Raw genomic sequence first — 44373 nt, forward strand, 5'->3', positions numbered from 1 at the left:
CTCATCCGCCACATCCCCTCTATTGCTTGAGATCGTACCGGTGACGATGGAGGATCAGTGGGGGCTATGGAATACGGGGGCTACCGGACAGGTACGGAGAACTCCGGGGTGCGCTCCTCGGGCAGACCGAGGCTCTTGAGTTCCAGGTAGGCCAGCGGTTCGCGGCTGCCGCCGAAGGCCATGCGGGGCGTGGGTTCGGCGATGACCATGACATAGCCCTCTGGCTTGCCCAGCATCTCCGCCACCTGGCGGGAGGCGGCGGTGATCAGGGCATCCCAGGCCTCTTCAGTGGCCGGGGCATTGGACTGGATCTTCAGGGTCGGCATCGGTTCCTCCACGGGGACAGGGATGAGATTCGGCGGATCCCCGCAGGATACCGCCGGCCCCTGGCCCGCCGGAACCCGGTGGTCAGTGGGCTCGACGTAGCGCCCAGTGCGTCCGATACTGAAATCGTTCCCGCTCTGCCGTATTGGGCTGCCAATCCACCGAGCACTGCAACCAGTACCCCTGTAGTGGGGGTTTCGTGGGAGCGAGGCAGCGGCAGTCCGGGTTGTTCCGCTTAGGTGCCCCAGTGGTGCCCAGCACCGCTGGATCAGAATCCCGGAGATCAGGGGAGTGCTGTAACTTTTTGATTTTATGGTGGGCCCGGTCGGACTCGAACCGACGACCAAGGGATTATGAGTCCCCTGCTCTAACCGACTGAGCTACAGGCCCGTGTGGAGGGCAAAGATACAGCAGAACGCCCCGGTGGCGACAGCCTGCCGGGGCGTTGGGGTGGATCATTCCAGGTCCAGGAAGCTGCGCAGCATCTCCGAGCGGGAGGGGTGGCGCAGCTTGCGCAGGGCTTTGGCCTCGATCTGACGGATGCGCTCGCGGGTGACGTCGAACTGCTTGCCCACCTCTTCCAGGGTGTGGTCCGTGTTCATGTCGATGCCAAAGCGCATGCGCAGCACCTTGGCCTCCCGCGGGGTGAGGCTGGCCAGGACCTCGCGGGTGGTCTCCGACAGGCTCTCCCGGGTGGCCGACTCGATGGGGGACTGCACGTTCACGTCCTCGATGAAATCCCCCAGGTGGGAGTCCTCGTCGTCGCCGATGGGGGTCTCCATGGAGATGGGCTCCTTGGCGATCTTGAGCACCTTGCGCACCTTGTCCTCGGGCATCTCCATGCGCTTGGAGAGCTCCTCGGGGGTGGCCTCCCGGCCCATCTCCTGCAGCATCTGCCGGCTGACGCGGTTGAGCTTGTTGATGGTCTCGATCATGTGCACCGGGATGCGGATGGTGCGGGCCTGGTCGGCGATGGAGCGGGTGATGGCCTGGCGGATCCACCAGGTGGCGTAGGTGGAGAACTTGTAGCCGCGCCGGTATTCGAACTTGTCCACCGCCTTCATCAGGCCGATGTTGCCCTCCTGGATCAGGTCCAGGAACTGCAGGCCGCGGTTGGTGTACTTCTTGGCGATGGAGATCACCAGGCGCAGGTTGGCCTCCACCATCTCTTTCTTGGCGCGGCGGGCCTTGGCCTCGCCGATGGACATGCGCCGGTTGATGTCCTTGATCTCGCCGATGGTGAGGGAGGATTCCTCCTCGATGGCGGCCAGGCGTGCCTGGGCGCGCAGGATCTCCTCGCGACGGGAGTCCAGGAGCGTCTTGTAGCGGGCCGACTTGCCCTTGTGGATGACGCTATCCAGCCACTGGGTGTTGGTCTCGTTCTCCGGGAAGGAGTGGACGAACTCCCGGCGCGGCATGTGGCATTGGTCCACGCAGATCTGCAGGATGGTCCGCTCCTGGGCGCGGATGCGTTCCACCATGTCGTGCAGGTCGGCGGTGAACTGGTCCACCAGGCGCGGCACCAGCTTGAATTCCATGAAGTAGCGCGCCATCTCCTCGCGGGCCTGGCGATAGGCCTCCTGCTGCCCCTGGGCGGCGCATTCCATGGCTCGCTCGTACATGGCCTCCAGCTGGGTGAAGCGCACCCGGGCCTCTTCGGGGTCGGGGCCGGTGTCCCCCGGGGCGTCCTCCTCGGAGTCGTCGCCGTCGTCATCCCCGTCTTCCGCGTCGTCCTCACCCTCGGCCTGTTGTACGGGGGCTTCCTCCTGGTGGGGGCGCACGGAGGCGATCTCGTCGGCGTCCGGGCCCATGAAGCTCACCACCACGTCGGTGAGCTTGCTCTCGCCGGCCTCCACGCGGCCGTATTCGGAGAGCAGGGTGGCGATGGACTTGGGGTAATGGGCGAGGGCGAACAGCACCTGGGAGAGACCGTCCTCGATGCGCTTGGCGATCTCGATCTCCCCCTCGCGGGTGAGCAGTTCCACGGTGCCCATCTCGCGCATGTACATGCGCACGGGATCGGTGGTGCGCCCGAACTCGCCGTCCACCGAGGCCAGGGCGGCGGCGGCCTCCTCGGCGGCGTCCTCGTCCGCCGACACGGAGTTGTCGGACAGGATCAGGCTGTCGGAGTCCGGGGCCTGCTCGTGGACCGTGATCCCCATGTCGTTGATCATGGCGATGATGTCCTCGATCTGCTCCGGATCGACGATGGTGTCCGGCAGGTGATCGTTCACCTCGGCATAGGTCAGAAAGCCCTGTTCCTTGCCCTTGGCGATCAGCTCTTTCAGACGGGACTGCTGTTCTTCGTGATTCATGGAAACCTGCTCAAACTGGACTTATGCTCACCGTTGGGGTGACGGGCGGGGGTAAACATTCAAGTATAGCAGTAATTCCTGTTGACAACTACGTAAATCCGTGTCAATCCGTCCCTGGCGATCCGGGGCGTTAGGGGGCCGGGCGGGATAAAAGTTCCTGGAGCGTCCGTTTCTCCTCCTCCGTAAGCGGCCGTTCGCCGGCCGCCTTAAGCAGGGCGTCCGCCCGTTGCCGGGCATGGCGATGCCGCAGCCGGCCCAGGGCGTCCTCCAGGAGTTGTTCCGGTGTGGCCTCCTCCGCGGGTGGGGGTTGCCACTGGGCCAATTTTAGTAGATGCGGTGCCGCCTCGCTGTCCCGCCAGCGTTCCACCAGCGCCGCAGGGGTGAGATGGGGGTGGGCGTGCAGGGTTTCAAGCATCTGTGCCAGCAGGTCCGCGCCGGGGGTCTGCAGTTCCCGCAGCCAGGCGGTATCGGCTACGCGGGCCGCCAGATCCGGCCGGTTCAGCAGCAGGGACAGGGCCAGGCGCACGGGGGTGAGGGTCAGCCGCTGCAGGTTGCCGGGGCGGCGCGGGGGGCGGCGTGGCGGTGCGGCGGGAGGGGGCGGTTTTGCGTGGGGGGTGTCCGGGGCCAGTTGCTGCTCGAAGCGTTCCGGGGAGACGCCGGCGATGTGCGCCACGTCCGCCGCCAGCTGGCTGCGCAGCAGCCCCGGGGGCATGGGACGCAGCAGGGCCGCCGCCGTTTGTCCCAGGGTTGCCCGGCCCTCGCGGCTGGAGGTGTCGTGGCGCTGCGCCAGGCCATCCAGCAGGGTGTCGGATAGGGGTTTGGCGTCGTGGATGCGCGCCTGGAAGCCTTCCGGTCCCTCGCGGCGCACCAGGCTGTCCGGGTCGTCCCCCTGGGGCAGGAAGAGGAAGCGCACCTCGCGTCCGTCCCGCAGCACCGGCAGGGCCTGTTCCATCGCCCGCCAGGCGGCCTCACCGCCGGCACGGTCGCCGTCGAAGCAGAACACCACCCGGGGGACCACGCGGAACAGGCGCTCCAGGTGGTCCCGGGTGGTGGCAGTGCCCAGGGTGGCCACGGCGTTGCGCAGGCCGAACTGGGCCAGGGCGATGACGTCCATGTAGCCCTCCACCACCAGCAGGGTCTCCAGCCGGGTATGGGCCCGGCGCGCCTCGAACAGGCCGTAGAGCAGATGGCCCTTGTGGAACACGGGGGTCTCGGGGGTGTTCAGGTACTTGGGGGTGCCGTCCCCCAGCAGGCGGCCGCCGAATCCCACCACCCGTCCCCGGCCGTCGCGGATGGGGAACATGAGCCGTCCGCGGAAGCGGTCGTAGGGCCGGCCGCCTTCCCGGCGGGTGGTCAGTCCCGCCGCCGCCAGGGTGGCCTCACCATGATCCGGGGTCAGGGCGCGGAGCAGGTCGTCGCGGGTGTCCACGGCATAGCCCAGGCGGTAGTCCCGGGCCACTTCACCGCTCACGCCGCGGGCCTTGAGATAGTCCACGGCACGGGCATTGCGGCGCAGGTGGGCCTCGAAACGGGTTGCCGCCGCCTCGTTGGCGGCGATGAGGGGGGCGTGGGTGTCCGCCTCCCGCCGGTCCCCGGCCTCCCGGGGGACCTCCATGCCCGCCTGGCGGGCCAGTTCCTCCACGGCCTCCACGAAATCCAGGTTGTCGTGCTGCATGAGGAAGTCGATGGCCGTGCCATGGGCACCGCAACCGAAGCAGTGATAGAACTGCTTTTGGGGGCTGACGTAGAAGGACGGGGTCTTCTCGGCGTGGAAGGGGCAGCAGGCGGCGTATTCCCGGCCCTGCTTCTTCAGGGGCACGCGCGCGCCCACCAGCTCCACCAGGTCGGTGCGGGCGATGAGTTCGTCGATGAAGGCGCGCGGGATGCGGGACATGGGGGCGGACAAGGACCGTCGGGCGTGCATTATCCCCCATGCGCGCCCGACGGGGGAGGGGCGCCCGCGTGTTGCGGGCATTGCCGTGGCGGGGACGCGGGGCGGCCCCGGTTCAGTCTGCCATGATGTCCTGCACGGAACCGAAGCTGCGGATGAAGGGCTGGTTCTTGCGTACCTCGGCCGGCAGGGCGGGGATGGCGCTGCGCGCCGCCTCGGCCCCGGGATAGCTGCCGAAGATCAGGGCATAGAAGTCTTTCCCGTCCCTGCGGGTGTGGTACCAGGCCACGTCGCCGGGCAGATTGACTTCCCGTGCATAGGCCTTGATGCGTTCCTCGCTGCTGCTGAGCACGATCTGGATGGTGTAGCGGCTGCGCTCCTGATCCCGGATCCAGGCGGCGTCGTGCAGGCGCATATCGTCCTGCGCCCCGGCCCCGGGCTGTGCTTCGGCACCGGAGGTCGGTGCCGGTTCGGGTTCGGGTGCGGTCTCCGGTTCCGGGGTGGCCTCCGGTTCCGGTGTCGGTTCGGGTTCCGGGGGCTGCCCCTGGGCTTCCGGTTCCGGGGCCGGTTCGGCTTCAGGCTCCGCGGCGGGGGCCTCCGGCTCCGGCACGGGGGCGCGATCCCGGGGGGCGGGCCGTTCCTGGGGCGCCGGGGCCGGCGTTTCCCCGGATGTTTCATCCGGGGCGGGGAGCTCGGGGACCTGGGGTTGCTGCGGTGCGGTCTCGGGCTGCGTACGCCGGGGCTGGTCGGGCAGGACCAGGGGCTCGCTCTGTACCGGCAGCCGGCGGGGCTCCTCATCCTCGCCGCCGCCCAGCAGGCTCAGGGTGATCACCAGCGCGGCCACCAGCAGCACCCCCGCCAGGGCGGGGCCGAACCAGCGCTGGCGCCAGAAGGGGGTGCCGCCGCTTGCGCCGCTCCCGGCGCCCGCCTCCCCCTCGCAGTGCTGCCGCAGCCGTTCCGTGGCCACGGTGTTGATGCGAGCGGGCAGGCCGCCGGATTCCTGATGGATCTCCTGCAGGGCCTCCTGGTCCAGGGGGCTGGGCCCTTCCAGACCCGCCGCCTCCAGGCGGTGGCGCAGGTAGGCGGTGGTCTGTTCCGGGGTGAAGGCGCGCACCTGCACGCTCACCTGGGCCTCGGGGACATCCAGGGCGTCGTCCACCGACTGTATGCGCTCGTCCACCTCCGGCTCCCCCACCAGCAGCAGGCCGAAGCGATGGCCGGTGGCCTCGTGCACCCGGCGGCGGACCTGGATCAGTTCCTTGAGCACCTCCGTATCCAGCAACTGGGCATCGTCGATGGCCAGCACGGGGCGCATCCCCGCCTCCACGAGCCGACCCAGGAAGCGGTCCAGGGGATCGTTTGACTGTACTCCGGGGGCGGCGTCCTTCCAGTACTGGCGCACGGTGTATTCGATGGCCGCCAGGCTGATCCCCTCCCGGGCCTTGAAGGCGCAGAAGTCCAGCTCGTCCCGGCCTCGGGCCAGGATGCGCAGCAGTTGCGTGCTCTTGCCGGCCCCCTTCTCCCCCTTCAGCAGGACCACGTTCTGGTCCTTTTCCAGGTGACGCAGGACCGTGTTCACCGGCATGTCGATGCCCGGATCGCTATAGAGGAAGTCCTCACCCGCCGCGGGGGCGAAGGGGGGCTGGCGCAGCCCGAGGCGTTCGAGGCAGTCGGCGGACAGTGTGTCGTTGGCCATGGGATCCCTGGATGTCAAGAAAGTGTCTTCGGGTCGAACAGGCGCCCGTATTCGGCGATGGCGAAGCGGTCGGTCATGCCCGCCAGGTAGTCGGCCACGGCCCGGGCGCGTCCGGCCTCCCCGGTTTCCGCCGCCAGGCGCCGGGCCTTGCGCTCGTGCTCGGGGGGCAGCAGGGCCGGATCCTCCATGTAGGCGGCGAACAGGGCCTTAAGCACCCGGGCCGCCTTGGCGGTCATGCGTCGGACGCGATAATGACGATAGAGATGCTGGCGCAGGAAACCCTTGAGTTCAAGGTTGTATTCCCGGATCCGTGGACTGAATCGAATCAGGGGGCGGTCCTGGGCGCGCACCGCCTCCAGGCTGTCCGGGGCGGCCCGGTGGATGGCCTCCCGGCTGCTCTCGATCAGGTCGGTCACCAGGCGGTTGATCATGCGCCGGATCACCTCGTGGCGCACCCGTTTCTCGTCCAGCCCCGGATGGCGGGCGTTCACCTCGGCCTGGGCCTCACGAAAGAGGGTGATGCCCTGGAGCTGTTCCAGGGTGATGAATCCCGAGCGCAGGCCGTCGTCCACATCGTGGTTGTTGTAGGCGATCTCGTCGGCCAGGTTGTTGAGCTGCGCCTCCAGGCTGGGCTGGCCGCCGTCCACGAAGCGACGTCCCACGTCCCCCAGGCCGGCGGCCACCTCTGCCGTGCAGTGCTTGAGGATGCCTTCCCGGGTCTCGAAGGTGAGGTTGAGGCCGTCGAACTCGGCGTAGTGGGCCTCCAGATGGTCCACCACCCGCAGCGACTGCAGGTTGTGCTCGAAGCCCCCGTAATCGGCCATGCACTGGTCCAGGGCGTCCTGGCCGGCATGGCCGAAGGGGGTGTGGCCCAGGTCGTGGGCCAGGGCGATGGCCTCGGTGAGGTCCTCGTTCAGACCCAGCATGCGGGCGATGGCCCGGGCGATCTGGGCCACCTCCAGGCTGTGGGTGAGGCGGGTGCGGAACAGGTCCCCCTCGTGGTTGACGAAGACCTGGGTCTTGTACTCCAGGCGCCGGAAGGCGGTGGAATGGATGATGCGGTCCCGGTCCCGCTGGAACTCGCTGCGGTAGGTGGGGGGCGGTTCCGGGTGGCGGCGGCCCCGGCTGACGGCATCCCGGGCCGCGTAGGGGGCCAGGGGGGAGGGCGCGTTCAGCGGCGGGTGGTTCATGGTCGGGTCAGGGCATCCAGGGTCTCGTCCAGGGCCTTGGGGTCGAATTCGGCGGTCACCACCGCCCGGCCGATCCCCTGCAGCAGCACCAGGCGCAGCCGCCCCCGCTGGACCTTCTTGTCCACCGCCATGATCTCCCGAAAGCGCTCCGGCCCCAGCCCCGGTGGCGGTTCCACCGGCAGGCCCGCGGCCTGCAGGAGCCGGACGATGCGTTCCTGCTCCCCGGCCTCAAGCCAGCCCAGGCGCAGGGACAGGTCCGCCGCCATCACCGTGCCCGCCGCCACCGCCTCGCCGTGGAGCCACTGGCCGTAGCCCATGCCGGTCTCGATGGCGTGGCCGAAGGTGTGGCCCAGGTTGAGCAGGGCGCGGCGGCCGGATTCGCGTTCATCCTGCGCCACCACATGGGCCTTGTCGGCGCAGGAGCGGCGGATGGCATGGGCCAGGGCCTCGGGTTCCCGGGCCCGGAGCGCCGGCAGGTGGGCCTCCAGCCAGGCGAAGAATTCCGCGTCGTCGATGAGGCCGTACTTGATCACCTCCGCCAGGCCGGCGCTCAGTTCCCGGTCCGGCAGGGTGTTCAGGGTGTCGGTGTCCACCAGGACCATGCGCGGCTGGTGGAAGGCCCCGATCATGTTCTTGCCCAGGGGGTGGTTGACCCCTGTCTTGCCCCCCACCGAGGAGTCCACCTGGGCCAGCAGGGTGGTGGGTACCTGGATGAAGTCGATGCCCCGCTGATAGGTGGCGGCGGCGAAGCCGGTGAGATCGCCGATGACACCGCCCCCCAGGGCCACCAGCAGGTCGCCCCGGTCCAGGCGCCGCTGCAGCAGGCCGGTATAGATCCGTTCCAGGGTCTCCAGGGTCTTGTAGCGCTCCCCGTCCGGCAGCACCAGGGCGTCCACCGACCCGGCCCCCGCCGCGGACAGGGTATCCTGCAGCGTTTGCAGATAGAGCGGGGCCACCGTCTCATTGCTGACCACCACCACCCGCCGCCCGGTGGCCCGCTCCCCCAGGAGTTCGGGCTGGCGCAGCAGGCCGCGGCCGATGTGGATGGGGTAGCCGCGCTCCCCCAGTTCGACGCTGAGCGTATCCATGGAGGGGATCATACTAAAGCCGGGGAAGACAGACCATTGAACCGTCTTCCCGTGCCTGCCCCGGGCGTGGGTGCCGGCGGCTGAAGCCTGCCCGCCACCGGGCTGGCGTGGGGCCGTGGCCCTCAGGCGCCCCGGTGCCCGGATCGTGCGGCCTTGCGCTTTTGGTTGTTGCGCGCGCCTGGGGCGCGCCCCTTCCCCGGCTGGGTGCCCGGGCGGTTGCCGGCGCATTCGTTCCGGTATTGGCGGGCGATGAGGCGCACCGTGGAACGCAGGTGTTCCCGGTCCGTGTCCACGATCAGGTGGGCAACCTCCCGGTAGAGGGGGTCGCGCACCTCCAGGAGGGCCTCGAGGCGGGCACGGGGATCCTCGGTCTGCAACAGGGGGCGGTTCCGGTCCCGGGCCGTGCGCTTGAGCTGGAGGGTCACCGGCGTGCGCAGGTAGACCACCAGGCCGCAGCGTTGCAGCTGTTCCCGGTTCTCGGGGCGCATCACGGCCCCTCCCCCCGTGGCCAGGACGATGCCGCAGCGGGCGCACAGGTCCTCGAGGACGGCGGCCTCGCGGCGGCGGAATCCCTCCTCCCCCTCGTATTCGAAGATGGTGGGGATGTCCACGCCGGTGCGGGACTCCAGCTCCCGGTCGCTGTCCACGAAGGGCATCTGCAGGCGGGCGGCCAGGTGGCGGCCCACGGTGGACTTGCCGGCGCCCATGGGGCCGACGAGGACGATGTTGGTTCTTTCCGCCAAGGGGATGCCCCGTTCGGTGTTGACTTGGGCCGGTGTTGTGCAGGGCATGGTACGTCCCCCGGCCCTATCCGTCACGTCACCGCCGGGGGTTCAGGGTGTGGGACGGGGCGGTGGCGGCGGGGCTGTCCGCGGGCGGGTCTCCCCACCGCCACCGCCGCCGGGGTCACTTCTGCAGCGTGACGGTGATGATCTGGACGGCCAGGACGATACCGAGGATCACGTACAGCGTGACCATGAAGGGGACCCCCAGCTGCAGGGCGGCACCGGTATCGGCCATGGCGGCCGTGCTTGCCATGTCGTTCATCCTCTCCTCCTTCCTGCGGTCGCATGCATCCTGGGGCAGCAGGCCGTCCGGTCCATGGCCCAAAGGGGCGGACACATCGGCCCATGGCCGCTGCCCCGCGTGGCCGGCGCGGACCCGCCGGTTGCAGGGAAGGGTGGACCATCCCGCCCGGGGAGGCAAGGGGATGGGCTCGTGTGGGGGAGTGGAAAAAACGGGGGATTCTGCTATGGAGGGAGGCACGGCAATGGCGTTCACAGGGAGGTGAACCATGACGGCTCCTTCGCGCCTTCAGTGCCAGCGGGGCTTTTCGCTGATCGAGGCCCTGGTGGCCCTGCTGGTGCTCTCCGTGGGTCTGCTGGGGCTGGCGGCCCTGCAGTTGTCCGCCCTCAAGGGGGCCCACTCCGCCTATCAGCGGACCCTGGCCAGCATCGCCGCCCGGGATGCCCAGGAGCGCCTGTGGATGGCGGCGGCCGAAGGCCCCTTGCAGGTGGCCGCGGTGAGTTCCGCCTGGCGCCGGCAATGGTCCGCCGATGCCGATGCCCCCGATCTCGCGGCCCTGCCCGGTGCCGGCGACAGCCGCATCACCTGCAGCGCCGGGCAATGCACCATCACCGTGGCCTGGAGCGAGGGGCGTTTCCGGGAGCCGGAGGGGGTGACCACCTTCGACTACGCGGTGGACCTGCCCCCGGAGGCGGTGAAATGAACGCCATCCCAAGGCATCACCGCAGCCGGGGGTTTTCCCTGGTGGAATGGATGGTCGCCCTGGTGATCGGTCTCATCCTCCTGGCCGGGGCCCTGCAGGTCTTCCTGGCCCACCAGACCACCTACCGCGAGACCCAGCGCTGGGCCCGGCTGCAGGAGACCCTGGCCTTCGTCACGGAGTACCTGACACGGGACCTGCGCGGGGCCGAGGGGGTGCACTGGTCCGACGGGGAGCTGCGGGTGACCCGGGATCGCCGCATCGACTGGTGTGGTGCAGACCCAGGGGTGCACACGGTGCGTTACTGGATCGAGGACGATGCCCTGCGCTGCCGTTCCAGCACCATGCACAACCACGAGCTCATCCGCGGTTTTCGCCCCGGCAGCCGCCTGGAGGCCGCCTTGCTCCCCGACGCCGCCGATCCCACGGGGGTGCGCATCGATCTGGTCTTCCAGAGCCACGCAGGGGAGGGGGCGAACCCCAGGACCCACCGATTGTCCTTCCATGTGGCCCTGCGCAACCGCGTGCTGGCCCGGATCCAGTCCCCGCCGTGAGCGAAGGCCTGATTGCCGCGCCCGCTATCGGCCTGGGATAATCGCCACAATGGCCCTTCAGGATGCCGCCATGACCTCCGTCATCGACCTTTACGAACAACTCAGCAGCGCCCCGGACGACCGGGCCCGGGCCCGGGTGATCGCCGAGGCCTTCGAGCACATGGAACAGCGCTACCCCGAGGTGACCGACCTGGCCACGGGCACGTCCCTGCGGGAGACCGAACTGCGTCTGCAGAAGGAGATCGAGCAGCTGCGCGGCGAGGTGCACAAGGAGATCGAGCAACTGCGCGGCGAGGTGCACAAGGAGATCGAACAGTTGCGGGCCGAGATGCACCAAGAGATCGGCGAGGTGCAAAAGGAGATCGGCGAGATACAGAAGGAGGTCCTGCAGATGCGCAGTGAGATGCGGCAGATGGACCACCGGCTGCAGAAGGAGATCGCCCAGACCAAGGGCGAGATCATCAAGTGGACCGTCACCTGGACGGGGGGACTGCTCATGACCCACGCCGCATTGCTTTTGGCCGGTCTGAAATACCTGCTGGGGGGTTGAGGCCCGCTACTGCAGCACCCAGGCCAGGGTCACCCCCAAGGCCGCCAGCGTCCCCGCCGTGGCGCCCCCATAGCAGACCCGGGGCAGCCATGGGGCGTGGGGCACCCCCAGGTCATACAGGGTGTGGAGGATGCGGTGGGCGGCATGGAACAGCCATAGCCCCACGCTGACCCCCAGGCCCAGGGCCACCAGCGGATGGCCCATGGCCCCGCGCAGGGTGGCGTATTCCAGGGCGCCGGGCGGGAAGGGCAGGCCGAGGATCAGCACCAGCGCCGGTCCCACCAGGGCCGCCAGCATCCCGCCAGCGCCGAAGAGGGTCCAGAACAGGGGCTCCGGGCTGCGGGGTCTCATCGCAGGCCTCCGGCGGCGGCCACCAGCAGGGCGGCGGAGGCCAGGGCCCAGGCCCCCAGTGCGGCGCGGTGCACCAGGGTCTGGGTGATGCGATACCGCCCCAGGCGCAGGGGGGCCACGGTGAGGGGCAGCAGCCGGAACCAGGTCCAGGCGTGCCAGGAGAAGGCCGCGAGGGCCAGCAGATGGAAGGCCCGCCCCGGCAGGGATTGCACGCAGGCCCGCCAGACATCATGGGCCCCGGGGCCCAAGAGCAGGGCCGTCATCCCCCACAGCAGGCACAGGGCATACAGGCCGATGACCACGCTGGTGGCCTCCCGCAGCAGATACTGCCGGTAGGCGGGGTGACGTCGCCACCAGCCCTTCATGGAGCGGGTATGGGTGCGCAGGGCGGTCATGGGGTGCAGGTCCTTCCCGATTGCAGCAGCCGCCGCAGGGTGTCCAGGGCGGCGGCGGGCTTGTTGCGGTTGATGGCCCCCGCCGGGTCCACCCCCTTGGGGCAGACCTCGGAGCAGCGGCCCACCAGGGTGCAGCCCCACACCCCCGCGTCACCGTTCATCACCTCCATACGCCGCGCCCGGCCGGCATCCCGGGAATCGGCGTTGTAGCGATGGGCCAGGGCCAGGACGGCGGGCCCGAGGAAATCCGCCTTCAGGCCGTACTGGGGGCAGGCGGCGTAGCACAGCAGGCAGTTGATGCAGGCGGAGGTGTCCAGATAGTCCTGCATCTGCTCGGGGGTCTGGCGATAGGGGCCGTCCTCGGGGATGCGGTCCTGGGCCGGGATCAGGTAGGGGGCCACCTGCTGCAGCTTGTCCAGGAAGTCCGCCGGATCCACCGCCAGGTCCCGCTGGATGGGGAAATGGTCCAGGGGTTCCACGCGCACGCATTCGGGATGGTAGTCCCGCAGGAAGGTCTGGCAACTGAGCACCGGCTCACCGTTGACCATGCAGCCACAGTTGCCGCATACGGCCATGCGGCAGGACCAGCGGAAGGTGAGGCTGCCGTCCAGGTGATCCTTGATGTACTGCAGCCCCTCCAGCACGGACATCTCCGGGGTGAAGGGCACCTCGAAGCGCTGGTGATATGGTTCGGTATCCCGCTCGGGGTGATAGCGCAGGCACTCCATCACGATGATGCGGGGATCGCTCATGCCGGCCCCCCGTAGACCCGCTCCCCCGGCGCCGAGCGGGTGAGGGTGACGGGGGCATGGTCGATGCGCGGCGGCGCCTCCCCCTGATCCCAGGCAAGGGAGTGACACAGGAAGCCTTCATCGTCGCGTCGGTCGTAACCGTCGCTGCGCAGATGCGCCCCGCGGGACTCGCGGCGGGCCAGGGCCGCGTGGGCGATGGTCTCGGCCACCTTCAGGGCATGGCCCAGCTCGAGGGTGGCGAGCCACTCGGTGTTGAAGGCCCGGCCCGTGTCGTCCAGGCGCACCCCGCGGCGGTAACGGGCACGCAGGTCCGCCAGGGCCTCGCAGGCCCGGGCCATGCCCTCGGCCTCGCGCACGATGCCCACGCCATCCTCCATGGCCGCCTGCATGGCATCCCGCAGGGTGGCCAGGCGCTCGCCGCGTCGCGGCTCCAGCAGGGCATGCCATTGCCGCAGCGCCGCCTCGGCCTGGCGCTCCACCCCCGGCGCCGGGGCCGGGCCGTTGCGGGCATGGGCCACCGCCGCCTCGCCGGCGGCCCGGCCGAACACCAAAAGCTCCGCCAGGGAGTTGGAGCCCAGGCGGTTGGCCCCGTGCAGCCCCGTGCTGGCGCATTCCCCGGCGGCATACAGCCCCTCCACGGCGGTGGCCCCGTGGCGGTCGGTGGGCACCCCGCCCATGGTGTAGTGCACCGCCGGACGCACGGGGATGGGCGCCTCCACCGGGTCCACGGCGGCGAAGGTGCGGGCCAGGTGCAGGATCTGGGGCAGGCGCTCCTCCAGGGTCTTGTGTCCCAGGTGGCGCAGGTCCAGATGCACCGCCGTGCCCTGGGGTGTGGATAGGGTGCGGCCCGCCCGGTCCTCGTGCCAGAAGGCCTGGGAGACCCGGTCCCGGGGGCCCAACTCCATGGCCCGGGGTCGGGGCCAGGGATCCACCGGGCCCAGGCCGTGGTCCTGCAGATAGCGCCGGCCGTGGCGGTTGAGCAGGATGCCCCCCTCGCCCCGGGCCCCCTCGGTGATGAGCAGGCCGCTGCCGGGCAGGGTGGTGGGATGCCATTGCACGAACTCCATGTCCCGCAGCCCCGTGCCGCAGGCCAGGGCCATGCCCATGCCCTCACCGGTGACGATGCCGGCATTGGTGTTCTGCCGGTAGACCCGCCCGGCACCGCCGGTGGCCAGCACCGCCGCCCGGCAGCGCAGCAGCAGGCTGTCGCCGCTGGGCACATACACCGCCAATACCCCCCGCAGACGGCCGTCCTCCACCAGCAGGTCCATGCAGAAGCATTCGTCGAAGCGGCGGATGGACGGGTACTTCAGGCTGGTCTGGAACAGGGTGTGGAGCATGTGAAAACCGGTGCGGTCGGCGGCGAACCAGCTGCGGGGCGACTTCATGCCGCCGAAGTAGCGCACATTCACTTGCCCGTCCGGTTGCCGGCTCCAGGGGCAGCCCCAGTGCTCCAGCTGCGTCATCTCCGGGGTGCAGCGGCCCACGAACCACTCCACCACGTCCTGCTCGCAGAGCCAGTCCCCGCCGGAGACGGTGTCATCGAAATGCTTGTCCAGGTGATCGTCCGGGTGGATCACCCCGGCGGCCCCCCCTTCCGCCGCCACCGTATGGCTGCGGGTGGGCACCACCTTGGACACCAGGGCCACGGTGACCTCCGGGTCCGCCTCCGCCGCCGCGATGGCGGCGCGCAGGCCGGCGCCACCGCCGCCGATGACCACCACATCCGTATCGATTGTCTGCATCGCGTGGGCGCTCCTGCGCAGGGGGAACCGCAGGCCGGCATGGTACCCAAGGCGGCCCGCCCCGGCCAGGGCGCAGCGGGAGCGCGCCGCGTATCCGTGCCCGTCCCCGCTTCATCGGCCGTGGCCCCCGGGGGGTGAACGGGGACCCGGGGAACGGGTCATAATGCCCCTACGGCAACAAGACCCTTGGGAGCCGGCTGCCATGCAGGCGCATCGTGCACGTATCCCCCCCCTCCAGCGCGGATTCTCCCTCACCGAGATCCTGGTGGCCCTGCTGGTGCTGTCCGTGGGGCTGTTGGGGATCGCGGCGCTGCACTTGCTGGGCATCCAGTCCGTCCACTCCGCCCAGCAGCGCACCCTCGCCAGCGTCATGGCCCAGGAGGCGGCGGAGCGCCTGTGGATCTCCCTGGCCGTGGACGGTACCCCGGACCCCCAGGCGGTGGAGGGTCCCTGGCGCACCGCCTGGGGGGCCCCCGGCGACGATGCGCCCGCCACGCTGCGCCTCCCCGGCATCACCGGCATCACCGGCAGCGACATCGACTGCGACGGGGCCGCCCCCACCACCTGCACCATCCGGGTACGCTGGGCCGAGGGCCGGTTCGCAGAGGAGGGGGATGAGGCGGTCTTCGAGTATGTCGTCAGCCTCCCCGCGGGGGCGGGTTCGTGAGCCCCGGGGTGCGCAGCGCCGGATGCCAGCGGGGCGTGGGCCTGGTGGAATGGATGATCGCCCTGGTGATCGGCCTGATCCTGCTCTCCGGCGTGGTGCAGATCTTCGTCGCCCACCAGAGCGCCTACCGGGAATCCCAACAATTGGCCCGGGTGCAGAATACCGTGGCCCATACCATGGACCTGCTGGTGCGGGATCTGCGCGGCGCCGCCGCGGTGGATGCCGGCACCCCGGGGCGGCTGGGGGTCACCCGCACCCGCACGGTGGATTGGTGCGGCCAGCCCCCGGGGACATCGGAGGTCTTCTACTGGGTGGCCGACGCGACCCTGCGCTGCGGCCCCGACCCCGACGCCAGCGGCCAGATCCTGGTGGAGGGGCTGGCGCCGGGTTCCGCACTGGAGGCCACCCCCGTGCGCCATCCCGTGGACCACGGCCTGCTGGGCCTGGATCTCGCCCTGGATCTGCGCATGCACGACGACCAAACCCGCCGCTTCCACTTCCGGGTGGCCCTGCGGCAGGCCATCCTGCAACGGCTGTGACATCCCAATCAACGCAAGGAGGCCCCTCATGTCCATCCACAACCCCGAACGACAGACCGGCGCCGTACTGGTGGTGAGCCTGGTGATCCTCACCCTCACCACCCTGCTGGGGGTGGCCGGGATGAACGCGGCGGTGATCCAGGAACGCATCGCCGGCAATCAAAAGCAGGCCACCGAGGCCTTCCTGGCCGCCGAAAGCGGCCTCGCCCAGGTCCTGGCGGTGATGCGCCACGAGGACTTCGACGCCTGGGGCGACCGGGAAGCCACCCTCCAGGCCGTGGGGGCCGGACCCCACGCCGTGGACGGCGACCGGCCCGGCCAATGGCGGCTGGAATCCGTGGACTACCACCATGGCCGGGCCACGGTGCGCATCACCGGCACCCTCCCGGGGGGCGCCCGGCGCAGCCTGGAGGCGGAACTGGACGGCGGTCCCGGCGGCCCGGTGCCCGAATCCGCCTACACCTGCTATGGCGCCCACTGCGAGACCCGTACGGGCAGCAACAGCGGCAGTGCCATCTACTTCGACGGGCGCAACTGGAACCTGCCGGAAAGGGACGGCTGCACCGGGGCCGGGTGCAACGGCACCCTGGCCGGGGAGGGGGACCGTGCCGGCATCTACCTGGTGGGCAACGCGGATGCCGACGCCGTGGGTACCGGCAACCAGGCGGGCAACAACCGTCCCGGCCAGATCCAGGGGGACCCGCCCCTGCGCCAGACCGATGCCGCCGCCACCGAAGGCGGCGTCACCGCAACGCAGTGGGGGGCGTACGCCGATGCCCTCGCGGCCCGACCCGATACCCGCAGCCACACCCTGGAGTCCGGCGAGCGGGTGGACCTCTCCAGTGCACTGGGCAGCCGCGATGCCCCGGCGGTGGTGGAGGTGAAAGGCGAAGGAGAGGTGCGCCTCGGCGGCAACACCCACGCCGCCGGCGTGCTCATCCTCTCCGGCGACATCGCCCTGGGCCCGGCCAACGGCACCTTCACCTTCGAGGGCCTGATCCTGTTGCGCGACGGGGCCCGCATCACCTCAGGCACGGGCACCGCCAACTTCTTCGGCTCGGTCATCTCCCTGGAGGGCAAGCCGGGATGGGTGGACGCGGACCTGGGGGGCAACTTCACCCTCAAGTACAGCACCCAGGCCCTGGAGCAGCTCCAGCGCCATGGCCTCTGGGGCCATACCCGGCCCCCCCGCGTCGTGGCCTGGCGGGAGATCCTGGGCACCTTCTGAGATCCTGCTGCGCAGTCTCGGGCAGGGAACCCACCGGCGGGATTCACGGTCTCACTAATGCGCATATGGTCACATTGTCCGGATCCCGGGGTGTGGGTTGGGCTTGCATGATGTGCACATATGTCCATAATCGACCCATCGGCAACCGATTCAGGAGGCGAAAGACATGCGTCACAGAGGCAGAAAGGGGTTTGGCATGGGCCAGGGCATGGGCCAGGGCATGGGGCCTGGCTTGGGCGCAGACCGCGGCATGGGACGCGGTAGGGGCCGCGCATGGGGGGCGGCCATGGTGCCGGAACCGGCCGTCCAGGAGGATTCCACCGCAACCCCCGCCATGCAACCCGGTCTGGGACAGGGCCTGGGTCGTGGCAGGGGGCAAGGCCTGGGGCCCTGTGGCCGGGGCCTGGCCCGCGGGCGCGGCCCCCTGCGTTCATCCCATCCCTTTGCAGCAAAGGGTGCTTGAGCAAAGGGTGCCAGGTACCCATCGGACAAGCCTGAACAGGAGGAGCCTGAGATGAACAACACCCATCGCGAACGCCGCCAATTCCTGAAGCTCGCCACCACCGGCCTGGCGGCCGCGCCCCTGGCGGGCCTGGGGATGGCCACCGCCGCCTCCGCCCAGGAGCAACTGCCGCATCTGGATGAAGAATCCGAGGAGGCACGGGCCCTGAACTACCGGCACGATGCCACCCAGGTGGATCATCCCGAATACCAGGAGGGGCAGAACTGCGGCAACTGCCTGCTCTATACCGACCCCTCCGCCAAGGAATGGGGCCCCTGCGCCGTGTTCCCCGGCAAGCTGGTGGCGGAAGGCGGCTGGTGCACCGCCTACGTGCCCAGGGGCTGATCTGAACTGCCTTGGGTACCCCCCTTGGGTACCCGTTTCGGGTGCCTGGCACCTTCTTCGCGTTGATCAAGGGGGGTGCCGGGTACCTTTCCTGCCCCCTTCTGGGACCCTTGGTCTTCTTGTGATCTGCTGCTTGTGGGGTGCCCCCCTGCCTGATATGGTTTCGTGTTCGGTAAGTCCCCACTCAGATCGCAGGTTCCCAGCCCACCCATGTCCCGAACCCCCAGCACCGCCGGGCAAGGCCCCGATTCGGCCCCCAAGGGCGAACTGCGCCAGAGCATGACCCAGCTGAAACAGGCCTTCTTCTCCGTGGCCCTGTTCAGCTTCTTCATCAACCTGCTCATGCTGGTGCCCCCCATCTTCATGCTGCAGATGTACGACCGGGTACTCTCCAGCGGCAGCATCCCCACCCTGGTGATGCTGCTCATCGTCGCCGTGGGCCTGCTCATCGTCATGGGCCTGCTGGACTGGTCCCGCAACCGTGTCCTGGTGCGCGCCGGTACCCGCCTGGACGCCCTGCTGGACCGGCGCCTGTTCGACGCCACCTTCTTCCGCGCCCTGAGAAGCCCCGACAGCGGCTCCACCCAGCCCCTCAAGGACATGGTCACCCTGCGCCAGTTCATGACCGGGCAGGGCGTATTCGCCTTCTTCGACGCCCCCTGGACCCCGCTCCTGCTGGGTCTCATCTTCCTGTTCCATCCGGTCCTGGGAACCATTGCCCTCATCGGCGCCCTCATCCTCCTGACCCTGGCCATCCTCAACGAATTCCTCACCCGCAAACCCCTGGGGGCGGCCAATAGCGAATACATCAAGGAATCCGACTACGCCAGCTCCAACCTGCGCAACGCCGAGGTGCTGGAGGCCATGGGCATGACCGGCCGCCTGCGGGACCGCTGGCAGGACCTGCACCAGAACGTCCTCGGCCTGCAGGCCATCGCCAGCGACCGCTCCGCCACGCTCACCGCCATCTCCAAATCCCTGCGCATGATCCTGCAGGTGGGCATCCTCGCCGCCGGGGCCTACCTGGCGGTGGAGCAGGTCATCACCCCCGGGGTCATGATCGCCGCCTCCATCATCATGGCCCGGGCCCTGGCCCCGGTGGACCAGGCCATGCACGCCTGGCGCGGCTTCATCGGCGCCCGCGGCGCCTGGGACCGCCTCAACAAGGTGCTGGAGTCCACCCCCGCCGCCGGCGAGCACATGAAGCTCCCCGAGCCCCAGGGCCGGGTCAGCGTGGAGAACATCGTCGTCATCCCCCCGGGCAGCCGCACCCCCGCCCTGCGGGGCGTCAAGCTGGAGCTGCCCCCCGGCCGCGTCCTCGGCGTCATCGGCCCCAGCGCCGCCGGCAAGTCCAGCTTCGCCCGCGCCCTGGTGGGGGTCTGGCCCACCTATGCCGGCGACGTGCGCATCGACGGCGCCGAGATCAACAACTGGGACCGGGAACAGCTGGGTCCCCATATCGGCTATCTCCCCCAGGACATCGAACTCTTCGCCGGCACCATCGCCGAGAACATCGCCCGTTTCGGCGAGGTGGACCCGGACCAGGTGGTGGAGGCCGCCCGCAAGACCGGCCTGCACGACATGATCCTGCACCTGCCCGAGGGCTACGACACCCGCATCGGCATCCACGGCGGGGCCCTCTCCGCCGGCCAGCGTCAGCGCGTCGCCCTGGCCCGGGCCGTCTACGGCAACCCCCGGCTCATCGTCCTGGACGAACCCAACTCCAACCTGGACGAGGCCGGTGAACAGGCCCTGGTGCAGACCATCCAGCAGCTGCGGGACGAAGGCCGCACCGTGGTCATCATCGCCCACCGCCCCGCCGTACTCTCCGCCGTGGACGAGATCCTGGTGCTCAAGGACGGCCAGACCGCCGCCCTGGGCCCCCGCCAGGAGGTGCTCGGCCGCTTCACCCGCCCCACCGGCGTCTCCGGCAATCCCATCGCGAGCCAGTCATGAGCGAGCAGGACCAGAACCCCGCCAGCAAACCCCCCGTGTCCCGCAGCGAGGAATCCACCCCGGTGCAGGGGGAACATCTCCCCCGCAAGGCCGACACCCGCGAGACGCCCGGGGCCACGCCCCCGTCCGACGACCGCTTCCCGCGCCTGTTCGGGATCATCGTCATCCTCCTGGCCTTCGGCTTCTTGGGCGGCTGGGCCAGCCTCGCCCGCATCGACGGCGCCGTAGTGGCCCAGGGCACCGTCACCGTGGACACCTATCGCAAGACCGTGCAGCACCTGGAAGGCGGTATCATCAAGGCCTTTCACGTGCGCGACGGTGACCGGGTGGAGCAGGGGGACCTGCTCATCGAACTGGACGACACCCAGGCCCGGGCCTCCTACCTGGCCAACTACAACAACTACCTGGCCGAACTGGCCCGCCGCGCCCGCCTGGAGGCCGAACTCACCGGCCAGGACACCATCGACTTCCCGGAGGAACTCACCCGGGGTGGCGAAGGCAGCCTGGGGGATCGCCTCCGCACCGTGGAACAGCGCCAGTTCCGGGTGCGGCGCGAGGCCCTGCAGGGGGAGATCGACGTCCTGCGCCAGCGCATCGAACAGCTCAAAGAGAAGATCGAGGGCATGCAGGCCCAGCGCCAGTCCCGCCTGGATATCATCGCCTCCCTGGACGAGGAACTGGCCAGCCGCGGCCGCCTGGCCGAACGCGAACTCCTGCCCGCCGCCGACCTGCGCCCCCTGGAGCGCCAGCGCGCCGAGGCCCTGGGGGAGGCCGGCGAACTCAAGGCCCGCATCGCCGAGACCCGCGTGCAGATCGGCGAGGCGGAACTGCAGATCCTCCAGGCCCGGCGCGAATTCCAGCGCCAGGCCGCCAAGGCCATGCGCGAGGCCACCGCCCGCATCAACAGCCTGGAGGAAGAGCTGCGGGCCCTGCGCGACACCCTGGCCCGCACCGAGATCCGCGCCCCCGTGGCCGGCGAGGTGGTGAACCTGCGTTTCCATTCCCGCTGGGCGGTCATCGGCCCCGGCGAGCCCATCCTGGACCTGGTGCCCGGCGACCAGCCCCTGGTGGTGGAGGGCCGCATCCGGCCCCAGGACGTGGACAATGTCCACGAGGGCCAGCCGGCGGACGTGCGCTTCTCCGCCTTCAGCATGCGCACCACCCCCGTGGTGGAGGGCAAGGTCAGCTTCGTCTCCGCCGACCGCCTGCAGGACCCGGATACCGGCGAACCCTACTACCTCACCCGCGTCGTGGTGGGTGAGAAGGAAATGCGCCGCCTCGGCAACATCACCCTGCGCCCGGGCATGCCCGCCGAGATCATGATCCAGACCGGCGAACGCACCCCCATGAGCTACCTGCTCAAACCGCTCACCGACGGCCTGGCCCGGGCCTTCACGGAGAACTAATACCATGCACGCACGCCATCGCATCGCCGGCACCGTGCTGGCCCTGCTCCTCACCCCGCCGCTCATGGCCGGGGAGGGGGCCGGGAAAGGCGCCGGGGAAACCGTTCCCCCCGCCGATCTGCGCCAGGTCTACCGCCAGGCCCTGGAGGCGGACCCGAAACTGGGCGCCCAACGCTACCGCCTGGAGGCCCTGAAGGCACAGCGCCGCGAGGCCCTGGCCGGGCTGCTGCCCCAGGTCACCGCCAGCGGCGAGATCCGCAAAATCCGCCGCGACCAGACCAACTCCGGCCTGGGGGGCGGCACCGATGAATCCGTGCGCGACTTCGACCAGACCCGCTACAGCGCCCAGATCCTCCAGCCCCTGTTCGACCTGCCCGCCTGGCGCGGCCTGCAGCGGGGCGATGACGAGGTCGACCGCGGCCAGGCCGAACTGGAGGCCGCCCGCCAGGACCTGGTGCTGCGGGTCACCGAGGCCTATCTCGGCGTCCTCTCCGCCCAGTCCGAACTGGCCCTGGCCCGCAGCGAATACGAGGCCATGCAGGCCGCCCACGAACGCGTGCAGGGGCTCTACGAGGAAGACCTGGCCGCCGTCACCGACCTGGAAGAGGTGCGTGCCCGCCGCGACAGCGCCCGCGCCCGGGTGATCCGCGCCGAAGGGGAGCTGCGCATCGCCCGCGAGGCCCTCACCCGCATCACCGACCGGCGCTACACCCAACTCGCCGGCCTGCGTCCCGGTGTGAAACTCCCCGGCCCCGGCGGGGATAACCTGCAGGCCTGGGTGGAGCGGGCCATGGAGGCCAACCCCCGCATCGCCGCCGCCCGCGCCGGCGTGCAGACCGCCACCACCGACATCCGCGCCGCCCGCGCCCGGCACTACCCCAGCCTGGACCTGGTGGCCGGCTACAGCTACCTGGACGACCTGGACGGCAGCCCCTACGGCCGCGTCTACGAAGACGAATACATCGGCCTGCAGCTCAACGTCCCCATCTACAGCGGCGGCGGCGTCGGCGCCCGCGCCCGGGGCGCCGCCCGCGAACGCGACCGCCAGCGCCAGATCCTGGAGGCCACCCGCCGCGAGGTGCGCGCCAACGTGCGCGCCGCCTACGAAGGCCTGGCCAGCGGCCGCGCCGAGATCCGCGCCCTGGAACAATCCGTACGCTCCAACGAGCGCAGCGTCGAGGCCGTGGATGCCGCCTTCCGCGCCGGCCTGCGCCCCCTGGCGGACGTCCTCGACGCCCAGCGGGAACTCTTCGCCGCCCGCCGCGACCTGGCCCGCGCCCGCCACGAATACCTCCTGGACCTGTTCCGCCTGCGCCAGGGGGCCGGGGCGCTGGATGAGAACGACGTTGATACCCTCAACCGCGTGCTGGCCACCGCCCCTTGATCCCGCCTCTTTGGCGCAACCACCTTGATCCCAACGGGTTCCCTCTGTCCCTTCGCCATGCTCATGCTGGCCATCCTGGTCGGTACGCTGCTGCCCGCACACCGCTTGCCGTCCTGGCTTCCCAACGACAAGCTCCTGCACGTCCTGGCCTATGGCCTGGCCGCTGTCCTCCTGATCCTGGCCCTGCCCCCCGGCCAGGGGCGCTGGATCGGGCTGCTGCTGCTGTTCCTCACGGGGTGGCTATTGGAGCACCTCCAGCGCTACGTACCCGGCCGCGGCTACTCCCGCGGCGACCTGGCCGCCAACGCCCTGGGCATCGCCGGCGGCCTCACCGGCACCAGCCTGGCGGGTCTGTGATCCCGTTCCCGCCCATGTCGCAGCAACACCCCATCACCAGGTCGCACCGCAAGTGTCGCGCCAAATCCTGATCACCGGCGCCACGGGATTCATCGGCACGGCCCTGGCCCAGCGCCTGGACGCAGAAGGGATGGCCGTGCGGGGCACCGTTCGGCATCAAGCCCCGAAGGATGCGCCCTACCCGGTCATCCCGGTGGGGGATCTCAATGGGGACACCCCCTGGCGGGCCGCCCTGCAGGATGTGGATACCATCGTGCACCTGGCCGCCCGGACCTTCGTGCCAAAGGCCCCGGAGGCCGCCCCCCTGAGCGCCTTTCGCCGGGTCAATGTGGAGGCCACCGCGGCCCTGGCCCGTCAGGCCGCCCGGGCCGGGGTGCGGCGCTTCATCTATGTCAGCACCATCAAGGTCCATGGCGAATCCACCCCGCCGGACCGGCCTTTCCGTGAACAGGATCCCCTGTCTCCTGCCGATGCCTATGCCCGATCCAAGGCCGAGGCGGAGGCAGCGCTGCGAAGCATCGCCCGGGAGACGGGTCTGGAAACGGTGATCCTGCGCCCGCCGTTGGTGCATGGTCCCGGCATGGGCGGCAACCTCGCCCGCCTGAGGCGCTGGGTGCAGCGGGGCGTGCCCCTGCCCCTGGGGGCGGTGACCGGAAACCGGCGCAGCCTTGTGGGGGTGGACAACCTGACGGATCTCATCCTCCGGTGCGTGGACCATCCCGCGGCGGCCCATGAGACCTTCCTGGTGGCGGACGGCCAGGATCTTTCCACCGCCGACCTCCTGCGCGCCATGGGCAAGGCGGCGGGCCGCCCGGCCCGGCTCCTGCCCGTGCCGGTGCCGGTGCTGCGCGCCACGGCCTCCCTCCTGGGGCGGGAGGAGATGGCCCGGCGCGTACTGGATTCCCTGCGGGTGGATGCCTCCAAGGTGCGCCGGGTACTCCAATGGCAGCCGCCGGTCCCGCTGGAACAGGGGCTTGCACGGGCCATGCAGCCGGGGGATCCATGACCGCCCGGTCCAACGAAGCGGGGCGCCGCCAGGCCACCCTGTGCCATCCAACGGCAGACCCCCTCATGGGTGGAAGGATGCGCAGGGAACGAGGCACCCAAGGACTGGCATGCATCCCCGCGGCCAGGGGGGGCATCTTGTATCGGTGAGAACCGTGTCCTTGTTGCGGTATTACAGGGATTGTTAACATTACCGATTCTGCGAGAATCCCCGCATTCAGGACGAGCAACCTCCATGCCCCGTACCGCACTCATCACCGGCGTCACCGGCCAGGACGGCGCCTATCTGGCCCAGTTCCTCCTGGAGCGCGGCTACCGCGTACACGCCACCTACCGGCGCAGCAGCGCCGTCAACTTCTGGCGCCTGCAGGCCCTGGGGATCCAGGACCATCCCCAGCTCCATCTGGAGCCCTTCGACCTCACCGACATGGGCAGCGCCATCCGGCTGATCGAGCGCACCGAACCGGATGAGCTCTATAACCTGGCCGCCCAGAGCTTCGTGGGGATCTCCTTCGACCAGCCCGTGGCCACGGCCCAGATCACCGGCGTGGGCGTACTCCATCTCCTGGAGGCCGTGCGCAGCGTCAATCCGCGCATCCGCTTCTACCAGGCCAGTACCTCCGAGATGTTCGGGCAGGTACAGGCCGTACCGCAAACGGAAGACACCCCCTTTCACCCCCGCAGTCCCTACGGCGTGGCCAAGCTCTTCGCCCATTGGGCCACGGTCAACTACCGCGAGAGCTACGATCTGTTCGCCACCAGCGGCATCCTGTTCAATCACGAGTCCCCCCTGCGCGGCCAGGAATTCGTCACCCGCAAGATCACCCATGGGGTGGCCCGCATCCGCCACGGCCTTCAATCCCGCCTGGAACTGGGCAATCTGGACGCCCGCCGCGACTGGGGCTATGCCCCGGAATACGTGGAGGGCATGTGGCGCATGCTCCAGGCCGAACGGCCGGAGACCTACATCCTGGCCACGGGGCGCACCGAGAGCGTGCGCGATTTCGTTACCCTGGCCTTCCGGGCCGCCGGGATCGAACTCGTCTGGGAAGGGAAGGGCGAGCAGGAACAGGGCATCGACCCGGCCACCGGACAGGTGCGGGTGGCGGTCAACCCTGCCTTCTACCGGCCTGCCGAGGTGGATCTGCTCATCGGCGACCCCGCCAAGGCCCGGCGTGAACTGGACTGGACCCCGCGTACCGATCTGGAAGCCCTGTGCCAGCTCATGGTCCGGGCCGATCTGGAACGGGTGGCCCGGGAGGCGGGCAGGGCATGAGCCGCATCGTCCTGGTCACCGGCGCCGACGGCTTCACGGGCCGCCACCTCGTCCAGGCCCTGGAAGAGCAGGGCGATGGCGTGGTGGCCGTAACGGGGCCCGGCCATGGCGGGGAGGACGGCGCCTCCTGCGATCTCACCGATGCCGCCGCCGTGAAAGCCCTGGTGCAACGGAGCCGTCCCACCCATGTCATCCACCTGGCCGGCGTCAGCTTCGTAGCCCATGCCGACCCGGAGGCCTTTTACCGCGTCAACGTCCTGGGCACGGCCCACCTCCTGGAGGCCCTGGCGGCACTGGATGCCACCCCGGAAAAGGTCCTCCTCGCCAGTTCCGCCAACGTCTACGGCCGGCCCGCTGTGGAATGCATCGCCGAGGATCTCTGCCCGGCCCCGGTGAACCACTACGGCTGCAGCAAACTGGCCATGGAGCACATGGCCCGCACCTACGGCGACCGCCTGCCGCTGATCCTCACACGCCCCTTCAACTACACCGGCCCCGGCCAGGACGAACGCTTCCTCATCCCCAAGATCGTCGCCCACTACCGGGGCCGTGAACCCGTCATCCAGTTGGGCAATATCCAGGTGAGCCGCGATTTTTCCGACGTGCGCGACATCACCCGCGCCTATCTGGCCCTGCTGGAGAGCGATGCCCGGGATGTCACCTGCAACCTCTGCAGTGGCCGGGCCATCGCCCTGGAGCGCATCATCGCCTTCATGGACGCATTGGCGGGCTATACCATCCAGGTGCGGGTCGATCCCCGTTTGGTGCGCCGCGACGAGATCCCCGTGCTCATGGGCGATCCCACGCGCATGCGGCGGCTCACCGGCATCACCCCGCGCCCCATCGAGGAGACCCTGGCCGATCTCTATGCCGCCGCGGCGGGCGCCTGAGCCGGCATGCGCGTCCTGCACGTCTTCAAGACCTACTTCCCCGAGACCCAGGGCGGACTGGAGGAGGTCATCCGCCAGATCTGCCGCCACACCCGCCCCCTGGGGGTGGAATCCCGCGTCCTCACCCTGGCCCGGCGGCCCCATCCGGCCTGTGTGCAATTGCCCGAGGCCGAGGTCTATCGCCATCGCCGCTGGGCCGAGATCGCCTCCTGCGGACTCTCCCCCGCCTTCCCGGCCAGCCTGCGCCGCCACGCCGCCTGGGCCGATGTCATCCACTACCACTTCCCCTGGCCCCTGGCGGACCTGGCCCACCTCATCCATGCCCCAGCCGCCCCCGCCCTCATCACCTACCATGCCGATATCCTGCGACGGAGCCCGCTCCTGGCCCCCTACCGGCCCGTCATGCACCGTTTCCTCTCGCGCCTGGATGCCATCGTCGCCACCTCCGAGGCCTACGCCCGCACCAGCCCGGTCCTGCGCCGCCATGCCGGGCGGGTGCATATCATCCCCATCGGCCTGGACGACGGCCCTGCACCCATTCCCGATCCCCAACGCCTGCAGTCCCTGCGGGAGCGGGTAGGGGAGGGGTTTTTCCTCTTCATCGGCGTCCTGCGCTACTACAAGGGCCTGCATATCCTGCTGCAGGCCCTGCACCGGATGGACCGCACCCACGGCGGCGGCCCCCGCGTGGTCATCGCCGGCAGCGGCCCCATGGCCCCGGCCCTGCACCGCCAGGCCCGCACCCTGGGGCTGGACCGGGTCACCTTCCTCGGGTCCGTGAGCGATGCCGACAAGATCGCCCTCCTGCAGCTCAGCCGGGGCATCATCTTCCCCTCCCACCTGCGCGCCGAGGCCTTTGGCGTCACGCTCCTGGAGGGGGCCCGCCAGGGCCGTCCCCTCATCAGCACCGAACTGGGCACCGGCACCAGCTTCGTCAACGCCCACGGCGAGAGCGGCCTGGTGGTCCCCCCGGGAGACCCCGCCGCCCTGGCCGGGGCCATGCAGCGCCTGGAGGCGGATCCCCAGCTCACCCGCCGCCTGGGCCTCGGCGCCCGCGCCCGCTACGAGCGCCTGTTCACCGGCCCGCGCATGGCCCGGGGCTACGTCGACCTCTACCACCGCCTCTGCGCGGCCCCCCGCGGCGAAGGGCCATGAGCGCCGCTCCGGGACTCATCCTCACGGTGGACCTCCTGCACGCCCGCTGGGCTGCCCACCCCCTGGCGGCACAGCTCCACCGCCAGATCCAGCAGCGGCGCGCCCGAAGGGCCCTGCAAGGCATGGAGGATCACCAGGAACTTCTGTCCGCACCCTCTACACGCCAGTACCTATGAACATCATTCTTGCCGTCGATGCCCTGCGTCCCCCCCTTACCGGGATCGGTCGCTACACCCTGGAACTCATCAAGGGGCTGGAGCAGCACCCCGACCGCCCCTCCATGCGCTATTTCGCCCGGGGCCGCTGGTTCACGGACCCCCTCACCCCTCTGCATGCGACTCAGGGCGGCGTGGCCGCCCCCTTGCGGGCCGCGCTCACCCGTTCCCGCATCGTGGCCGGGGCCTATCACCACTTGGCCCCTCACTACTACGCCTGGCGCCTGCGGGGGCAGGAAGACGCCCTCTACCACTCGCCCAACTTCTACATGCCGCCCTTCCGGGGTCGGCGTGTGGTCACCATCCATGATCTCTCCACCTACCTGTACCCGGAATGCCATCCCCCGCATCGCGTGCGCATGATGGCGCGCGAACTGCCGCGCGCCCTTGAACAAGCGGATCACATCATCACCGTCACCGAGGCCGTGCGCCGGGAACTCATCCTGGATCACGGCGTGCCCCCCGGGCGCATCACCGCCATCCACAACGGTGTCGATCCCGGTTTCCATCCCCGGCCACCACAGGCCCTGGCCCCGGTGATGGCCGCCCATGGGCTGCGCTCCGGAGGCTACATCCTCTGTGTGGCCACCATCGAGCCGCGCAAGAACATCCGTCGCCTGATCCAGGCACACCAGGCCCTGCCCACGGCGCTGCGCCAGGCCTATCCCCTGGTGCTGGTGGGAGGCGAGGGTTGGAACAGCCAGGACATCCACCAGCAAATACATGCCGCCACCACCCGGGGCCATGTGCGTTACCTGCGCTACGTGCCCGAGGACCATCTGCCCGCGCTCTATGCCGGGGCCTTCCTGATGGCCTATCCCTCCCTGTATGAAGGCTTCGGCCTGCCGGTGCTTGAGGCCATGGCCAGTGGCACCCCCGTGGTCGCCTCCACGTGTCCCTCACTGATGGAAGTCAGCAATGGCGCGGCCCTGCACCCCGATCCCCTCAGCGTGCAAGCCCTGACCCAGGCCCTGCAACAAGGGTTGGAAGACGCCCCCTGGCGCCGCCAGGCAAGGGAAAAAGGCCTGCAGCGGGCGGCCACCCTCACCTGGGATGCCTGTGTCCAGCGCACCCTGGACCTGTACCGAGCCCAGTGGGCCCTGGCCCAGAGCTGAGCCGCGCTGACATGCCTTTGCCCACCTTGCTATCATGCAGCCCCTGAAAGGACTCCCAACCATGTCGCTACGCAGCCAGATCGCCCGACGTTTGCCGGCCCCCCTCAAACAAAAGATTCGTGCATGGGTCTGCGGCACCACCGCCGCCCCCCAGGAACCCGACCAGGAACATCCCCATCCCCGCGCGTGCCTGCGCCAGGGCGCCCAGGAGGGCCAGCCCCTGACCCTGTGCGTGGTGCCCGGCGACATCATCTCCGATAGCCTATTGATCTCGGGCGTATGGGAACCGGAACTCACCCAGGCCTTGTTGGAGGACGCCGCCCGCGGTGGGCTCATGGTGGAGGTGGGGGCCAACCTGGGCTACTTTTCGTTGCTCTGGGCCGCCGCCCACCCGGATAACCGGGTCCAGGCCTTCGAGCCCGCGCCGCGTAACCTGCAGCTCTTCTGGCAAAGCATCCGCGACAACCAGCTTCAGGATCGCATCAGCGTGTTTCCCGTGGCCGCCGGCCCCCGGCTTGAGGTGGCCGACTTCGACAGCGGCCCGGATGCCCAGACCGGCTGGGGCGGGGTGGTCAACAATGCCGCCACGGCCACCAGCCCCTCCCGGGTCATCGTGGCCCCCCTGGATACCTTGCTCGCGCAGGTGCCTTTTGTGGATGTCCTGAAAATCGACGTGGAAGGCTTCGATACCCAGGTGCTCGAAGGCTGCCACACCCTGCTGGCCGAGCGCCGCATCGGCAAGATCTACTTCGAGCAGAATCACCCTCGCATGCAGGCCCTCGACATTGATCCTGGCCAGGCCCAGGCCCTGCTCACTCGCCAGGGGTACCGAACCGAACGGCTCACCGGCGGCGGCACGGATGTAGAGGAATGGGTAGCCGAGCCCATCGCCGGCTGAGCCGGATGCCTCGCTCCCCTATTTGCCAGGCCAACGTAATGCCCAAACTGTTCAGCGACACCCATCACATCCACACCTTGCGGCAGCGCCTGCACCACCGCCTGCAAAACCCGATGGACGGGGAGGCCGCCCAGGCGCAATCCCTGCCCCAGCCCACCGCGAGCACGCCCCCCCAGGGGCGGGGGGCATGGATCCGTCATCGGCTGGAGGCCTGGCGCCGGGAGGGCTACCATCCCCGCTGGCTGTTGCTGCGCATTCCCGGCCTGCGCAGCCTCTATACATTGCAACGGGGCCTGCGACGGCTACGGCCGCTGCTGCTGGAGATGCGTCACACCCAGGTACTACAGGGCGAGGCCCTGCAGCGCCTGGAGCAGCAGCGCCGTCAGGAACGCATGGCACACCAGCAACAAGCCGAACGTCAGCGCCTGGAACTGGCCTTCCTCCAGCATGAGCTGGCCCAGTGGCGTCAGGCCGCCGCATCTCCCGCCCACGCGGCCGACCCGCCAGCCCCCGCCGAGCAGGCCGATCCCCAACTGCAATCCTGGTATCTGGACTTTGAACAACACCACCGGGGGCAGGCCGCCGAGATCCGCGAGCGCCAGCGCGCCTATCTGCCCTATGTTCACCGGGCCATTCCCGACGCCCTGGATGGCACGGTGGTGGACCTGGGCTGTGGCCGGGGTGAGTGGCTTCAGTTGCTGCGCGAGGAAGGGTTTCAAACCCTCGGCGTGGACAGCAACCCGGCCATGGCCCAGGTGGCCCGGGAACAGGGCCTGACTGTCCATGAGACGGATCTGCTCACCTATCTGGACCTTGCCGGAGAGGAGGGCGCCGCCGTGGTCAGTGCCTTCCACGTGGTGGAGCACCTGCCCCTGGAAGCCCTGATGCGCCTGCTGCGCCAGTCATTTCGCGCCCTGCGCCCCGGCGGCCTGATCATCCTGGAAACCCCCAACCCGGAAAACCTCCAGGTGGGCGCCTACAGCTTCTGGATGGACCCCACCCACTGCAAACCCCTGCCGCCCCCGCTGTTGCTGCACATGGCCGGTTACGTGGGGTTTGTCGATCTGCACATCCATCGCCTCAACCCCTGGCCTCAGCATCAGCCTGCCTCCCAAGGGAATGGGCAAGGGGATGGGCAAGGGGATGGGCAAGGGGATGGGCAAGGGGATGGGCAAGGCGACCCGGACACCGTCGAACAACTCCATCACCTCATCTATGGCGCGCAGGACTACGCCCTCATCGCCCGCAAGCCCCTCCGTGACCCCGATGCCTGACAGCCACGCTTCGCAAGACGCCGACACCCTCCTGGCCGCCGTGCCCGCCCCCCTGGCCACCCGCGTCACCGGCGGGCAGCTCATCCTGGGCGTGTACGATATCGAGGCCGGGGCCTGGGATCGGGCCTGGGCACTGGGCCAGGCCCTCTACGCGCTGTCGGGCCTGCCCCTGCGGCTGCTCCTGATCAACCGGGGCAACGCACGCCAGAAAGCCCCTCAAGCAACCGATATACCACTCCAGGTGGAGGTCATCGCCGACACGCCGGCCACCCTGGCCCCCATCCTGCCCCAACTGGAAGCCCTGCTGCTGCCGGCCAGCGAGGTGGCACGCTACCAGGCATCGCTCACCCCCCTGGCCATCCCCCTGCTGGCCCAGCTCCCCGCCGATGCCCAGGGCTGGGAGGGACCCGGCCTGGGGGTGAGCGATGCCCAGCCCCGGGAACTGGCCGGCCTGCTGCTGCTGCTGGCCACCGACCCGCCCACCCGGCGCCGCGCCCTGGACAGCCAGTGTCAGCACCTCCAGGCCCAGGGCGGAACCCTTTCCCAACACTGGCGTATGGAAGGCGTGTTCGATTCCAGCTACAGCCTGGCCATCGTCAATCGTCGCCTGGCCATGGCCCTGGACACCCCAAACACCCCCGCCGCCCTGTTCACCTACGAGCAGGGCGACCATCCCGCGCCACACTTCGAGGCCCTGGAAGACCCCGTCACCCTGCGCCGTCTCTGGCAGCGGGGCCAGCACACCCTGGCCCCTGCCGTGGCCCTGCGCAACGCCTGGCCCCCCGTGGTGCGGGACATGCGCGGCCATCGCCGCATCCTGGCCAACTACGCCTGGGAGGAAACCCGCTTCCCCGAGGCCTATGCCCAGGACTTCAACCGCGTGCTGGACCTGATCACCGTGGTCTCCCATCAAACGGCCCGCTTCCTGCAGGATGCCGGCACCCGCGTCCCCATCGCCGTGGTGGGCAACGGCGTGGACCACCTGGCCCACATCGCCCCCGAACCGCCCCCCGTCACCCTGCCCGAGGGTTTCCGCTTCCTGCATGTGTCCTCCTGCTTCCCCCGCAAGGGGGTGGACGTATTGCTCAAGGCCTATGGTCAGGCCTTTCGCGCCCACCACCCGGTGGTGCTCATCATCAAAACCTTCCCCAACCCCCATAACGATGTCCGGGAACAGCTACAGCAGCATATCGACCGTGACCCCGGCTACCCCCGCGTGGACATCATCATGGATGACTGGTCCCCGGCGCAGATGACCGGCCTTTATCAGGCCTGTCAGGCACTGGTGGCGCCCAGCCGGGGCGAAGGGTTCGGGCTGCCCATGGCCGAGGCCATGATTCATCGCCTGCCGGTGATCGTCACCGGCTGGGGCGGGCACCGGGATTTCTGCAACGACGACACCGCCTGGCTGGTGGACTTTCAGCTCACCCCCGCCAACACCCACCTGAGCGAACATGGCTCCCTGTGGGCCGAGCCCGACGCCAACGATCTCGTCCGCCGCCTGCGCGAGCTCTACATCACCCCGTCGCAGACCCTGCAGCCGCGTCTGGACAAGGCCCGCGACACCATCCTCTCCCGCTACACCTGGGCCGAGGCCGCCCGCCGCACCCGCCAGGCCCTGGAGCACATCAATGCCCAGCCCGGCCCCCTGGCCCCCGAACCCGTCGGCTGGGTGAGCACCTGGGGCAGTCGCTGCGGCATCGCCGCCTATTCCGCCCACCTGAGCGCCCGCTTCGAACCCGATCAGCTCCATGTCTTTGCCCCCCTGGACGAGACGGTGGAGCAACCCGACCCCGCCCATGTCACCCGCAACTGGCACCTGGGTGGCCAGGGTCTGGAGGCCATCGTCGAGGCCGCCGAGGCCCGGGGCCTCAAGGCCATGATCATCCAGCACCACTGGGGCTTCTACACCCTGGATACCCTGGCCCGCTTCATTGAGGCATTGAGTCAACGCGGCATCCGCATCTGCCTGGACATGCACAACACCCGCGGTGCCCCCGCCGCCGTGCGCGAGCCCCGCTATCACGCGGCCTTGTCCCGCTGCGACCGCATCCTGGTACACACCCAGGACGACATCCGCTGCGTTCAGGACTGGGGCCTGGCCGATAACATCACCCTCTTCCCCCTGGCGGTCTACCCCATTCCCCGACCCGATGCCGGCGCCCTGGCGGCCCGCCGCCAGGCCCTGGGTCTCGATGGGCGCCAGGTCCTGGCCACCTATGGTTTTCTCATGCCCCACAAGGGGCTGCCCCAGGTGATCGAGGCCCTGCCGGCCTTGCGCCGCCAGCACCCGGACCTGCATCTGCTCATGGTGAATGCCCGTTACACCCCCGAGGTGTCCGACCCCGAGCACAAGCGCCTGCAGGCCCGCATCCGCGAACTGGGGCTGGAAGATCACGTCACCCTGGAAACCCGCTTCCTGCCCGAGGCCGAATGCCTCACCCTGCTGGGCCTGGCCGACCTGGTGGTCTTTCCCTACCAGCGCAGCCGCGAGTCCTCCTCGGCCGCGGTGCGCATGGCCTGTGGCGCGGGGCGGCCCATCGCCGTCACCCCCCTGGACATCTTCGAGGATGTGGCCCCCGCCACCCTCACCCTGCCGGGGGCGGATCCCGAGTCACTGGCCCAGGGCATCGGCCAATGCCTGAGTCAGCTGCGCGATGCCGACTTCCGTGAGCAGGCCGGGCGCCAGGCCCTGGAGTTTGCTAACACCCACGATGCCCGCCGTCTCAGCCGCCGCCTGCGGGACATGGTCACCGGCCTGATGCGCCAAGTGGAGGGGGAGGCGTGAGCCTGGCCCTGTCGCTGAGTCGTGCCTGGGCCTATCGGGGGTTCATCCTCTCCAGCGTGCGGCGCGAACTGCGCAGCCGCTATAGCGGCAGCCTGCTGGGGATCTCCTGGGCGGTGATCCAGCCCTTTTCCCTCATCGTGCTCTACAGCGTGGTGTTCTCTAACATCATGCGGCCCCTACTGGCCGACCACGACGCCCCCATCGCCTACACCGTCTACCTCTGTGCCGGCCTGCTCAGCTGGAACCTGCACAGTGAGCTGCTCAGCCGCTGCGTGGGCATCTTCGTGCACAACGGCAACCTGCTCAAGAAGGTCAGTTTCCCCAAGCTCACCCTCCCGGCCATCGCCATCCTGGTGGCCCTGTTCAACTTCGCCATCATCATGTTGATCTTTCAGGGGCTTTTGCTGGTGATTGGCTATTTCCCCGGCTGGGTGGCCCTGGCGGCCCTGCCGGTGATCGCCATCCTGGTCACCTTCAGTGTGGGGCTGGGGCTGCTGGGCGCCACCATCAACGTGTTTTACCGGGATGTGGAGCACCTCCTCGCCATGGTGCTGCAGTTCTGGTTCTGGTTCACTCCCATCGTCTACACCCTGCGCATCCTCCCCGACTGGGTGGCGGATCTGCTGGTGTTCAACCCCATGGTGCCCATCGTGGTGGCCATGCAGGATATCTTCCTGGATGCCCGTCAGCCCCACTGGCCCAGTCTGCTCTACCCCCTGGGGCTGGCCGTGCTGTTCCTGGGCCTGGGGTTGCTGGCCTACCGGCGCCTGGGTGACGACATCGTTGACGAGCTATAACCGGACCAACACCATGGGGCATATTCGCGCCACCCATCTGGGCAAGGCCTACAAGCGTTATCCACATCGTTGGGGGCGGGCGGCCGAATGGCTCGGCCTGGGCTGTCATCACACCCCCCACTGGGTGCTGCACGACATCAACCTGGACATCGCCCCTGGCGAGGCGGTGGGCATCATCGGCCTCAACGGCGCCGGCAAAAGCACCCTGCTCAAGCTCATCACCGGCACCTCCCGGCCCACCTGTGGCCAGGTGGAGGTGGGCGGTCGCGTCTCCGCCCTGCTGGAACTGGGCATCGGCTTTCACCCGGAGTTCACCGGTCGGCAGAACGTATGGAATGCCGCCCGCCTGGCCGGCCTCGAACCGGCGCAAATCCAGGCCTGCATGCCCGATATCCAGGCCTTCGCCGACATCGGCGATTACCTGGATCAGCCGGTGCGCACCTACTCCAGCGGCATGCAGGTGCGCCTGGCCTTTGCCGTGGCCACCGCCACCCGCCCGGATGTGCTGGTGGTGGACGAGGCCCTGGCCGTGGGGGATGTCTTCTTCCAGCAAAAATGCTTCGAACGCATTCAGGCCTTTCGTGAGCAGGGCACCACCTTATTATTTGTCTCCCACGCCATGAGCACCGTGTACACCCTGTGCGACCGGGCCCTCCTGCTGGAGGGCGGGCATGTCACCTGCGACGATGAGCCGCGTCGTGTGATCGATCTGTACAACGCCCGCCTCGCCAGCCAGGGGGCGCAAGGCGAACTGCAGGTGGCCACGGGCGGGGAGGGCGACGCCCCCGTGGGTTCCTATGGCAACGATCAGGCACGGATCACCGGGGTGGAGATCCTGCACAACGAGCAGCCGGTGCATGCGCTGCCCGCCGACAGCGAAGTCACCGTACGCATCACCGCCGCCTTCCAGGCCCCGGTGGCCGACCCCCATGTGGGCCTGCAGGTGCGCGACCGCCGCGGCGAGATCCTCTACATGACCCACACCCACGGCCAGGGGCTGCGCATCGGCCCGGTGTCCGCAGGGGCCGTGGTGCAGGTGGATTACCGGTTCCGGGCCAGCCTCATCCCCGGTGACTACACCCTCACCGTGGGCATTGCCGACCAGGCCATGCCGGGCGGGCATGTGCGCCGGTCCCTGGTCCGCCGCCAGGACGCCGCCGGCTTCACCCTCACCCGCAACCTGGATGCCCCCCACTGGGATGGGCTGTGCAACCTGGCCCCCACCTGCCGCATTCAGCGTATCAATGAGGGGTCGCCGGCCTCCGGCTGAACCTGCACATCCAGCACCAAGCCTTCCCCGGGCAGCGACACCCGCCCCTGTTCGCGCCAGCGCGCGTCGTACAGGCGGACCTCGCCCGTGGACAGATCCCGCTCACCCCGCTCGGCAATCTGGGAGATGCCCACCGCCCAGCCGTCCTGGAGCCGCGCCACGCCCCGGGGAAACCCGCCCGTTTCCAGCCGCCAGCCCCGCGTGTTCACCAGCGCCCCCTCCGCCGAAGAGCAGGTGTGCAGTACACCCTCATCACGCCAGACGTTGTGGGCCTGCACCCCCAGGGGCACACGCTCCAGAGGCGGCGTGGTACGGCCCGCCAGGGCGCTGGCCACATCAAAGGCCAGCAACAGGCTGGGGCCGCGGCGGTGGGCCAGCACCCACACCCGGTCATCCTCGAAATACAGGGAGTTCAAGTGATAAACGTCCGGCTCCTTGCCACGGCTGCGGGGCAGGGGCCGCCAGCGCCGCCAGCGCCCGTGGTCATCGCGCAGGGCCACCCAGTCATCATGGGAGCAGGTCACCCACAGACGGCCGTGGGCCATGGCAATCTCGTGCATGTCCCGCAGGGGGAAGGGAGCCTGCCAATGCCAGCGTCGCCACCCCCGCCGCGACATCACCAGCAACCGACCCGTTTCCTGCTCGGGCGGGCGCGCCGAGGACACCATGCGACACCGGGCCGCCACCACCCAGCTGTCATCCAATCCTAACCTGGCCAGGCCATAATACAGCCCCTCGCCGCGGCGCAGGGGCCGCCAGCGCAGGCTCGAGGGGTCGATCTCCAGCACGGAATGGGAAGTGGTCACGATCAGTGGCATGCCGCTGCGCCGCAGGGGAAGGGGGGAGCAATCATAGGCAGTACAACAAATTGGTGCAAAAACTCCCAGGGCTCTGCTACCATGACCATGCTTGCGCAAAGCAGACGCTACAGCCTCTTCCGAAGCGGATTGTGGTGGGCGCCCCTGGCAAGCACATCCCGGCGGTCAAATCCTGCCGCTTGGCGGGTGTGGGGATTGACCGGCGCAGAGGGGTTGCTGCAGCATTCCTTGAGTCGGTTGTACCTGGAACCGGTTGGACGGCCAGAGGCCCTCGGAAGCACAACACGCTCCATGAGCTGTTGCGTCTTGGATTAGAGTAGTTTTTTTGAGAAAGTCTTTCTCTCAGTTCAATATTAAGGAGTTCCTGAATATGGCTTCGATTTACGAAAACCAGGTTTACACGATGTTCGTCGGCTACTTCGGCCGGCCGCCTGCTCCCAGTGGCCTCCAGTACTATACGGATCTGATGGACCAGAGCGGGGGCAACTGGAAGATCATCGTTGACGATTTCTGGAACTCCGAAGAGTCCCAGAGCCTTTACACCCAAGGCTCCACCGAGGCCAAGGTGAACGCCGTGTTCAACCAGCTGTTCGGTCGCGACGCAGCGGTTGAAGGCCTGAACTACTGGACCAATCAGGTGCAGACCGGCCAGGTCTCCCTGCCGGAATTGACCTACGTGATTGCCAACAATGCCGCCGAGGCGGACCGCGCCGTGGTGGATGCCAAGGTGGACGCCTCCAAGGCCATGGTGGCCGAGATGGACACCACCGATGAAATCCTGGCCTTCCAGAACAACCTGGCAGACGCCCGCGAGGCGCTGGATGGCGTGAAGTCCACGGCAGATGCTGAGGCATTTGATGCTGCGGCTGTGGTGGCTCAGATTGTGGATGATGCGCCTGGTGGTAGTGGGACTGTGGGGGATACTTTCACGCTCACTGCAGGTACCGACAACTTAACCGGTACTGCCAACAATGATACTTTTGTTGCCGATTACGATGTAGATGCTACTAAGCAAACCCTCTCTAATTTGGATACTATCGATGGCGGTAACGGTACAGATACTATCCAATTGTCCGACGACACGGCTGCCGTAACACTTCCATCTACGATCACTGTTACTAACGTTGAGAATTTTGTAGCAAATGTTTCTGATAATTTAACCGCGGATGTCTCTGGCTGGGAAGGTTTGACTTCTGTTGATGCACAGATCGTTGGTGGTAATCTCGTCTTGACAGCTGCTTCAGGCATTGATGTTACTGCAGGCAACGTCGATGGCACAGTTGATGTTACCAATGCTGCCACAGTTACTATTGAAGACGCTGACGCGACTTCAGTAATTGCTATTGAAACTGGTTCAGTGACAACTTCAGTTTCTGTAACTGGCGGCGATGATATCGAGATTGACCAAGCAGCTGCAGTAGCAGATGATGCCGATCTCTCTGACGATGCGAACTCCACTACTCTTGAATCCGTTTCCATTGACGGTTCAGTTGGTTCGGCACGCATTGAATCTGACGCGCTGACTTCTCTTTCTCTCGCTAATCTTGAAACTGCTGGCGAGTCTTTCGTTGTTGATAATGCTAATCCGGAAGGTCATGATTTGACCTTGGATCTGGACAACGTTGGTTATGACGAAGACGGTGCCGCAGTTGCTAATGTTTATGTAGATGATGCTACTGCAGATAAAGTAAATGTGCGTCTGGCAAGCAATTCCAATATTCACCTGATTGCTGACGTAGCCACCGAGTTGTCTGTTGCTGGCGCTGGTCTGCTTACCCTGAACATGGGTGGTGGTGACGAGCTGGACGATACCGACACTGTTGAAACAGTAACCATCTCTGAAGATGCTGGTTTGGTGGCAAACCTATCTGGCATCTCCAGCCTGACAACCATCTCAGCCAGCACTTCTACTGCAAACAATGACCTGACTGTTGCTAACACAGTTACCTCACTGACTGCGGGCTCTGGTGCTGATGAAGTCGAGTATACCGGCGCTCTGGCAGCAGATGCTACCGTAGTACTGGGTGCTGGAGATGACACCTTTACAGCAGCTGCAGCAAATAACGCTACCTCTTCGGTTGATGCTGGTGAAGGTAACGACACTTTGGCTTTGGCTAACGCTACTGATGCTGATACAGCCGCAGAAGCGGATGTCTACAGCAACTTTGAAGCTTTGGAAGTTGGCGGTGGCCAAGGTACTTACGAACTGGATCTGCTTGGCCTTACCGACATCAAAATCTCTTCTGATGTGGCGGCTGGTGTTGTCCTGAACGATGTAGCGGCTGGAGCATCAGTAACTGCTACAGCGACTGCATCTACAGATTTGAACATCACAACTGATGCTGTTGAGTATGTGTTGGAAGACGCTACAGGCACCTCAGATGCTGTAACTGTGAACCTGAATGCTGTCGACGGTGATGACGATGGCACCACTACCGAGGGTGAGGTTACTCTGGGCGAGTTCATCGCTAACGACATCGAGAAAGTCACTGTTGCGTCTAATGCTTTGACTGTCGATGCTGACGATGAGTCAACTACGAATACTGACGAATCCACTACAACTGATGAGTACATCAACACAGTTTCCGTGTTGAAGGGTGACGCCATCAAGACTTTGGAACTGACTGGCAATGCTCAGGCAGTGGTCACTGTAGGTGCTGATGACGCTGGCGCAACTACCGTTGACAATACTGTAGTGACACAAGTCGATGCTTCTGAGAATACGGCTGGTGTTACTGTGAATATGTCGACTCTTGATGATAATGCTGACGTTGTCGTTAACACCACCGCAGTTACCTTTAAAGGTTCTGAGGGCGATGATACATATGTAGCCTCTCACAATGGGGATATCATCCAAGGTAATGGCGGTGCAGACACCGTTTACCTGAGCGACAACGGTGAAATCAATAACGATGGTACTGATGGTGCGCTGACCTTGGGTGCTGCAACAAACGCTGACGAGACTGTTCGCTTCGTTGCGGCAAGCGATTCTCAGCTGACTCTTACCGACACCAACGATGACGGGGACGCTGATACTGCCACCGGCTATGATGTTATCGAAAACTTCGGCACTGCTGGTACTGACATCATTGAGTTGTCTTCTTCCTTAGGTTTGGCTACTGGAGACGCCCGCTCCGATATCGTCCAAAAAGGAAGCTTTACAGCAGGTGTAGCGAATCTCGAAGACTTTATCGGTGACGGTGTAGATTTCTTCGATACCGGCTTGGTAGATCGCGCTGTGGCTTTTGCAACAGACGGTACTGATGGCTATGCATTTGTTGATGCTAACGGTGACGGCGACTTCACACAGGGAGATGATATGTTTATCGAGCTCTCTGGTGTCACAACTCTTGCCGTTAGCGATGTCTCTTTCGGCTAAATACCTATAATCCCTCTCCCTGAGAAGGATGCCTATCACCAGATAGGTTAGGCTACAGAGCCCCCGGCCAACCCTGGTTGGGGGCTTCTTCTTATAAGGCACTTGAGCAAGGATGCTCGGTGCCAAGCAATTGACAACGTTGCAATTCCCCCGGCCATGTGCCGGGATTTTTTTGGTACGATGGCCGCAGCATCTATCCATCCACGGAGACCCCATGCCCCAATGGATCGCGCTATCCCGTAGCCAACACGCCGATCATCACTACCTGCCTCGTGACGGCTATCACTTCGCTACCCATCAACCCGTGGCCACTATCCTGCTCGCCGAGCTTTCCAAGCTGTTGCCCCACTATGCCTTGGGCTTCATCGAGCAAGGGGAGGGCTACCAGCCCGTAGCGTTGCTGAGCCTCAATGGCCAGACCAACCTCTACGTCGCCCCCAACGGCAAATGGCTGGGCAGCTATGTCCCGGCATCATTGCGCGGCTACCCGTTCACCTTGGCCCACAAGGGGCAGGATCAGGTACTGGCCATCGCACAGGAGTATGTGACCAAGGATCAGGGCGAGCCCCTGTTCGACGAGGAAGGCAATCTCGCCGTTCCCGTGCAGAAGACCCTCGACTTCCTCAACCAGTGCGAGAAGAACCGTGAGCTGACACAGCAGGCCGTGAATGCCTTGAGCGATGCCGGAGTCATCGAGCCATGGCCGCTCCAGATCGCGCGTGGGGAAGGGCAGGAGCCGCTCAAGGTCAATGGCCTGTACCGTGTCAGCGAGAAAGCGCTCAATGCCCTCGATGCTGATGCCTACGCCAAGTTGCGGGGTGGCCCGATGGCTCTCGCTCATGCCCAGCTGTTCTCGATGGGGCAGCTCAACCAACTGGTGGAACGGGCTAAGTTCTGAGGGGTGGGGACAGGCACTCTTGAGTGTTTCGGTCGGTGATTCGCCTCAGGGCCGTTATGACAACCGCCCCACCACCGGCGCTGTGCCCAGACTCCGATCCTGAACCGCCCTCAGCCCCTCATTGTTCCCTGAGGGGTGGGGACACGCGACCGGGAGAAGGACAGGCACTCTTGAGTGCTTCGGTCGGTGATTCGCCTGATGGGCCATTATGACAACCGCCTCACCACTCACGACCTCACCTCGGCATGACCGCCGCAGGCAAGCCACTCGGTGCAGGCTCAGAAAGGCCGTCAGGCCACCGATCGTCGACGCTCTCGGTACAACGCCTCAAACCGCATGCTCTGGTCCAGCCATTGGTCCGGGGTGATGCCCAGCCGCTGCAGGATCGGCGGCAGGGTGTGGGCAATGGCACCCTTCTTTCTTGGGTCGATGGCCCGCCCCGCTGGAAGAAGGACAGGCACTCTTGAGTGTTTCGGTCGGTGATTCGCCTCAGGGCCGTTATGACAACCGCCCCACCACCGGCGCTGTGCCCAGACTCCGATCCTGAACCGCCCTCAGCCCCTCATTGTTCCCGATCTCGCCCCCCTTACCTGAACACCACTCACGACCTCACCTCGGCATGACCGCCGCAGGCAAGCCACTCGGCAGCCGGGAGAGGGACAGGCACTCTTGAGTGTTTCGGTCGGCATGAGGGGTGGGGACAGGCACTCTTGAGTGTTTCGGTCAGTGATTCGCCTCAGGGCCGTTATGACAACCGCCCCACCACCGGCGCTGTGCCCAGACTCCGATCCTGAACCGCCCTCAGCCCCTCATTGTTCCCGATCTCGCCCCCCTTACCTGAACACCACTCACGACCTCACCTCGGCATGACCGCCGCAGGCAAGCCACTCGGTGCAGGCTCAGAAAGGCCGTCAGGCCACCGATCGTCGACGCTCTCGGTACAACGCCTCAAACCGCGTGCTCTGGTCCAGCCACTGATCCGGGGTGAACCCTAGCCGCTGCAGGATCCGGGGAGAGGGACAGGCACTCTTGAGTGTTTCGGTCGGTGATTCGCCTCAGGGCCGTTATGACAACCGCCCCACCACCGGCGCTGTGCCCAGACTCCGATCCTGAACCGCCCTCAGCCCCTCATTGTTCCCGATCTCGCCCCCCTTACCTGAACACCACTCACGACCTCACCTCGGCATGACCGCCGCAGGCAAGCCACTCGGTGCAGGCTCAGAAAGGCCGTCAGGCCACCGATCGTCGACGCTCTCGGTACAACGCCTCAAACCGCGTGCTCTGGTCCAGCCACTGATCCGGGGTGAACCCTAGCCGCTGCAGGATCGGCGGCAGGGTGTGGGCAATGGCACCCTTCTTTCTTGGGTCGATGGCCCGCCCGGTGAAATCCACCAGCGCCAGGTAATCCTCGAAGGCGAACGGGATGCCGGTTTGCGCCTCCCGAACCAGTGCACCCTCGAAATGCAGTAGCGGCTTCACCGGCCCATCGAACCGCAGCAGGGCGTCCATCTGCATCTGTTCACGCACGGCCTGGGCCAGGTCGAACCGGGGCGTGATCCGCTCTTTGATACTAGTGTGCTCCGAGTTCTCAGGGGTGTCCGCTATCCCGGCCCGCAACGGGTTGAGATCCACATAGGCCATGCAACTGAGCAGCGCCGCCTCGGTGCGCAGAGCCTGGGACTTGAACCGCGCCTCCCAGAAGTGCCCGGTGCAGCCATCCTCCTGGTTGGCCTGCCGGGCGATGGGTTCGTTCAGGCACTTCATGAACCAGCTCAGGTCCGCCAGTCGTTGCCGGTAGCACTGGGTAAATTCCGCCACCTGGGCCAGCTCGTAGCTTTCCTGCGGGTCCCCGGCCAGATACCGCTGGACCAATAGCGGCCCCTTGAACAGGCAACTCCAGCGCCGCAGCACCTCATCATCCGACCATGGCTCGGCCTGGGCGGGATCCAGCTTGACCACCACATGATAATGGTTGGACATGACTGCGTAGGCGGCGATGTCCACGGCGAACAAGGAGGCCAGCAGCCGGATGCGATCCTCGATCCATTGCCGCCGATGCTCATAGCTCTTGCCGGTGACCTGATCCTGTCCACACAGGAAAGTGCGCCGCACACAGCGCGACACGATGTGGTAGTAGGGGGTGTCGGTAATGGATATCTGTTGGCTGCGTGGGCGTGGCATGGGTCCCTCCTGGACGGTGGTTCCCGACCGATCCGGTGGCCGGGTTACGGATAGATTAGCGCAGGGGCCGACTGCTCTTGAAGGGGGTTAGGGCGTGGTAAAGTGAAGGGCTGCTACAGGAGTGCACATGACCGAGCAAGATGCCGACAGGCCCACGGACCACGACAGCCCCTGGAAGGAGGCTTTGGAGCACTACTTCCAGGAATTCACGCAGCTGCTCTTCCCGGCGATCTACGATGAGGTGGGCTGGCCCCGGGGTTACAACCCGATGGACAAGGAGCTGCAGCAGATCACGGCGGATGCCAACACGGGTCGACGCCATGCGGATAAGCTGATCCAGGTGTATGCCCGGGATGGCAGTGAGACCTGGGTGCTGATCCACGTGGAAGTTCAGGGCGCGCCGGAGGAAGGATTTGCGCAGCGGATGTACACTTACCAGTACCGCTTGCGGGATCGCTATGGGGTGGATGTGGTGAGTCTGGCGGTGCTGGCGGACACCCGCGAGCGCTTTCGGCCGTCGGCCTTCCAGTACGAGCGCTGGGGCTGCATGCTGTCGTTCACGTTCCCCATGGCCAAGTTGATCGATTGGGAAGCCCGCTGGGCGGATCTGGAGGCCAGCGACAACGTCTTTGCCCTGGTGGTGATGGCGCAGATCAAGGCCAAGCGCGTCAAGGATGGTGCCACGCGCAAGGACGTCAAGATCGCCCTGGTTCGGCTGCTGTACGAACGGGGCTACAGTCGCGAGCAGATCGTGCAGCTGTTCAGGATCATCGACTGGATGATCCAGCTGCCCCGAGATCTGGAACCGGAGTTTGTGCAGGCGGTCTACGCACTACAGGAGGAGAAGATGATGCCGTACGTGAACACGATCGAACGCGTTGAGCGAGAGAAAGCGCTCCAGCAGGGGGTTGAGCAAGGGATTGAGCGAGGTCGCCATCAAGGGGTGGAAGGTACCCTGCGCAAGCAATTAGCCCTGAAATTTGGCGAGTTGCCTGAATGGGCAGACGAACGCATAGCCGCTGCCACGGATGCCCAGCTAGATGATTGGGTGATGCGGATTCTGGAGGCAGACAGCCTGGAGTCCCTGCTGGGCAAGCACTGACCTCGTACTCATCCCGTCTCCTTCTGGCGTTGGGCTGGAAAAGGGATGGGGTGAGGCGTTGCGACAGAGGTTTCATGAGCGAGCTACTTGACCCCACCAACGACTATGTCTTCAAACGGCTGTTCGCCGAGGCGCCGGATTTGGTGGTGGATCTGATCAACGATCTGCGTTCGGACCTACCCGACATTGCTTCGGTGGAGATCCTGAATCCCAATATCGAGCCGACCGAGCTAGGGAAGAAGCAGGGAAGAAAGACGTACCTGTCCGGTAGCCCCCGTATTCCATAGCCCCCACTGATCCTCCATCGTCACCGGTACGATCTCAAGCAATAGAGGGGATGTGGCGGATGAG

Annotated in this window: 39 protein-coding genes, 1 tRNA gene and 1 pseudogene; 26 read left to right on the forward strand and 15 right to left on the reverse strand. The window is 67.2% G+C overall.

Going from position 1 to position 44373, the window contains the following annotated elements; all coding sequences use genetic code 11:
* Window positions 1-80: 80 nt before the first annotated feature.
* The 9 genes from BM214_RS10690 to BM214_RS12530 form a co-directional block, all read right to left on the reverse strand.
* Entirely contained in the window at window positions 81-326 is a 246-nt protein-coding gene (locus BM214_RS10690) for a phenylpyruvate tautomerase MIF-related protein (RefSeq protein ID WP_090486890.1), read from the reverse strand.
* A 311-nt stretch (window positions 327-637) separates the two neighbouring features.
* Window positions 638-714: transfer RNA gene (locus BM214_RS10695), tRNA-Ile, on the reverse strand.
* Window positions 715-779: 65 nt separating this feature from the next.
* Window positions 780-2639 carry an RNA polymerase sigma factor RpoD gene (gene rpoD / locus BM214_RS10700; protein WP_090486893.1) on the reverse strand — a complete coding sequence of 620 codons (1860 nt, stop codon included), beginning with the start codon at window positions 2637-2639 and terminating at the stop codon, window positions 780-782.
* A 130-nt stretch (window positions 2640-2769) separates the two neighbouring features.
* The gene (gene dnaG, locus BM214_RS10705) at window positions 2770-4533 is read right to left on the reverse strand and encodes a DNA primase (protein WP_090486896.1); all 1764 of its coding nucleotides are present in this window, start codon (window positions 4531-4533) and stop codon (window positions 2770-2772) included.
* Window positions 4534-4645: 112 nt separating this feature from the next.
* Window positions 4646-6226, reverse strand: a complete 1581-nt coding sequence (locus BM214_RS10710) for an AAA family ATPase (protein ID WP_090486899.1) — start codon at window positions 6224-6226, stop codon at window positions 4646-4648.
* Window positions 6227-6240: 14 nt separating this feature from the next.
* Window positions 6241-7416 (reverse strand): deoxyguanosinetriphosphate triphosphohydrolase, encoded by a 1176-nt coding sequence (locus BM214_RS10715; RefSeq protein ID WP_090486902.1) that lies wholly within the window; start codon window positions 7414-7416, stop codon window positions 6241-6243.
* Window positions 7413-8516, reverse strand: a complete 1104-nt coding sequence (aroB, locus tag BM214_RS10720; RefSeq protein WP_090486904.1) for a 3-dehydroquinate synthase — start codon at window positions 8514-8516, stop codon at window positions 7413-7415. Before aroB ends, BM214_RS10715 begins: the two co-directional genes overlap by 4 nt.
* A 110-nt stretch (window positions 8517-8626) precedes the next feature.
* Window positions 8627-9247, reverse strand: a complete 621-nt coding sequence (aroK, locus tag BM214_RS10725) for a shikimate kinase AroK (protein WP_090487001.1) — start codon at window positions 9245-9247, stop codon at window positions 8627-8629.
* Window positions 9248-9410: 163 nt separating this feature from the next.
* Window positions 9411-9551, reverse strand: coding sequence for a hypothetical protein (locus BM214_RS12530; protein WP_177217655.1), 141 nt, complete (start codon window positions 9549-9551; stop codon window positions 9411-9413).
* Between the two features lie 247 nt (window positions 9552-9798).
* On the opposite strand from BM214_RS12530, the gene pilV (BM214_RS12590) reads away from it, so the two are divergent.
* From pilV (BM214_RS12590) to BM214_RS10740, 3 genes are all read left to right on the forward strand, one after another.
* The gene (gene pilV / locus BM214_RS12590) at window positions 9799-10233 is read left to right on the forward strand and encodes a type IV pilus modification protein PilV (protein WP_090486907.1); all 435 of its coding nucleotides are present in this window, start codon (window positions 9799-9801) and stop codon (window positions 10231-10233) included.
* On the forward strand, window positions 10230-10784 hold the full coding sequence (locus tag BM214_RS10735) for a PilW family protein (RefSeq protein ID WP_177217656.1): 555 nt from the start codon (window positions 10230-10232) through the stop codon (window positions 10782-10784). The genes pilV (BM214_RS12590) and BM214_RS10735 overlap by 4 nt, the downstream gene beginning before the upstream one ends.
* 70 nt (window positions 10785-10854) lie before the next feature.
* A complete protein-coding gene (locus BM214_RS10740; protein WP_143096385.1) occupies window positions 10855-11334 on the forward strand; it encodes a DUF1640 domain-containing protein in 480 nt (159 codons plus the stop codon).
* Between the two features lie 6 nt (window positions 11335-11340).
* Here the strand turns inward: BM214_RS10740 and frdD are convergent, their stop codons facing one another.
* Genes frdD through frdA form a run of 4 tightly spaced genes read right to left on the reverse strand, consistent with a single transcriptional unit; the run spans window position 11341 to window position 14577 of the window.
* Entirely contained in the window at window positions 11341-11685 is a 345-nt protein-coding gene (gene frdD, locus BM214_RS10745) for a fumarate reductase subunit FrdD (protein WP_090486913.1), read from the reverse strand.
* Window positions 11682-12080 carry a succinate dehydrogenase/fumarate reductase transmembrane subunit gene (locus BM214_RS10750; protein WP_090486916.1) on the reverse strand — a complete coding sequence of 133 codons (399 nt, stop codon included), beginning with the start codon at window positions 12078-12080 and terminating at the stop codon, window positions 11682-11684. The genes frdD and BM214_RS10750 overlap by 4 nt, the downstream gene beginning before the upstream one ends.
* Window positions 12077-12832 carry a succinate dehydrogenase/fumarate reductase iron-sulfur subunit gene (locus BM214_RS10755; RefSeq protein ID WP_090486919.1) on the reverse strand — a complete coding sequence of 252 codons (756 nt, stop codon included), beginning with the start codon at window positions 12830-12832 and terminating at the stop codon, window positions 12077-12079. Before BM214_RS10755 ends, BM214_RS10750 begins: the two co-directional genes overlap by 4 nt.
* The gene (gene frdA, locus BM214_RS10760; protein ID WP_090486922.1) at window positions 12829-14577 is read right to left on the reverse strand and encodes a fumarate reductase (quinol) flavoprotein subunit; all 1749 of its coding nucleotides are present in this window, start codon (window positions 14575-14577) and stop codon (window positions 12829-12831) included. The genes BM214_RS10755 and frdA overlap by 4 nt, the downstream gene beginning before the upstream one ends.
* A gap of 202 nt (window positions 14578-14779) precedes the next feature.
* On the opposite strand from frdA, the gene pilV (BM214_RS10765) reads away from it, so the two are divergent.
* From pilV (BM214_RS10765) to BM214_RS13050, 19 genes are all read left to right on the forward strand, one after another.
* Window positions 14780-15244, forward strand: a complete 465-nt coding sequence (gene pilV / locus BM214_RS10765; protein ID WP_090486925.1) for a type IV pilus modification protein PilV — start codon at window positions 14780-14782, stop codon at window positions 15242-15244.
* On the forward strand, window positions 15241-15783 hold the full coding sequence (locus BM214_RS13045; protein WP_218149062.1) for a PilW family protein: 543 nt from the start codon (window positions 15241-15243) through the stop codon (window positions 15781-15783). Before pilV (BM214_RS10765) ends, BM214_RS13045 begins: the two co-directional genes overlap by 4 nt.
* Before the next feature lie 28 nt (window positions 15784-15811).
* Entirely contained in the window at window positions 15812-17011 is a 1200-nt protein-coding gene (locus BM214_RS10775) for a pilus assembly PilX family protein (RefSeq protein WP_177217657.1), read from the forward strand.
* 514 nt (window positions 17012-17525) lie between these two features.
* On the forward strand, window positions 17526-17858 hold the full coding sequence (locus BM214_RS10780) for a high-potential iron-sulfur protein (RefSeq protein WP_090486931.1): 333 nt from the start codon (window positions 17526-17528) through the stop codon (window positions 17856-17858).
* Window positions 17859-18068: 210 nt separating this feature from the next.
* Entirely contained in the window at window positions 18069-19814 is a 1746-nt protein-coding gene (locus tag BM214_RS10785; RefSeq protein WP_090486933.1) for a type I secretion system permease/ATPase, read from the forward strand.
* Window positions 19811-21220 carry an HlyD family type I secretion periplasmic adaptor subunit gene (locus BM214_RS10790; RefSeq protein ID WP_090486936.1) on the forward strand — a complete coding sequence of 470 codons (1410 nt, stop codon included), beginning with the start codon at window positions 19811-19813 and terminating at the stop codon, window positions 21218-21220. The genes BM214_RS10785 and BM214_RS10790 overlap by 4 nt, the downstream gene beginning before the upstream one ends.
* Before the next feature lie 4 nt (window positions 21221-21224).
* Window positions 21225-22604, forward strand: coding sequence for a TolC family outer membrane protein (locus tag BM214_RS10795; protein ID WP_090486939.1), 1380 nt, complete (start codon window positions 21225-21227; stop codon window positions 22602-22604).
* A 24-nt stretch (window positions 22605-22628) separates the two neighbouring features.
* Window positions 22629-22961 (forward strand): VanZ family protein, encoded by a 333-nt coding sequence (locus BM214_RS10800; protein WP_218149063.1) that lies wholly within the window; start codon window positions 22629-22631, stop codon window positions 22959-22961.
* Between the two features lie 52 nt (window positions 22962-23013).
* Entirely contained in the window at window positions 23014-23967 is a 954-nt protein-coding gene (locus BM214_RS10805) for an NAD-dependent epimerase/dehydratase family protein (RefSeq protein WP_090486944.1), read from the forward strand.
* A gap of 234 nt (window positions 23968-24201) precedes the next feature.
* Window positions 24202-25242: a GDP-mannose 4,6-dehydratase gene (gmd, locus tag BM214_RS10810; RefSeq protein ID WP_090486948.1), complete on the forward strand. Its 1041-nt coding sequence runs from the start codon at window positions 24202-24204 to the stop codon at window positions 25240-25242.
* Window positions 25239-26132 (forward strand): GDP-mannose 4,6-dehydratase, encoded by an 894-nt coding sequence (locus BM214_RS10815; RefSeq protein ID WP_090486951.1) that lies wholly within the window; start codon window positions 25239-25241, stop codon window positions 26130-26132. The genes gmd and BM214_RS10815 overlap by 4 nt, the downstream gene beginning before the upstream one ends.
* Window positions 26133-26138: 6 nt before the next feature.
* Window positions 26139-27287, forward strand: a complete 1149-nt coding sequence (locus tag BM214_RS10820) for a glycosyltransferase (RefSeq protein WP_090486954.1) — start codon at window positions 26139-26141, stop codon at window positions 27285-27287.
* Complete coding sequence (locus BM214_RS10825; RefSeq protein ID WP_090486957.1) at window positions 27284-27463, forward strand: hypothetical protein; 180 nt, start codon at window positions 27284-27286, stop codon at window positions 27461-27463. The genes BM214_RS10820 and BM214_RS10825 overlap by 4 nt, the downstream gene beginning before the upstream one ends.
* Window positions 27460-28617, forward strand: coding sequence for a glycosyltransferase family 4 protein (locus tag BM214_RS10830; protein WP_090486959.1), 1158 nt, complete (start codon window positions 27460-27462; stop codon window positions 28615-28617). Before BM214_RS10825 ends, BM214_RS10830 begins: the two co-directional genes overlap by 4 nt.
* A gap of 61 nt (window positions 28618-28678) precedes the next feature.
* Window positions 28679-29515, forward strand: coding sequence for an FkbM family methyltransferase (locus tag BM214_RS10835; RefSeq protein WP_177217658.1), 837 nt, complete (start codon window positions 28679-28681; stop codon window positions 29513-29515).
* A 38-nt stretch (window positions 29516-29553) separates the two neighbouring features.
* Window positions 29554-30789 (forward strand): class I SAM-dependent methyltransferase, encoded by a 1236-nt coding sequence (locus tag BM214_RS10840; protein ID WP_177217659.1) that lies wholly within the window; start codon window positions 29554-29556, stop codon window positions 30787-30789.
* A complete protein-coding gene (locus BM214_RS10845) occupies window positions 30782-33577 on the forward strand; it encodes a glycosyltransferase family 4 protein (RefSeq protein WP_090486973.1) in 2796 nt (931 codons plus the stop codon). The genes BM214_RS10840 and BM214_RS10845 overlap by 8 nt, the downstream gene beginning before the upstream one ends.
* A complete protein-coding gene (locus BM214_RS10850; RefSeq protein ID WP_090486976.1) occupies window positions 33574-34374 on the forward strand; it encodes an ABC transporter permease in 801 nt (266 codons plus the stop codon). Before BM214_RS10845 ends, BM214_RS10850 begins: the two co-directional genes overlap by 4 nt.
* Window positions 34375-34387: 13 nt before the next feature.
* On the forward strand, window positions 34388-35644 hold the full coding sequence (locus BM214_RS13050; RefSeq protein ID WP_090486981.1) for an ABC transporter ATP-binding protein: 1257 nt from the start codon (window positions 34388-34390) through the stop codon (window positions 35642-35644).
* Here BM214_RS13050 and BM214_RS10860 read toward each other — a convergent pair.
* Window positions 35608-36462, reverse strand: coding sequence for a hypothetical protein (locus BM214_RS10860; protein WP_090486984.1), 855 nt, complete (start codon window positions 36460-36462; stop codon window positions 35608-35610). The two genes, BM214_RS13050 and BM214_RS10860, sit on opposite strands and share 37 nt — an antisense overlap.
* A 325-nt stretch (window positions 36463-36787) precedes the next feature.
* Here BM214_RS10860 and BM214_RS12435 point away from each other — a divergent pair, with 325 nt between their 5' ends.
* Together BM214_RS12435 and BM214_RS10870 are read left to right on the forward strand one after the other, a co-directional pair.
* Window positions 36788-39841 (forward strand): DUF4214 domain-containing protein, encoded by a 3054-nt coding sequence (locus tag BM214_RS12435; RefSeq protein WP_143096387.1) that lies wholly within the window; start codon window positions 36788-36790, stop codon window positions 39839-39841.
* Window positions 39842-40055: 214 nt separating this feature from the next.
* On the forward strand, window positions 40056-40739 hold the full coding sequence (locus tag BM214_RS10870; protein ID WP_177217660.1) for a SapC family protein: 684 nt from the start codon (window positions 40056-40058) through the stop codon (window positions 40737-40739).
* A 1230-nt stretch (window positions 40740-41969) separates the two neighbouring features.
* Here BM214_RS10870 and BM214_RS10875 read toward each other — a convergent pair.
* Window positions 41970-42920, reverse strand: a complete 951-nt coding sequence (locus BM214_RS10875; RefSeq protein WP_090486994.1) for a transposase — start codon at window positions 42918-42920, stop codon at window positions 41970-41972.
* A gap of 127 nt (window positions 42921-43047) precedes the next feature.
* Between BM214_RS10875 and BM214_RS10880 the strand changes: the two genes are divergently transcribed.
* Together BM214_RS10880 and BM214_RS10885 are read left to right on the forward strand one after the other, a co-directional pair.
* Window positions 43048-44022, forward strand: coding sequence for an RpnC/YadD family protein (locus BM214_RS10880; protein WP_090486996.1), 975 nt, complete (start codon window positions 43048-43050; stop codon window positions 44020-44022).
* A 74-nt stretch (window positions 44023-44096) separates the two neighbouring features.
* Window positions 44097-44264, forward strand: a pseudogene (locus BM214_RS10885) (Rpn family recombination-promoting nuclease/putative transposase); the annotation flags it as partial.
* Between the last annotated feature and the right edge of the window lie 109 nt (window positions 44265-44373).

Origin of the sequence: Ectothiorhodospira mobilis, assembly GCF_900114895.1 — a bacterium.
Classification (GTDB): domain Bacteria; phylum Pseudomonadota; class Gammaproteobacteria; order Ectothiorhodospirales; family Ectothiorhodospiraceae; genus Ectothiorhodospira; species Ectothiorhodospira mobilis_A.

Coding starts and splice junctions, on each gene's coding strand:
- BM214_RS10690 (WP_090486890.1), bottom strand. CDS start 326: ATGCCGACCCTGAAGATCCAGTCCAATGCCCCGGCCACTGAAGAGGCC.
- rpoD (WP_090486893.1), bottom strand. CDS start 2,639: ATGAATCACGAAGAACAGCAGTCCCGTCTGAAAGAGCTGATCGCCAAG.
- dnaG (WP_090486896.1), bottom strand. CDS start 4,533: ATGTCCCGCATCCCGCGCGCCTTCATCGACGAACTCATCGCCCGCACC.
- BM214_RS10710 (WP_090486899.1), bottom strand. CDS start 6,226: ATGGCCAACGACACACTGTCCGCCGACTGCCTCGAACGCCTCGGGCTG.
- BM214_RS10715 (WP_090486902.1), bottom strand. CDS start 7,416: ATGAACCACCCGCCGCTGAACGCGCCCTCCCCCCTGGCCCCCTACGCG.
- aroB (WP_090486904.1), bottom strand. CDS start 8,516: ATGATCCCCTCCATGGATACGCTCAGCGTCGAACTGGGGGAGCGCGGC.
- BM214_RS12530 (WP_177217655.1), bottom strand. CDS start 9,551: ATGAACGACATGGCAAGCACGGCCGCCATGGCCGATACCGGTGCCGCC.
- pilV (WP_090486907.1), top strand. CDS start 9,799: ATGACGGCTCCTTCGCGCCTTCAGTGCCAGCGGGGCTTTTCGCTGATC.
- BM214_RS10735 (WP_177217656.1), top strand. CDS start 10,230: ATGAACGCCATCCCAAGGCATCACCGCAGCCGGGGGTTTTCCCTGGTG.
- BM214_RS10740 (WP_143096385.1), top strand. CDS start 10,855: ATGACCTCCGTCATCGACCTTTACGAACAACTCAGCAGCGCCCCGGAC.
- frdD (WP_090486913.1), bottom strand. CDS start 11,685: ATGAGACCCCGCAGCCCGGAGCCCCTGTTCTGGACCCTCTTCGGCGCT.
- BM214_RS10750 (WP_090486916.1), bottom strand. CDS start 12,080: ATGACCGCCCTGCGCACCCATACCCGCTCCATGAAGGGCTGGTGGCGA.
- BM214_RS10755 (WP_090486919.1), bottom strand. CDS start 12,832: ATGAGCGATCCCCGCATCATCGTGATGGAGTGCCTGCGCTATCACCCC.
- frdA (WP_090486922.1), bottom strand. CDS start 14,577: ATGCAGACAATCGATACGGATGTGGTGGTCATCGGCGGCGGTGGCGCC.
- pilV (WP_090486925.1), top strand. CDS start 14,780: ATGCAGGCGCATCGTGCACGTATCCCCCCCCTCCAGCGCGGATTCTCC.
- BM214_RS10775 (WP_177217657.1), top strand. CDS start 15,812: ATGTCCATCCACAACCCCGAACGACAGACCGGCGCCGTACTGGTGGTG.
- BM214_RS10780 (WP_090486931.1), top strand. CDS start 17,526: ATGAACAACACCCATCGCGAACGCCGCCAATTCCTGAAGCTCGCCACC.
- BM214_RS10785 (WP_090486933.1), top strand. CDS start 18,069: ATGTCCCGAACCCCCAGCACCGCCGGGCAAGGCCCCGATTCGGCCCCC.
- BM214_RS10790 (WP_090486936.1), top strand. CDS start 19,811: ATGAGCGAGCAGGACCAGAACCCCGCCAGCAAACCCCCCGTGTCCCGC.
- BM214_RS10795 (WP_090486939.1), top strand. CDS start 21,225: ATGCACGCACGCCATCGCATCGCCGGCACCGTGCTGGCCCTGCTCCTC.
- gmd (WP_090486948.1), top strand. CDS start 24,202: ATGCCCCGTACCGCACTCATCACCGGCGTCACCGGCCAGGACGGCGCC.
- BM214_RS10815 (WP_090486951.1), top strand. CDS start 25,239: ATGAGCCGCATCGTCCTGGTCACCGGCGCCGACGGCTTCACGGGCCGC.
- BM214_RS10820 (WP_090486954.1), top strand. CDS start 26,139: ATGCGCGTCCTGCACGTCTTCAAGACCTACTTCCCCGAGACCCAGGGC.
- BM214_RS10825 (WP_090486957.1), top strand. CDS start 27,284: ATGAGCGCCGCTCCGGGACTCATCCTCACGGTGGACCTCCTGCACGCC.
- BM214_RS10830 (WP_090486959.1), top strand. CDS start 27,460: ATGAACATCATTCTTGCCGTCGATGCCCTGCGTCCCCCCCTTACCGGG.
- BM214_RS10835 (WP_177217658.1), top strand. CDS start 28,679: ATGTCGCTACGCAGCCAGATCGCCCGACGTTTGCCGGCCCCCCTCAAA.
- BM214_RS10840 (WP_177217659.1), top strand. CDS start 29,554: ATGCCCAAACTGTTCAGCGACACCCATCACATCCACACCTTGCGGCAG.
- BM214_RS10845 (WP_090486973.1), top strand. CDS start 30,782: ATGCCTGACAGCCACGCTTCGCAAGACGCCGACACCCTCCTGGCCGCC.
- BM214_RS13050 (WP_090486981.1), top strand. CDS start 34,388: ATGGGGCATATTCGCGCCACCCATCTGGGCAAGGCCTACAAGCGTTAT.
- BM214_RS10860 (WP_090486984.1), bottom strand. CDS start 36,462: ATGCCACTGATCGTGACCACTTCCCATTCCGTGCTGGAGATCGACCCC.
- BM214_RS10870 (WP_177217660.1), top strand. CDS start 40,056: ATGCCCCAATGGATCGCGCTATCCCGTAGCCAACACGCCGATCATCAC.
- BM214_RS10875 (WP_090486994.1), bottom strand. CDS start 42,920: ATGCCACGCCCACGCAGCCAACAGATATCCATTACCGACACCCCCTAC.
- BM214_RS10880 (WP_090486996.1), top strand. CDS start 43,048: ATGACCGAGCAAGATGCCGACAGGCCCACGGACCACGACAGCCCCTGG.